This window comes from Candidatus Anoxymicrobium japonicum (genome assembly GCA_002843005.1).
In the GTDB taxonomy this organism is placed as follows: domain Bacteria; phylum Actinomycetota; class Geothermincolia; order Fen-727; family Anoxymicrobiaceae; genus Anoxymicrobium; species Anoxymicrobium japonicum.
Window position 1 is genome coordinate 1 of record PHEX01000001.1, and the last position, 49230, is coordinate 49230.

The window sequence follows — 49230 nt, forward strand, 5'->3', positions numbered from 1 at the left end:
CCGGTCGGCCTACGGCCTCCCTCCATCCCTGGGGCAACGCCCATACCTCCTGGAACCTCTAACACCATTGATGTAGAGTAAAATTCAATGGTAGACCCCGTCGGAATCAACTACGCGGGGTAGACGGAGAGGTAGACGGTGCCTGACCCCGGATGCGGATGGAGCAAGCAGGATGAAAGAAAAGCCGATAGGCATATTCGATAGCGGGGTAGGCGGGCTTACCGTGGCCAGGTCGGTGATTGACCGGTTGCCGGGAGAGCGCATAGTTTACCTGGGCGATGATGCGCGAGGGCCGTACGGTCCTCGCGATATCGGCGAGGTCCGCGAGTTCGCGCATCAGATCATCGAGTACTTGATCGGCTTCGGGGTCAAGCTTGTCGTCATCGCGTGCAACAGCGCTACCGCCGCCGCGCTCGCGGAGGCCCAGCGCGATTACGATATTCCGATTGTAGGCGTTATAGCGCCGGGTGTTCGCGCCGCGCTGCGACACTCAAAACGGCTGCATATCGGTGTAATCGGCACCAGGGTTACCATAGACAGCGGATCATACGAGAGGGCTATCGTCAAGATCGACCCGCGCGCCCGTGTTTTCGGCCAGGCGTGCCCTGAGTTTGTCGAGTTTGTCGAGCGCGGGGAGGTGACCGGCGATCACGTGATGGAGATTGCGTTGGGCTACATCGAACCGATGCTCGAGTCGGGCATAGACACGCTCATCATGGGGTGCACACACTATCCATTGCTTGCGCCACTCCTGCGCGAGGTCGTGGGTTCGGGTGTGGATCTCATTAACAGCGCGGACGCGACCGCCGCCGACATAGAAGAGATACTGGATCGTTTGGGCTGGCTTGCGGATAGGCGCTCCGGTTCAATAATATTTTTAACGACAGGCAATGTGGAGAAATGCCAGGAACTCGGGAGAATGTTTCTGGGGCCTGAGGTTCGCAAGGTGGTTGCCGTCAGTCTGGACGAGCATCCCGAGCTTGATTTCGCCGCTCTGGCAGAGGAGGATACAGATCAATGAGTCTGAAGGTGACGGTCTGTGGCAGCTCGGGCGGCTACGCGGGCGCCGGCAAGGCGTGCTCCGGATTTTTGCTTCAGAGTGAAAGTGGTACTTTACTGCTCGATATCGGCGCCGGTGTTCTGTCCAACGTTCTCAAGCACATTGAAGCCGATCAACTTGACGGGCTCGCGCTGACGCATATGCACTACGACCACTACAGCGACATATACGGGCTGTGCACAGCGCGATGCTTTAGAGAAACGGCCCTGCCGGCTCTGCCCGTGCTGGCCACGGCCGACGCGAAAGACATCATCGCCTCGCCGCTCGCGGAGCGAAGCCGTCCCGGGTTTTTCAAGTGTGTGAAAATGATTGCGCCCATTCCGGGCGAAGAAATCGACATAGCGGGTTTCAACGTGATGGCAAAGCCGTCCGAGCACGTTGTTGACGGCTTTATCTACAGGATCAATGTCGATGACAGGACGATCTGCTACTCGGGCGATACCGGCAGGTGCGACGCTGTGCTCGAGATGGCTTGCGACGTTGATCTCTTTATCTGCGAATCGACTTTCACGAGCGAATGGTTTCTCTCGCGGGAGGGGCACCTGGACGCGTTTGAGTCCGGACAGATCGCGGCTGATGCCGGGGTCAAAAGCCTGTTGCTGACCCACCTGTGGCCGACTCTTGATCCGGAGATCGCTCTTGTAGAAGCAAGCACCAGATATAATGGCCCGGTGGATATCGCGGTGGAGGGCTTGATGCTCTTTGTCGGCCCATATCCGTGCGCTACGTAATCGACACGCTTTAAAAGGAGACCGCTTTGATAAGGACGGACGGCAGAACTCCGGATCAGATGAGACCGGTGAAGATCACTCGCGATTACATACCACACGCGGAAGGCTCGGTTCTGATTGAACTCGGGCGCACGCGGGTTATCTGTACCGTGACGTACGAGGGGAAGGCGCCGCGATTCCTCGCCGGTACGCAGAGAGGTTGGGTAACGGCTGAGTACTCGATGCTACCTCGCTCGACAGGTATCCGCAGCAAGCGCGAGGCTACCTCCGGGCGTCAGGGAGGTAGGACTATGGAAATCCAGCGCCTCATCGGGAGGTCGTTGCGTGCCGTGACTGACGCGAGCGTGTTCCCGGATAGCACGTTTTGGGTTGACTGTGACGTTATCGAGGCGGACGGCGGGACCCGCACGGCCGCGATAACCGGCGCGTATGTGGCATTGCGCGACGCCTTTGACACCATGGTCGATGAAGGAGTGATCGCGAAATCCGGCGTTATCGGCAATATCGCCGCGATCAGCATTGGAGTGGTCGCGGGCGCGCCCTGTCTTGATCTCTGTTTTGAGGAAGACGTCCATGCGGATGTAGACTTGAACCTGGTAGCGACTGAGCGGGGCGAGATAATCGAAATACAGGGCACCTCAGAGCGCAGGCCCCTCGCGCGCGCGGATCTTGACACAATTCTCGATCTTGGACTGTCGGGCGTTCGTGAGCTTATCGCTTATCAAGATATCGTGCTGTCAGAAAAGCGGCCCGGCGTCTGATCCATGGACGTCGTCGTCGCCTCGAAAAACCACGGAAAGATTCGTGAGATCCGGGGAATTCTGGATCTTCCCGGATTGAATTTACTTACCTTTGAAGATCTCGGTGACTGGCCCGAGCGCGAGGAGACGGGCTTGACTTTCCAGGAGAACGCGACCATGAAAGCCGCCTGGTTGCTTGACCGTTTCGGGCGCGCGACTCTGGCCGACGACTCGGGGCTCGAGGTGGACTGGTTGGGAGGCCGGCCGGGCGTGCGCTCCTCGAGATACGCGGGGCCCGAGTGCGATCACGACAGAAACATCGCGAAATTGCTCGAGGAGATGGAAGACGCGCCACCCGCGAGCCGAACGGCGCGTTTCGTTTGTGTCATCGCGCTCGCGCTGCCAGGCGGTGAAGTGAAGCTTGCTCGTGGTGATTGCGAAGGTGTAATTCTGGGCGAGCGCATAGGCGTCGGCGGCTTTGGGTACGATTCGATCTTCCAGCCCGCGGGGTTCGGCCAATCCATGGCCCAGTTGTCGCTCGAGGAAAAGAACAGTATCAGCCACCGCGGCAAAGCGCTTCGCGCGATTCATGCGAAGTTTGCGGTAGACGTAGAGGTGGACGGTAGACCCCAGGAGGATTAATAGGCGGGGGGAAGTTTGCCGCCACCGTAGCGCATGTGGTATCTGCGGGCCAGGTAGACGGTGAAACAGAAGAACAGGAGCCACGCGGCCAGAAGCGTGACAGACATCACGCCCGCGGGGTGCAGCAGCGGGAACACAGAGAGCAGGAACTTTTTCACGACATTGTTGCCCAGGAAGTGCGAGAGGAAGATGTTGTCCGTGCCCTCCATCCCGTATGTCCCTACCATGAACCGGAACGCCCAGACAGTTGTCACGACCTGGTAGAGCGCAAGCAGCCCGGCTATTCCCCATGTGACTTTGGATCGCACGCGATCCAGGAAGAGCGCGATCGACAACAGGAACATGGGCGCCAGCGGGACCAGGTACCTCTGGACGGGTGCCGCGCCGCCGTTCCACGATTGGAACACTCCAAGCATCAGCGTGTGAAGCCCGATGCAAACCGGGAAGAATATCCACCACCTCTCCCATTCGAGATCCGTTTTCTGGCAGATGAGCCCGTGCGTGAAGAGGGCGTAGAGTGGCGCGAAGATCAACAACCCCCACGCCCGGTCGAGGTACAGTCCCGGGATGCCCCAGACTGAGTTCGTCCCCCAGTAGCCGCACTGGAACTTGCTTCCGCCTGACGCGGTTAGCCCCTGGAGTATCCTGGGCCCGAAGGCGACGCTGGTGAGCGCTATCAGCAACGCCGCGCAGACGACGCTCGGAGCGAGCCAGGCGAAAAGCAGTTTGAGATCCTTGCCGGGTCTCACAATTAGGAACAAGATGAAGAAGCTGATGGTGATCGCTATGAACTTGGGGTGGAATAGCGTGATCGCGCTACCCGAGAATCCCATCAAGGCGGCGTGGAACGGCCTCGCGGATTCCTTCAGGCGCCAGGCGCTCCACAGTCCGAGCGCAACCAGAAACACCCCCACTGTCTCGGGGTAGATTTGCCGCGAGTAAAACAGCAACGGATAGCTGAAGAACAAGAACAGCGTAACACCAGCCGCGATCCCACGGCTCACAAATCGATCGGTTAGCAGGAACGAGAATAACGCCGCCGCGCTCATCAACAGTATCATCGTCATGGCCGCGCCGGGGTAGCCGAACAGCCAGAACCCTGGCAACACCATGATTGAGATAAACATGGGGTGGGTTGACACGAACCTCCCGTTCTTGCCATGAGCCACGTGCCACATCGATATGTCCTGCTCGAAGTACGGCCTGTACTGCTGGGCCTTGTAGTTGTTGGTGAGGAAGACGTCGCCGTCGCGGATGATGCTCTCCGTGATAATGAGGTAATGCGGCTCGTCGCCTTGCGTCGAGGTCGCGCCGCGGAAGCGCGGCACGGCAATGAACACAAGCGTGTAGACGATGAATGTCAGAAGGAAGATGACAATTCCCACACGCGTTCGCCCGGGCAGACGCAACCACCTGGCGCCAGGTTCATGTGGGGCGTCGGTCACTTTCCACTTTTCTTTCCACTTTTTAAGCGTCACTGTTTCTTGCATACGAATATAAGGTCGAAGGCGCGGGACGGAGCGAGTCTCCCTGCCCACATCAGGCCTCTGTAGATGAATTTATAGCGGGGATTGCTGAACAGCGACACCAGCATGTCCACACGCAGGCCCCTCGGTCTGTACCAGTTGAGGATCAACTCGAGGTATATCCCGGTCACGTTTCGGACATCGAATCCACTTGCGCGCAGGGTGGCCCTGGCCTCGAGGAGGTTCATCTCCCGGACGTGCTCCGGGTGCACCGGCATGTCGCGCCGATTGGCCCGGGAGAGCAGGCGGTCGCGGTTGGGTGTCGAGATGATGAGCACGCCGCCGGGCTTGAGCACGCGCCTCCATTCGGCGAGCGCCGCGGCGGTGTCGCTAACGTGCTCGATTATCTCGCCCGCGTAAACGGTGTCAAAGGATGCGTCCTCAAAAGGAAGAGTGAGGGCATCTGCCACTATCCAATTCCACTGCGGCGCTAGGCCGCGCATCTTTTCCATGGCGGCGGAGTCGAGATCGCAACACGTGATGTCGAGATCCCATTTGTGGTTGATAAGGAAGAAGATGCTGTATCCCGAGCCGACGTCGAGCACCTTGCTGCCGACTGGGATGTTCTCGCGGAATATCCGAAAGAGCGATCGCAGGCGCGCCTCGTGAAAGCTATTGAAGAATGGGTGCTGGACCACGTACTCCTGCTGGTGGCCCTCAGCCTGGTAGTACCGCTCGAGCGCGCTGGTGTCAGTGACTTTGACGGCAAACTCCATGGCGTTTTCGGCGCACGTGAGACGGAGGATCATCTCGGGGCGCGTCATCATGTTGTCGCGGTGCGAGACGCTTGCCAGCGACGGTTGGCGCCGGCCTCCATCCACGGATAACGACAGGATGTCGTCTTTTGAGGCAAGCCAGTCAATATCAACTGACAGGCGTCCCGGCCCGGCGCCGTTAAACGTCCATGTGCCGACGAGGCTGTCGGGGCCATCGACGCCGGCGTACAGCACGGATACATCGAGAGATTTCTCGAGTCCCGGCCAATCCGGGAGTTCGAAGCTCACGCGCGATGTGGAAGCGTCGAGGTTCGTCATGGCGCACAAACCTCGAGCCTGGCGAGCGCGTTCTTGAGATCCTGCCGCACCGCGACGCCGGAGAACGCCTTGAGCCTCTCGCGCTGGCCACTTACAACGGTGTCGCACAAGAGAGCGTCGGCGCGAAGCGCCTCGAGCAGCTCGCCCACCATGGCGAACTCCTTGCGGTCGAAAGTCAGGCCCGCTCCCGCGAGCGTGTAGGGGATAGCGGTAGAGGAGTAGGCGACTATCGGCAGGTCGAACGCCATGCTCTCGACGAGAGGCACGGAAAACCCCTCGTGCTCGCTCATCGAAAGGAAGACGTCCGCGCCGCGGTAGTGCCCCGCGAGGTCGGCGTCGCTTACTCGTCCGGTGAAGCTTACGTTGTTCCACAAGCCGAAGGAGTCAATGAGCCACTGGAGCTGAGCGTCGTACCTGTTGACCCACGACGCGCCCACAATGAAGAGACGCGAGTTGGAGTTGACACACCGGTTGTAGTAGAAAAAAGCGCGGAGCACGTCCTCGATACGCTTGTTTGGAACGTTGCGCCCGACGAAAAGCACGTTGAACGAGTCTTGATGGTTATCAGCAGGGCCGGCGCTCCGCCCGGCGTTTCGCAGGCCGTCATAGTTCACGAAGATCGGCAGCACTCCTGTCTCCGCCGGCTCGAAACCGGCATCGACCAGCTCGAGCCTGTTGAACTCGGAATCGCCGAGCGCCAGGTCGCACTCCGCGAGCCGGGGAAGGAGGTCGCGGCCCATGCGGCAGAACGCGGCGACGCCTTTGTCGTAAGGCTCGAAGAACTCTGGGGGCGTGATGTTGTGGTAGATAAGGACACGTTTCGCTTTCGACTCGAGGTACCGCGTGTAGTTCCGGCAGTAGACGGAGTAATGGTAGATAAGGACGTCTTCGGAGGAGTCGGCGGTGTGGGAGTATTCGGAGTCGGGACGTGAGACCTGCCGCCCGAACCCGTCGGCGGTGTTGGCGAATATCTCGTTTTCGTAGCCCCACGATGAGAGCGCCCTGGCTATTTCGAGCGCCTGGTTACTTACCGCGTCGCCAAACTCCACGCGGGCGCAAAGCTGTCTGATTTTCAACTATCGCTCACTCCAAGCGCGTCAAAGAGACGTGTCAAAACCGAGTCCCAATTATACTCTCTCTCCACATAAGCCCGCCCCGCCTCGCCCATGCGGCGCGCAAGTTCCGGTTTGTCGAGCATCATGCTGAGCCCAGAGGCGAATTCGTCGTATCCGCGAAATGCCAGACCCCCGCCGCTGGATGAGACGTGTTCTGATGTAACAGCGCAATCCCGGCGAACGAGCGCCGGCGCACCGGTGAGCCACGACTCCAACAGGACTATGGACAGGCTCTCGTTGACCGAGGGCTGGCAGAAAACCGCCGCCGCCGCGTAGCCGTCCCACTTTTGCTGTTCGCTGACGCGTCCAACGTCGAAGATGATGTGCGACGAGTCAGATGGGATAGTCACCTCGCCCGCGCCCATCATGACAAGCGAAGCGCGGCCCGGGTTCTCGACAGCGAAGCGGCGAAAGTAATCCACGAGCAACGGCGTGCACTTGCCCTCCTCGCGACGCCCGGCGTACAGGACGAAGTCGCCCCGTACTGGCGCGCGGTCGCGGAAAGCGCGCGCGTCGCCGGCGAGCGCGTGGAAGCCCATGCCGACCACGGGGCCGGGATCGTCTACGCACAGCAATCTTGCGGCAAGCCTTCGCTCGCCGGCGCTGTTGAACATCAGCCCTTTGACGCTCGCGAGCATCCGGCGAATCAGTTCCAGGTGGGCGAACGGCTCGTCGTGCAGGCATGGGATGACATAAGAGGAATCCGGGCGGATGGCGCAGCCCAGGAACGTCGTTCCGAAAAGATAAGGCAGGAATATGAGGTGGGAGTAACGGCCGCCCTCGCGGCGGATGTGCTCAAAGAGCGCGTCGCTTGTCACGACGCCGGAAAGCCAGGCCCGCTGATCCCGTTCGTTTATGGTGTCGCCACGCATGATGGCCGACGCGATTCTGTGCATGTCAGGTTCCGCGATCCTGGTCTTCGCGTCGAAGCGGGTGACCGCGACGCCGTTTAGCTCGACTGTTCCCGGGGGGTAGTGATCGCGCCATGTGTGGTGGTCCAGCGCGCGTGTCGCGAGAGCGCTTACCTCAAAGCCACGGGAGGCAAGCTCCTCAGCGGTTCGCCGGGCGAGATCCTCCGCGCCGCCAACGACCTCCTCGCCGTACCGTGGGACGATAAACGCGGGGTGGAAACTGTCGCGGCTTGGGAGACGTGCGGGCAAGGCGCTCATAAGATCAGGGCTTGCGCGCAACGACGACGCGCCCGCCGGAGTCGCCGGGCCTTACCACGGAAATGTCGATGAAGCCGGCCATGGACAGCGCTTTTTTGACTACCGGAGCCGCGCACCACGCCGGGGCCGGGCCGCCGGAGGCGAATCCGTGAACCGTGACAGCCATCTTCCCGCGGGGCATGAGCGTAAGGTAGGAACGGCGAGCGAGCGAAATCAGCGCCTCGGGCCTCAGCCAGAAAGAAAGTTCGCTGACCACGAGCGCCTCCTGGCTTCCTTCATCGAGCTGGGCCAGAAAAGAGATTGGGGCCGCGGTCGTCGAGGTCTGCGTTCCGGCCGGCGCAACGTCCCACGCTGTTCCCTCTGAGACGCGCAGAACTTTGAACCCGGCATCAGCAAGCGCTTTTGATAATGCGGAAGGGCACGGCCCAACGATCGTTGCCCGGTGAGTGCCCTTGAAATACTCCGCAATGGCCGAGGAGGACGCATCCGCTTCTCCTTCGGTCAGGAGAGCGCCGGCAAGCTCGCTCAAATCTTCCTCGGCTGCATGAGCCTCGGCCCTTTCGGCAACCGCTTGAGCGCGCACGGCCTCGAGAGCGGCGGCCGCGTGCCTGTTGAACGTAGTCTGTTCGCGCTGGATAGGGCCGACGGCGATGCGCGCCCACAACCGGGCAAGCCGCTTCGCGAATATGATAAACGGTCGAATGAGGCGACCTTTTTCTGTTTGAACGGGGTAGGCGGCGCTGACTTCCCAGGATGAGAGCGCTCGCTTCGCGGCGTAATCCAACTCCGCTATCGGCGGCAGGGCGCCGTACCCTTCCTCATCAGGCAGACGTTCGGCCAGCAACGCCTCGACATCGCGCGAGCAGGCGCCCGACAGTCTGCGCGCCTCGACCCTCTCCGCCAGCTCCGCCTCGAGCGCGGCGGTGTCGATTCCTTTGCCGTGTACTTTGAAGTCAGACATCAGGACAACCTCCGGAAGAATAGTAGTGGAATTATACCAACTTTTAGTTTTGTGGATCAGTCCCTTGATACCAAAAGGCATAGTGGGGTTGGCTCAAGGGGACAAGAATGCGAAAGTCCACCTCAAGGGCGGCGTGAATGCGCTATCTTTGAGAGGTGCGCTGAGCGCGCGAGGTCAGGAGAAAGTGCGAAAGTCAACGGATACGAAACGCGAATAATGATATCCTTTTACCATGAAGATACTTTTGACCGGCAGCAACGGACAGCTTGGCGCCGATTTCCGGCGCGTGGCCGGGCATGAGCACGAGGTCGTCGCCCACGATCTGGATCTCGACATCACGGATCGCCGGGCGGTCAAGGCGCGCGTGTCCGAGGTCGAGCCTGACATTGTCGTGAACGCGGCCGCTTACACCAACGTGGATGCGGCCGAGTCCGATGAGCTCAACGCCTACAATGTGAACGCGCTGGGGCCCTGGAACCTCGCGCTCGCGTGCCAGGCGGCGGGGGTTCCTCTACTGCACGTGTCAACCGACTTTGTCTTCAGCGGCGAGTCCGACACCCCTTACACCGAGTTCGATCTGCCAGATCCCAGTGGCGTTTATGGGAAGAGCAAGTACGCGGGCGAGCTGTACGTCACCGGCCTGCTCGACCGCTATTACATCTGCAGAACGTCGTGGCTATACGGCGTGGGTGGAGGCAACTTTGTGAAGACCATGCTCACCGCAGGCAGAGAGCGCAACGAGGTGAAGGTCGTTGACGACCAGGAGGGCGCTCCCACATATTCACTCGACCTGGCGCGCAAGCTCCTGGAGATAATCGCGACCGGAGCTTACGGCGTCTATCACTTGAGCAACCAGGGCAGCATCACCTGGAGACAGTTTGCTTGCGACATCTTCGAGATCGCTGGAATAGATACGCCCGTCTTGCCGATAACCACCCGCGAGCTTGACAGGCCCGCGCCGCGCCCGCGGTACTCGACAATGAGAGGGCTCGCGCTCGAGATGGCGGGCATGGCCCCGATGCGCCCGTACCGCGAGGCGCTTGAGCAGTTCATCTTAGAGGATATTCCTTCCTTCCATGCTGAGGTGAGCGCGCCTTGAAGTGCCTTCACCTGATCCACAGGTACTGGCCCGCGCGCGGCGGCTCCGAGAAGTTTTTCATCGAGATCAGTGAGCGGCTGGTCGCGGACGGCAACGAGGTCACGGTCTTCACGACCGACGCCCTGGACATTCAGCACTACTGGCTCCCGAACAAGGAGCGCATCGATAATCCCCGCGAGACGCACAACGGGGTCGATATCCGCAGGTTTAACGTCAAGCGCCTCCCAAAGCATTCGCAGGCCCTGCGGGTGCTGGGAAAAATCCCCGGGCTCGCGCCCCGCAGCGTCTTCTCGTTCCCCTCGCCGCTGGCGCCGGGCATGCTCAAGAGTGTTTTTTCTTCCGAGAGGTTCGACATAGTCCACGCCACGGCGCTCCCGTACGATTCGATACTGTACTGCGCGTACCGCATCGCGAAGCGGCAGGAAATACCGCTTGTTTACTCGCCGTTTTTTCACCTTGGCGAGGAAGGCGTGAAAGACGTGCGCCGCTTCTACACGCGAGGGCATCAGATGCGGCTGATAAAGAGCGCCGACAGAGTTCTCGTTCAGACCGGCATCGAGCGCGATTTCCTGGCGGCGTCGGGGTTTCCCCATGAGCGGATGGTGCTTTTGGGCATGGGCATCAACCCGTCGGAGCTGGCGGGCGGCGACGGGACGCGCTTCAGGCGCAAACACGACATCGCCGGGCCGATCGTCTGCTATATCGGGCCCAGGACGTACGACAAAGGGACATTCCACCTTCTCGACGCGATGGAGAAGTTATGGGCCGGCGGCGACCCGTCCACGCTGGTTCTTGCCGGCATGGACATCGAGGATTTCAGGCGCTACCACGCGAAGTTGCCCGCGCGCCTGAAGTCGAAGTGCGTCCTGCTCGACTACGTCCCCGAGCAAGACAAACTCGACCTGCTGGACGCGTGTAACTTGCTGGCGCTTCCATCCAGGTCGGATTCGTTCGGCATCGTCTTTCTCGAGGCGTGGTTCTACGGCAAGCCGGTGGTCGGCGCGCTCGCCGGCGGCATACCCGGGCTGGTTCGCGACGGCATCGACGGCCTGCTCGTTTCGTTCGGTGACGTCAAGGAACTCGCGCTCTCGATACAGAAATTGCTATTGGATCAGGAGTACGCGCGCTCTCTGGGCGAGGCCGGCCGCCAGCGCACGCTCGCGGAGTTCACGTGGGACAAAAAGTACGCCGTGGTCAAGCAGTTGTACGAGGAGCTTACGGGCGCTGGCGTCGAATCGTAGTCCGGCTTCACTTGAGGCGCGAGAGTTGTAGCACAAGCAGGTATGGTTTTCATGCGGAACAACGGCATCGACGTAGAACAGGTGATGGAAGAGGTTAACCGCGCGATCGCTTCTCCGCACACACTGCTCGCCGATTTCTGGAAAGAGAAGCGTCCCACCGCGCCGTGCGTTTCCTTTTTGTATCCGCCGCACTCCCGAACGTTGAGGGTCAACCTCGACATGGTCAGCAGGAACTGGGAGGTTGATCCCGAGTTCGAGGTGGGTTCGCGCAGACGCGTCGCCGGCCGGCTCGTGATAGCTTTCAAGAAGCTGACACGTGGCCTGCTGCGCTGGTACGTAAACCCCATCGTCCACCAGATCCGCAAGTTCAACATGTTGGTCACGCGCACTTTATTTGACCTGGCTAACAACTTGGACGAGGTCTCAGGCAGGGTCATCGAACTGGAGAAGCAAGAAGTCGAGCGCAGGCTCAAAGAGCTCGAGCAAAAAATCTCGCGGCTCGAGGATGGGAGCGCCAGCTCATGACGCTTGAGCGCGTGAGGCCGGTCACTGTGATAGTGCTGACGTGGAACGGGCTCGAGGTCATCAAAAATTGCCTGCGAACCGTGTTCGAGAAAACGACCCACCCGGATTTCGAGGTTCTGGTGGTGGATAACGGCAGCACCGACGGCACAGTGGAGTACGTCCGCGCGCTCGAGGGCGTCAGGCTCATCGAAAACTCGCGAAACCTGGGTTTCGTGGGCGGCAACAACGCGGGCATCGCGGCCACCACGGGCGATGTCGCGCTCCTCAACAACGACACGGAGATAATTCAGGGCGACTGGCTCGAGCGGATGCAGGCGCTCGCCTGTTCACAGGACGAGATAGGCGTTGTCGGGTGCCGGTTGATCAACGCTGAAGGCAATCTCGTTCATGCCGGAACTTACATGCCACGCCCGAGTTTCTGGGGGCAGGAGTATCCAGGCAATGAGCGGGATATCGGGCAGTACACTCGGGATCGCGAGGTGGAAGGTGTCATCGCGGCGTGTGTCTATATTAAGAGGCGCGTTATCGAGGACGTCGGCGCGCTGGACGCGGAGTACTTCTCGTACTTCGAGGATACCGATTTCTGCTTGAAGGCGCAGGGCGCCGGCTTCAAGATCTACTGTTGCGGCGGCGTAACCGTCAAGCACCTCGAGAACGCTTCAACCGCCGTGAACCGCATGGATTTTTCGGGCACGTTCAGGCGCTCGCGCGAGGTGTTTCTGTCGAAGTGGAAAGAATTTTACGAAGAGAGCCGCGCCCACAGCCTTACCTGGCGCTCTTTCATATCGGGGCAGGGGACATATTCGAGGGCAAGCGCAAAACTTCTCTGGGCGCTCGATCGCGCCGGCGTGGATGTGAACCTGGCGTTTCTGGAGGGCGCGGAGAGCGCAGAGCTGAACGACTTCCGGCTCAACGACATGAAGAACAGGGGCGCCGACCGCAAACGCCCGCAAGTGCTTTTTGGGCCGCCCGACATGCTCGAGCGGGCCGATGGCTCGTACAACATTGGCTACGTCTTCACTCCTTACGACCGGTTTGACCATTCATGGGTGAAAGAGATGAACCGGATGGACGAGATCTGGGTCACAAGCGAGTTTCAAAGGAACGCGGCGCTCGCGTCGGGCGTGAAGAGAGAGATATTCGTGATGCCCTTCGGTGTTGATCCCGACTACTTCCACCCTCAGATCAAGTCGTTCGCGCTTCCGGAGCGGTTTGTGTTTCTGGCGCCGGTACAGTGGGGCGAATCATTCGCGTCGGAGACGTTGTTGCGCGCTTTCACCGACGAGTTTGCGCCCGACGAGAAAGTCGTACTGGTGATGAACGTGACGTCACCGGCTTTTGCTGAGAGCTCATGCTTGCCGCGAGGTTTGGCGGCTGTGCCCGCGGCTGCGGGCTGTAGCGCCGAGGTGGAAGAGGCTGTCGAAGCGATGGCTCTGCCGGCGGATCGGGCGCCGGTCGTGTTTGTGATCGACCACGAGATCGAGCCGTATCAGTCAGGTTGCCTGTATCGCTCCACCGACTGCGTGGTGCTCGCGGGCAGGGCGGCGGAGAGTGGCGAGGTCGCGGCCGACGCGCTCGCGTGCGGTGTGCCGATCGTTGCCGTTGACTGGGGCGCCAACTCGTCACTTATCGACGGCGTTCGCGCTATCGGGGTAGAGAGCGGAATGGTTCAGGCGCCAGAGGCTGGCCTTCGGTGGGCGGATCCCTCCTATGACAGTATGCGCGAGGCGCTGCGCAAGGCGGTCACGACGAGCGACGCGGCGAAAAGGAGCGCGCTCGGGCACGGCGGGGAGTTGCGATCCAGGTTGTCGTGGGACGAACTGGCCGCGAAGATGACAAAGAGGCTGGATAGCATTGCCGGCGGATAGTCCCGCCCGCCTCAAGCGCCAGGTTCGCGAAAGGAAGCTCTCCGAGCGGGTGCTTAGACTCGCGCGCCAGCACCGGGCGGCGCTTGTGGTTATCGGGATAATGCTCGTGGCGTTTCTCCTCCGTTTGCACTATCTTTCGAAGCACACCGAGCATACGGCCGACAGCTATTATTTTCTCATCCTCGCGCGTTCGATCAGAGACACCTTCACGTACATGGTCAGGGGCGTCGCTCACACAAAGTACCTGCCGGGTTATCCCATAATGATATGGCTGGGAAGCTACATATTTGGTGATCTCGCGCGTTCGGCGAACATGATAGCGTTGCTGGGCGGTACGTTCACGGCGCTCGCGACCTACGGCATCGGCAGGGAGCTGTTCAACAAGTGGACAGGAGTCGTTGCCGCGGTTGTAGTCGCGTTCCAGCCGACTTTCCTGAAGTGGACCGTCCTCTCCATGACCGAAGGGCTTTTCACTTTCCTGTTTGCCGCCGGCGTCTATCTGCTGCTTACCGGGTGCAAACGGGCGTCGCCGGCGAGGCGCGCGCTTGGCGCCGCGGCGGGCGGTCTGTGCTTCCTTGTGAGGTGGGAGGGGATGCTCTTTCTTCCTATCATGGGGCTTATCGCTCTCATCTACATCAAGGACTCGAAGTTTCGCTGGTGGGAGCCGGCGCTGGCGCTATTTGCCTTTGGCGCGCCGATGAGCGTATATGTCGCGCGAAACCTGATCGAGACGGGCAAAGTCACCTCGTACGTCGGCGAGTTCAAGGATTACAGCACTCAGGTTTCATACCAGGTGCTCAAGCACAGGACGAAGGTCTACGCCTGGAACGGCATGTCGGACGCGTTGTTCTCCGCGCTGTTTTTCATCGGCGCGGCATACTGCCTCGCGCGCCGGAAGTGGAAAGGTTTCCTCGTCGCGGCAGGGTGGTTCGGCATTTTCGTGGGGTTTCACCTTTTCTGGTACTACGCTTACGAGAGGTTCATGGCGCCAGCGGTTCCGGCGGTCGGACTCATCATAGGATTCATGTTTGTGGATATGGCAACCCTGTCGTGGGCGTTTTTCTCAAAGGCCCGCGAACGCGAGAGCGCATCGCCCGCCAGGTCAGCGGTACTGAGCGGCGCGCGGGTCGCCTGCCTTGTCGTTCTGGCGGCGTTGCTCGTGACCGTGGTCTCACACGGACTCGCGCGCGCGGATCTGGTCATCAAGCAAAACTACCTGGCGTTTGCCGACGATCACGGCGGCAGGGGGATGGAGCAGGCGGCCGGATGGCTTGACAGGAACGCGCGCGGGGAAACAGTCGCATGCGACGCGGGCCCGTATTTCCGGTGGCTGTACTATCCCGGCGACGTCCTCTACATGCGACCGGTTCCATGGGATCTTCCCGTGGAGCCCGCCGACGTTACCTGCCAGGACGCGGTGCGCCAGTTGAACGAGCGGGGCGTGAGATATATTGTCATAGGGCAGACAGAAAAGGGCGTGGACGACGAGCTCGGCGTCTTCGGGATTGTCGGCGCGTACAGGTCACAGATCAGGGAAGTAAAGCGCTGGGTCAATCATTATGACTACCCGTCGCCACACGACCTCACCACTGTGATCTTTGAGATTGTCCTGAAGAGCCCCACTGTTGAAAGGAGTGACATTGAAGCCCGCTGATGACAAGCTCAAAGATAGAATATTCTTTATCTTGTTGTTCGCGCTCATTGGCGGATACGTCGCGACGTTCCTTACGCTATCGCTGTTGCGCTATTCCAACTTCAGGGGCTCGGGGCTCGACACCGCGATCTACAACCAGATCGTCTGGCTGTTTTCCAGGTTCAAGGCGCCCGTAAGCACGATAAGGGGCATGCACTTTTTCGGCGACCACATGTCGCCCATCCTCTTTCTTCTGTCGCCACTCAATTGGGGAGGAGGCAAGCCCACTGTGCTCCTCACTTTGCAGACGGTGGCTCTGGGCGCGGGAGCGATACCCCTCTACCTTCTCGCTGTGCGAAAACTCAAGAGCCGATGGGTGGGACTCGGCATCGCCGCGGCATACCTGTTCTACCCCGCGCTCCAGAACCAGAACCTTGCCGATTTCCATCCCGAAGTACTGGGAACCGCCTTCCTTCTGTTCGCCTTCCTGGCGATAGACAAACGGCGGTTCGTGTGGTTCTACGCCCTGTGCATCCTCACGGTGATAACCAAGGAGGACATGGCTTTGCCTGTTCTGGTCCTCGGTGTCATCGTCTACTTACTGTACGACAAGCGCGCGGGAGTCATAGTCATGATCGGCTCGGCCGTGTACTTCCTGGCTTCCGTGCTGTTTCTGATACCCCACTTCGCTCCAGCGGGCTACCAGTACGCAGGCAGGCTCAATGCCTTCGGGACGACGACAGGAGAAGCAATCAAGAATTTCTTCCTGCGCCCGAGGCGAACCATCAGCATCCTCGCTACGCGCGAGAACCTGAGATACTTTTTCGACTTGTTGTTGCCTGTAGCTTTTCTCAGCCTTTTCGCCCCCGTCTTCCTGCTGCCAGCGTTCCCCGCTTTCCTTGTGAACATCATCAGCGACTTCCAGCCACAGCACACAATCACGTACCAGTACGCCGCGGCGATAATCCCGTTCGTCTTCATAGCCCTGGTGTTCGGCTTGAAGAGGATCTCCAAGTGGTCGGAGGGAGCATTCCGCTCGCAGTTCGTAATCGGTGGGATCGTCGTTGTCGTGCTGGCGTGCTCTCTCTCGGGCAACTTTTATTTTGGCCAGAGCCCGCTCGCGGCAGAGTTCCGTACAGCGAACTACGGCGCTGATAAGCACATTACGGCGATCCGCGAGGGCCTGGAGCTGATACCCGCGGACGCCTCTGTCTCTGCGCAGACCTACATGCTGGCCCATCTGTCTAACAGGGAGAAGGTCTATCAGTTCCCCGAGCCGTTCAGGTATCTGGTAGACCAGAAGTACTACGATCAGCTCGGCACGATGTTGAACACGGTGCAGGATGACGCTAAAAAGTTGATCTTCCCCAGGACATACAGGGTGAAGGACAGGGGCAGGAGCATTGCCCCGCAGTACGTCATTGTCGACTCGGGCTCCACCTACAGGATCTCGAAAGAGATGTACGACGCGCTGATACGGCGCCTGCAGTCAGATGGTGGCTACAAGCAGATATACAACAAAGACGGCGTTCTAGTCCTGAAAATTTAACTTTGGGAGCAGTCCCCCATGGCGTGCGGACGCGCCGCCACCATCCATGCCCCCTCGCCCGGGGTCACCGCGCGCGAAGCGCGTGGGGTGGGGAGAGGGTTGGGGCAGAACCCCCCTAGCCCCCCTTGTCAGGGGGGTACCTCGCCCCACACCTTAATCCTCCCGCCGTCTGAGGTGAAGGAGACCAGAAGAATGTTGGGGTGAGGGGTATAGTGGTAGCCTGAACGGGGGTTATTTTCGAAGCAGGTCTTTTTTTAAAGTTTGCCTGACCTGACACCAAAGTTAAGGGGGGTTGTTGAAAGAGAAGTGGGGCAAAAAAGATTGGTTGGTGTTGCTTGGGCTTCTTGCACTGGCGACGCTCGCGTGGTCGCGGGTGCTGTTCATGCGGCAGTGGTCGTTTGGGATCGAGACTGATTTCATCCGGCAGTTTTATCCGGCCCGTGTTTACGCGACCGGATCACTCGCGTCCGGCGTGTTCCCTCTCTGGAATCCGCATGTGCTCTCGGGGCACCCGTTTTTCGCTTCATATCAGACCGCTATGCTTTATCCATTGAACCTCTTGATGGTAGGCTCGTACGCCGCCGCCGGCGCGACGTTCCCGCTCAAGGCCCTGTGCGTGTTCGTGGTTTTCCATTTTTTCCTTGCCGGCGCCTTTACTTATATCCTTTCGCGCGATCTCGTGCTCGGCAGGGCCGGCTCAACAGTTGCCGCTGTCACTTTCATGTTCTCGGGATACCTGGCGGCGCACGCGGGGCACATAAACCAGGTTTCCGCCGCGGCGTGGATGCCGCTGATATTTTTTCTGTTCAACCGCGCGCTGGAACGCCGGCGCTTCTCATGGGCCGTTGGCGCGGGCGTCGCGCTGGCGGCGGCGATCCTGGCCGGACACGTGCAACCGGTCTTTTATCTGTGCGCGCTCCTTGCTGGCCTGACGCTTTTTCGGGCGTGGCAACATTACCGCTGTGAGACTGAAGGAACCGGGATCGCATTCGGGATCGCGTCGCTCGCCATCACGGTTGCGGTCGGCGCGGGCCTGGCGGCGGCGCAGTTGTTCCCGATGTACGAGCTCATCGGGCTATCGACACGGAGTCGGATGCCTTTCGACATCGCTCGAACCTCGAGCCTTCCCAGGTGGCAGACGCTGAACCTTGTGTTCCCAAAATTCTTTGGCGCCAACGTGGCCAACTACACCGGCGGATGGTTTATATGGGAGACGTACGGCTACTGCGGAATAGTGGGGGGGGCGCTTGGGATTGTGGCGCTTTTGCGCCGCCAGCGCGCATTTGTTCTGTTCCTGATGGCGGCGCTTGTTGGATCGCTTATCCTCGCGCTTGGGCCGGCCGGGTACATTTATACGTTGCTTTTCAAGGCGGGGTTCTTTGTCAACCGTTTTCGCAACCCGGCGCGCATCCTTGTGGTGTTCGCGTTTACTTCCGCTCTGCTTGCTGGACTGGGGGCCGACCATATTGTCCGGACATTCGCCGAGGAGGGGCGCGCGCGCTACGCCGCCGCTACGCGCCTTGTCGGTTTTCTCGCGGCGCTGTTGCTCATCCTGACTGGCGCTCTTTCTGTGTTTCTGCTTTTGAGAGGTGGCAAGCCCGTCCAGAACGGCATCGCCTTCAAGAGCATGATAATGCCGGTGGCGCTGCTCCTGTTGTTTCTGGGATTGCTCACGCTGGCGCGACGCGTGAAGCTGAACGCCAGGACGCTGGCGATAGGCATACTTCTTCTGGTGGCGGTGGATCTGATAGCGCAAAACGTCCCGTGGGTGATGGTGAAAGTCAAACCTGGCGATTTTTACGGCGACGCCGCGGCGTCGCGTTACGTGGCCTCACAACATGGCGCCTTTCGCGTCGAGACGGACGCGCATACCATGTATAAGTCGCTGGACAACGGCCCGTTGTACGGCCTGGATAAAGCCACGGGAGATGATTCGCTTGTCCTTGCCGACTACAACAACTACCGTGAGATCATTTTGCCGCAGGTTTCTCCCGGAGTGCAGATAGGGCTGTTCTATGATGGCGCTTTGAACTCCCCGATGCTGGATCCGCTGAATGACGCGTATTTTCTAACGCGCCAGCCGATCAACCCCGTGTTGCTGCGACAGGGCAAGCTCAAGCTTGACCGCCGCATGGGGGGGGTATACGTGTATCGAAACACCACCATCCTGCCGCGCGCCTGGATGAGCGACGCCCGCGCGTACAGCGACAACCAGAGGATTTACGACGAGCTTGTCCGTACGCGCGGGAAAGACATTCGTAGCACGGCCCTGGTCGTGATGCCTGATGTGGCCGCTTCCCGCGGACAGGGCGCGCCCGTGCCGGCGGTCAAAAGGCCCGTGGTTCTACGCGAGCGGTCGGCGCACAGGTTGCTGCTCGAGTGCGATCCGATTAGCCGTGGTCTCCTCGTCCTCTCAGAGATGTACTACCCCGGCTGGCAGGCGTACATCGACGGCAGGAAGGCCGAGACGTTCAAGACGGACCTCATGCTTCGTGGAGTGATGCTTCCCGGAGGCCAGAAGGAGGTCGAGTTCCGCTTCGAGCCGCGAAGCCTTCGAATGGGAATCGCGGTCTCTCTCACTTTCGCCGCGCTTTTGTTGCTATACTTTGGAATCCTTGTTTTCGCATCGCTACGCCAACCGGCGCGAGAGGAAGAAGTTTGAAGCTTTCGGTGATCATGCCGACGCATAACGAAGAGGCGACAATCGAAGAAGTGATTCGCCGTGTCCGCGCGGTCGATCTCGGGGACGTGGCGCTCGAGGTCATTGTGGTGGACGACGCGTCCACGGATTCCACGCCTTCGAGGCTGGCCGCCTTCGAGGGGAAAGAGAACGTGACGGTTTTATCCCACCAGATAAACCGCGGCAAAGGCGCCGCTATCCGCACAGGGCTCGAGTCGGTCACCGGAGACATGGTGATCATCCAGGACGCCGATCTCGAGTACGATCCCGGCGACTACCCGCGTCTTATCGAGCCTGTAATGACCGGGCGCGCCGACGTCGTTTACGGCAGCCGCTTCAAGGGCAGTTGTGAGAACATGGCTTTCGCGAACCTTGTGGCAAACAAGATACTGGCGTGGACGGCCACGTTGCTGTTCGGGAAGCGTATTACAGATGAGGCAACCTGCTATAAGGTTTTTAAGACGGACGTGTTGCGCTCGTTCGATCTTCAGTGCGAGCGCTTCGAGTTCTGTCCCGAGGTGACCGCCAGGGCGCTTCGGGGAGGGTACCGCCTGCTCGAAGTTCCGATTTCCTACCGCGCCCGGACGGTCGAGGCCGGCAAGAAGATTCGCGCGTCCGATGGCATCCAGGCGGTGTGGACGCTGGTGCGCTTCAGGTTCAAGCGCAAGCGCATACGGAAGAGCGCCTGATGATGTTCTGTTAGAATTAGTGGTCAACCCGAACGATATTCAGACCAGGATTCATTTATCAGATGATGATAGAAAGACTCAAAGATCTATGGTGCCACCGGGAGCTCCTCTTCAACATGACCAGGAAGGAGCTCAAGGTCAAATACAAGCGCTCAGTGCTGGGGTTCGTGTGGTCGTTCATGACTCCGCTCATCATGCTGGCCGTCTTCAGCCTCGTCTTTTCAATTCTGGCCAAAACCCCCATGAACTGGTTTGTGATCTACCTGATGTCAGGCCTCTTCCCGTGGCTGTTTTTCGTGAACTCGCTCATGCAGAGCGTTGGCTCAGTCGTCGGCAACCCGGGTCTCGTGAAGAAGGTTTACTTTCCCCGCGAGGTTCTGCCAATCGCCTCGGTAGGCGCGAACATATTCCACTTCATCCTGCAGATGCTGATCCTGCTGCTGTTTCTCGTCATTATCGGCTGGCACTTTTCAATATACATCTTGTACCTGCCGCTGGTGATGTTGCTCGAGATCGTCTTAACGATGGGCCTGGCCCTCTGCATCTCCTCGGCGAACGTTTACTTGAGGGACGTCCAGCACTTCACGGAAGTCGCCACAATGGCGTGGTTCTGGCTGTGCCCTATCGTTTACACGATTGGCGCAGTGATGGGCCAGTTGGGAAGTTTTTTCAAGCTGTACCTGTGCAACCCAATGACCAACATCGTGCAACTTTACCAGTTTATAATCTATAATCCGCGCTTCTACGCCCCAAAATCTTATATAGAAGCGCGTCCACCCAGAGGGCAGCCGGCCGTGATCTACCTGTCTTTCTGGGGCATATTCGCCACGATTGTCCTGTCGGTACTGTTGCTCGTCTTCGGCTACTACTATTTCATCATGAAGGAGCGCGGGTTTGCCGAGCAGATATAACACGGTGATGTGATATGGGATCGAATTACGCGGTAGAAATAAACGGCGTCTCCAAGATGTTTAAGCTCCATCACGAGAATGTGCGGAGTTTAAAGGAAAAAGCGCTCTTTTTCAACAAGCGAGGTTACGAGAAGTTCTGGGCGCTCAGGGACATCGACATCAAGGTCGAAGGGGGCGAGACCCTGGGCATCATAGGGGCAAACGGATCAGGCAAATCGACGTTGCTCAAGCTGATGACGAAGATACTCTACCCGACGAGCGGCAACGTCGTCACCAGCGGCAGCATCGCCGCGCTCCTCGAGCTGGGCGCGGGCTTCCAGCCCGACCTCACGGGGCGCGAGAACGTATATTTGAACGCCTCTATTCTCGGTTTCTCAAAGAAAGAGGTTGACAGGAGGTTTGACGATATCGTCGCGTTCGCGGAGATGGAACGGTTCATCGACAACCACGTGAGAAACTACTCGAGTGGCATGTATATCAGGCTCGGGTTCGCCGTCGCGATAAATGTCGACCCGGACATTCTGATTATTGACGAGGTGCTGGCGGTTGGCGACGAAGCCTTTCAGCGCAAGTGCCTCGAGCGTATCGGAGAGATACAGGACGCCGGCAAGACGATCGTCTTTGTCACGCACAACGTTGAAATCACCAGGGAGATTTGTTCGAAGGTCATCATGCTGGACGAAGGCGTCATCGTTAAGGAAGGCAACCCTCGCGAGGTCGTCAACTATTACCATCAGCAGATGGAGAGCGACGACGCGGAGCGCTCCGAGCGCGGCAACCGCAAGATAGAAGTGCTTGGCGTCTCTCTTCTCGACGAGAAGGATCAGCCGGCCAACGATTTTTATACCGGGCAGGACATGAAGATACGGGTGGCGTATCGCGCCAACGAGCCTGTCGAAGACCCGGTGTTCGGCTTCTCGATAGACGATTACCGTGGTTTCACGGCATACGGCACCAACACGAGGCTAAAAAATCTCAAGTGCGGCACGATCACGGGGGAAGGTTTCGTCCAGTTCGACCTGAAGTCGATGCCGATGCTGGAAGGCCGCTATCTCGTGAGCATAGCTATTCATAACAGGGACGAGAGCACGATCTATCACTGGCTCGATAAGCATTATCCGTTCAGCATGCACTCGGACATCAGTGATGTGGGGCTGCTCTACATACCGTCGAGCGTCACTATCGTCCCAAACCCCGCTCATCGCCCGTCGCGGGGCCCGTCAGTGGAGGCTACTCATGAGCCCGGTTGAGATTGACATCGAGGATCTCCTCACTGACGTGGCGAACGCGCTCAACGAGCGAGAGACAGGCAGGCGCCAGTCGTACCGCTCCGAGGTTCGCGAAGTAGAAGACGTCATCTATCTGATGCCTGGCGCGTGGCAGAGCATCACCAACAGCCTCACGGCGCTGGATCAGAGCCTCGCCCCGATCTCCTCGGCGTTCACTGCCACGGATACGTCGCCGCATGAGCGTGGCGGGATCGCGCACGGTGTAAAAGGGATAGTGAAACGCGCGATTCAGAAGTCCGTGTACTGGTATGTGAACCCGGTAGTCGCGCAGCTTCACAGCATGCACTCGTCCACGGTGCGCGCGATGCACGAAGTTGCCGATCAGGTGAAGAGCATGAACGACCGCCTGGAGATTCTCGAGAAGGACAACCTGACGACGCGTGTGCGGGCCCTGGAGGGAGAGAGGTTCGACGAGAGGATAGGGCGGCTCGAGCGCGCGTGGAGGCAGAAGGACGCGGATATCCGTGAAGAATTTGAGCCAGCGGCGGGCCCGGCGCCCACACTCATAGAGAGTGATCGCGGCGCGGGAAAAGGCCGCGCGCCAGAGTGTGTGGATCCGCTGTTCCACTTTGACTACTACTGGTTCGAGAGCATCCACAGGGGCGACAGGGCGCTGATCAAGCGTCGCCAGCAGCCTTACATTGGTTACTTCGAGGGATGCTCAAATGTGTTGGATATCGGGTGCGGGCGCGGGGAGTTCCTCGAGCTCATGACCGAGAAGGGCATCGGCGGCTACGGCATTGATATCGAGGGCGACTCGGTGCAATCATGCGCAGATCTGGGGCTCGACGCCAGGAAAGCCGAAGCACGTGAGCATCTTGCCGCGCTGGGAGAGAACAGCCTGGATGGCGTATTCATCTCGCAGGTCGCCGAGCACATGACGCCGGGCGAGCTCATCGAGATGGTCGGACTTGCCTGCTCGAGGATAGAGCCTGGTGGATTCATTGTGGTCGAGACGCCGAATCCGCAGTGCCTGCTCATATTCGCGAGTTTCTTCTACGCGGATCTCTCGCACGTGCAGCCGATACACCCCGAGACAATGAGATTCCTCCTGCTATCAGCGGGCTTCAAGGACGTGGAGATCAAGTTTGTCAATCCCGTGCCTCGCAATCAGAGACTTGGTAAAGTTGTGATACAGGACATAGCGCCGGGCGAGATATGGGTAGATGAGCTGAACGCGAACATGGACAAGCTCAACTCCGTGCTGTTCGGCGATATGGATTACGCGGCGATAGCAAAGAAATAGTCACAGAAGGAAGATATGGACGAGCAACCGACTATCGTCATACATGATTGGGACGACACCGACGGGGCGTCAAAACTGGCCCGCTCTCTCTCGTCCGGCCCGCTGGCGGTCACCGCAAGGAAGATTGCCGTTGTTGCTCATGCGGAGCACAGAGCGGCGCGCGAGCTGCTTGCGTCGATGGGTTTTGAAGTTATACAGGCTTCGGTTGGGGCCACGTCGGGTGAGCGAAAGAACATGGGGATCAAATCGGCGCGCGGCGACGTTGCGCTTCTGTCATCGAAAGCCCAGCTCATAGATAACGAGTGGCTTTCAAAGCTCTCCGAGGAGGCGGGATCCTCCCTCGCGGGAGTGGTGGGGTGCAAGGTGGTGGACGATAGAGGGATGATCCTCAACGCGGGCTTTCACGTGCTGTCTCCCGAATGCGAGCTTTTCCCGCTTGGCGGTGGCAAGAAAGATATAAACCAGTACTACTACGCGCGGGAGGTGGAAGGTGTCGATTCCACCTGCATGTACATCCGGCGCGAGGCGCTCGATCGCGTTGGCGGCTTCGACGCGGATCTCGACGGGCACTATGACGATCTTGATTTCTGCCTGAACGTCAAGTCCGAAGGGTTTCCCGTTATGTGCGCCGGTCGCGTGAAGGTAGCCGTGCACGGCGGCGCGGACACGGCGCGCCAGGTCACTGATGCCGCGCACGAGGCGTACCGTGAACGACGGGCGGCGTATTACGCCGACAGGTACGATACCCGTGTCATGTGGCACTCGTGGATCAACGCGCCCACGGGGTACGCGGTTTCTTCGCAGTACCTGGTGCTCGCTCTCGAGCAATTGAACGTGGATGTGCGCTACGGTTTTGTGTACGGCGTCGAGGAGGCGCCGAACGATGACAGGCGCATCATGGAGGTGCGCCGCAAGACGAAAGACCTGGATGTAACTCAGGTTGTGTACGGGCAGGGCGACGTTTTCTTCAAGAACAGTGGCGCTTACAGGGTCGGCTACTCAATGCTGGAGGTCACCGGCATCCCCGCGGACTGGGTCGAACAGGCGAACGCGCTGGACGAGGTGTGGGTTCCGTCTCAATTCAACAAAGAAACGTTTGCCGCGAGCGGTGTCACAAAGCCTTTGTATGTGATGCCACTGGGCGTAGACACAAACTACTTTCATCCATTCATCGATTCGCGCGAGATCGAGGGCCGCTTCGTGTTCCTGTCCGTGTTCGAATGGGGCGAGCGAAAAGCCCCTGAGGCTCTGCTGCAAGCGTACAACCAGGAGTTTTCGTCCAGCGATGACGTGCTCTTGCTCCTGAAGGTCAACAACACCGACCCTGCCGTCAATATCGAACGTCATATCGAGGCTATGCGCTTGAGGGCCGAACGGGCGCCCATGGCGATTGTGCTCAACCAGAACATTTCCAGCTACCAGATGGGCTCGCTCTACTGCTCCAGTGATTGCTTTGTCCTGCCCACGAGGGGGGAAGGTTGGGGCATGCCCACGCTGGAGGCGATGGCGTGCGGGTTGCCGACTATCAGTACCAGTTGGAGCGCGCAGACTGAGTTTTTCAACGATGATGTCGGTTATCCCATCAACATTAAAGGGCTCATTCCAGCGGTCGCCAAGTGCCCTTACTACGACGGCTTCGAGTGGGCGGATCCCGACGTTGACCACCTGGCTTCGTTGATGCGGCGCGTGTACGATAACCGCAAGGAGGCGCGGGCAAAAGGGTTGCGCGCTTCTATCCAGGCGCGCGAGAAGTGGACATGGCTTGACGCCGCCAGGCGCATAAAGGCGCGGCTCTGTGAAATCTCCGGCTGAGAGGAAAATGCTATAATTTCTCTTGGGGTCAGGCAACGTCTACCGCTTTAGCGGTAGACGGAAAGGTAGACGGTGCCTGACCCCTGGCGTCTACCGCTTTAGCGGTAGACGGTGGGAAAGGTGGTGGATAGTTGTCGAAGAAACGGATGGGCGAGGAAGCAAAAACTGAGGCCGCGGTTGAGGAAACGCTTCAGGGCCTTTCTTTGCGCTTGCGCGAAAAATCTCCCAACGGGCATCGCATCCAGACTTTCGATGACGCGGCGCTTATGGAGAACCTTCATCTGACGAACGCCGTCTATGACAGCAACCTGCCGGGGGATGCCACGAGCGAGCGCAAGATCGTGGCGCCGCTGGTCGCCTTCTTCAAGCGCGTTATCAGGAAGTTGACCGCGTGGTACATCGATCCGGCGATGGATCAGCAGCGCATTTTCAATGCGTCTACAACTCACACGATAAACGAGATGAAGCAGTATCTCGACCACATCCAGATAAACGAGGACATTCTTTCTACCATAATGCACCGCGATATCGCGCTCTTCCGCGCGAACGTCCTTTTTCTCAACAGGTATCTGGAGCGGCGCATGGCGGAGTTCGAGAAGGAGCTCGCGCTGCTACGCGCTCACGAAGCATTGCTTGCGGCGCCCGACGGGGAGGTTGGCGGGAATGGCGCCGCCGCCGCGAGCGACCCGTTTGCGACTATTGACATCCTGACTCTGGAACAGCGGGTGCACGGCTCACCCAGGAAAGCGAAGGATCGTCTGCGCGCGTACGTCCCTTGCTTCAAGGGTTGCGAGAACGTCCTCGCCATCGGATGCGGCAGGGGCGAGCTCCTACAGCTCTTCGCGCAGGAAGGCATAAGTGTCAGGGGAACGGAGACTAACCCGACCCTCGTTGGCTACTGCAAAGACAACGAGTTGGACGTCCTGATGGCGAATCCGGTCGATTATCTGGAGACGCTCGCGGACGGCTCGCTCGATGGCATCATCCTCTCGAGATTCGCCGGGCACGAGCCGCCGGCGCGCCTGGTGAGGATGCTCGTATTGTGCAGAAACAAGCTGGCGAGTGGCGCCCCGCTTGTCATAGAGACACCTAATCCGTTCTCGATTTATGTGGTTACTTCATACGCGATGGAGAGTTCCGAGCAGGCTCACCCGCTCCACCCTGAAACACTCAAGCAACTCTGCATCTCATACGGGTTCACCGAGCCGCAGGTCATGTTCCTCAACCCGCTACCGCCGGAGGAGCATCTCGAGGAGCTCGAGCTGGCGATGAGCGGGGTGTTGCTCGATACACGCCAGAAGGAGTTTTTTCAAAAGATCAACGAGAACTTCGGCAGGCTCAACCGCATCCTCTTCAGCCACCGCGACTACGCGATTGTGACAAATCGTGGCGGCGGGGATGGTACATGATGGACGGGTTCAAGTACGAAGATAAAATCGACTTAAGCGATGAAAACCAGACGTACACGAAATCCATCGCGATGGTCGGAAGCAACAAGAAAGTCGTAGATTTTGGTTGCGCGACAGGCTTTGTCGCGCGTGTGCTGTCAGAGAGCGGTTGCGCCGTTACGGGCATCGAGATAGATCCTCAGGCGGCTGAAGAGGCTGCCAGGTACTGTGACGAAGTAATAGTCGGGAACCTCGATGAGATGGATATAGAGCAGGTTCTCGGCCCCGGGAAATATGATGTCGGGTTTTTCGGGGACATCATCGAGCATCTCAAGAACCCGCGCGCGGCGCTCGAGCGCATGCGCGATTTGCTTGCGCCGGGAGGCTACGTCGTACTGTCCGTGCCGAACATCGCGCACGCAAGCATTCGGCTTGCCATACTGAAGGGCCGGTTCGATTATGAGGACACAGGCATTCTCGACGCGACTCACCTCAAGTTCTATACGCGAGAGAGCATTGGCGACCTGCTGGAGAGTTGCGGCTACCTGGTGGAGACCATAGACTCAGTTGATCAGAAAGTGGAAAAAGACGCGCTCCACGAAGCTCTTGACCCGCTGGGACTGGCCAACCTCGAGGAGGTGGTCAAGGCTTTTTCGGAGTGGGAGGCCGTTGCGTTCCAGTACGTGGTGAAGGCGTCGCCGGCGACCGAGGAGGCTCATATGCAAAGGTTGTCTGATGAGAAAGTGAAGGCGGAGCACAGGCTGAGGGTGCTCGAGCGTGAGGTCGTCGAGTACCGCAAAATGGCGGACAACATGAAGAAAATGGAGGCACAGATCGAGAAGATGGAAGCAGAAATGAAAAGAACCAGTGAGTACGCGAAGGCGGAAGTCGAGAAGTCCGGCAAGTACGCGAAGGGCCTCGAGAAAGCTATCCAGGATAAGGACGCCTACATCGCGCAACTCGAGGAAGCGATGGCAGAGAGCAAGCGGCGGGCAGGCTGAAACGCAACACAGCGTTGGTGTTGCGTTGGGGTCAGGCCCCTGTGTTGCGTTTAAGGAAGTTGCGGTCTGATCGGGGTTATTTTCGGATCCCTGGCGAGAGGAACACACCTTGACTGAAAAACCCTCGAGGGGACAGAAAGTTGGACGCGTGTGGTCCGAGGACGCCGCCAGGCGCGCCCGGGGCCGCGCCGAGCCGCGGGTTGACTGGAGTACATCACCAGCCATCCAGAAGATAATCAACAGACGCGTCAGCGGCTCGCCTGACATCGACTGGCTGGAGTGGCTGCTGCAAAAGTATGTCCCTTCGACACTTTCACTTGGGTTTTCCATCGGATGTGGATCGGGTGTGCTCGAGAGGGATGCGATCTCGCGGGGTATCTGCCAGCGCATGGTCGGTTGTGACATTGCTGAAGGCGCCATCGAGAAGGCAAAAGAGAACGCGGGCGACCTGGCGATAACCTACGAGTTGTTCGACCTCGAGTCGGGCGCTCTGCCCAGCGAAAGCTACGACGTAGCGTTCGCGTCCGCGACGCTGCACCACGTCAACAGGCTGGGGCATTGCGCCGAGGAGCTCCACGGGGCGCTCAAGCAAAGCGGCCTGCTGGTGGTCTCGGAGTTCGTGGGCCCAGCGAGGTTCCAGTGGACGCCCGAGCAGCTTCGTATTGTGACCGACATCTACAGTCTGCTTCCCTGGCGTTACAGGTTCAACTATCAGTCGGGCGGGACGGTCGCCCATGTGATGCGTCCTCATCTCTGCTCAATGGTAAAGGACGACCCATCGGAGGCGGTTCGCTCCGCCGACATAGAGAGCGCGCTCGAGCCGTACTTCGAGCTGTTGGAGAGCCGTCCCATAGGAGGGACGATACTGAACCCGCTCCTCGGCGGCATAATGGAGAACTTTGACGAGGAGAGCGAGGTTGATCTGGCTTTCCTCAATGCGGTGGCCGCGCTCGAGGACGCGCTGATGGAAAAATGCGCGCTCGAGTCCGACTTCAAGATCATGGTGTACAGACGAAGGGAATGCTCATCACCCTCTGAAGCTTACCTGGAGGCTGAACAAGCTCGAGGCGATCGAATATCGGAGCAAGAGCGGCGGATAGAGCGTCTCCTCGAAGAGACCGGCTTGCTGTCCGTCGAAAACGAGAAGATTGAGGCCGAGCTGGCGCGGGTTCGTGGGTTCGCGGGAGAGGCCGGTCAGGCTGTCGCTCGGGCTGTCGCGGAGAACGCGCGCCTGAAATCCGGCGTTGTCTTTCGCGTGATACGGGCGCTCAGAGGCTCGGAGGCGGCGCCTCCCCCTACCGGCCCCCCCGATGCAGAAGGAGGCGTCGAAGAGCTTCAAGTCGACAACAGGAGGGATGTGCCGGCGCCGTTCGGTGAAGGCAGTTTCCTGGCGAGCGATCTCGCGCGCGCGGCCTTACGCTATGTCGCCGAAGCGCCGGGAGGGAACGATGAAGATATGACCAGGTCGCTGGCCGCTCTTGAGGTCTATGCTGACGCGGTTCTCGCGAGTAAGGGCATCGTGCCGGCGGCGCGCTCTATTCGAGACATTGCCGTTCTTCAGGATATGGAGATAGACAGGCTCACCAGGGGAATCACGGCATTGCGCGAGTACAGCCAGTCTCTCTCGAGAGAAATCGGCTCAGTTTACGCGCAGATGGATGGCGCCAGGCTGGATCGTGAGAGGTTGGCCGCTGAGAGGGAGGTTCTCCGAAAGCGGGGGCCTCTCATGTACTGGCGGCTCTTCAAGCTGAAGGCGAACTCCTCACACCTCTCTTGAGCCGCGTCTCTAAAGGCGCGGATCCATCTGGCATGGCCTTGAGAGGTGGAAGCGCGGACAGGCACGGCGCGAGGCCTGTTTTTTTGTATAGTTCCTTTGTATATCATGTGCTGAAATTCAAGTGTGTGGAGGCATCTTTGAGCAAGATTCTTGTGCTCGGGCACGCTCCCTTGCCGTGGGAGGATCTCGCCAAGTCATACGGGCCGGGAACGAGGACGTGGCAGTTCGCCCTTCCACTGCTTCAAGACGGCCACGACGTCACCGTCCTCGCGTCCCGCATACCGTTCGTTTACCCCGAGAACATCGAGCCGGTCGAGAAATGCGAGGAGCAGGGATGCACGGTGTACAGGGTCACACAGCCGGAGTTCGAGGTCGGCGGCATCACCGACCGGTTGATGACCGACCTGGATCCGGACTGCGTCGTCGCGGCGACCGCTTACCCGTCTTACGTCGGGGCTACGTACGCGGGTGAGCGCCCGCTCTGGGCCGACGTCTTCGGGAGCTACCTTGCCGAGGCGCAGGCCAAGGCGGCCGTGTACTCCGACGACTCCTTCATCGACCATTTTCAGAGGGTTAACAACCACATCATCTCCATGGCGGATCGCTTCAGCACGGTCTCCGAGCGCCAGGCTTGTGAGTTGGTTGGACAGCTCGGGGTGAACGGCAGGCTCAACTCCGGGACCCTCGGTTATGACTTCGCGCGCTCAATACCGTGCGGAGTCGTAGACAGGGAGTTTCCGTCTCCGGCTTACCCGGACGAGAGGCTGGGCCCATTGGATTTCATCGTCCTCTGGAGCGGCGGCTTCAACACCTGGACAGACGTCCGCACCCTCTTTGAAGGGCTCGAGTTCGCCATGTCGGAGCGAGAGAACATACACTTTGTGTCCACCGGCGCCGAGATCGAGGGTCACAATGACAGGACTTACCGGGATTTCGAGCGGATGGTCGCTTCATCCAGGTTCAGAGAGCGTTTTCACCTGCTGGGCTGGGTGAAAAGGAGCGAGGCCCTGTCGTTCTACGGCACAGCTTCGGTCGGGATCAACATTGACGCCATGCACTACGAGGTGATGTTCGGCAGCAGGAACCGTATTCTGGAGTGGGCGCTCGCCGGGCTGCCCGCCGTCTCCACCGACCTCTGCGAGCTCACGTCGGAACTGTTCTCAGAGGGCCTGCTGTTCGCTGTCCCGGTCGCCGATCCGCCCGCCCTCGCCGGCAGGCTCCTCGAGCTGGAGCGTTCCAGGGACAAGCTCATCGGGGTCTCCCGCCGGCTCAAGAGCCACGTCCTCGAGCGCTACTCGTTTGAAAGGACAACGGTTCCGTTGAGGGAATGGGTCCGGCGCCCGACGCGCGCTCCGGACTTTGCCGACAGGGTCGGCTTGCGGAACGAAGCGCTGGTTGCCGCGCGCCGGGTTTTCACCCCACCGATAACGCCGGATTCTCCGATTAGAGAGAAGCTTGTGTTTTATCTCAAGAACGAGGGAGTCGCGAGCACTTTGAGGAGGTCGGCCGGACTGCTCGGGAGGCGGGGCGCCGGGCGATGAGTGTCCGCTTTTGTTGCTCGAGCGCGTATAAACAGCGTGAAGAAGTAAGTTGCCGCATGCTACGCGCACGCTGCGGATTTCATCCCGGACAGGAGATGATGTTTGAAGATAGCGTATTTCAGCCCGCTGAACCCAATAAAATCGGGCGTTTCTGATTACTCGGAAGAGCTCCTCGAGTACCTTGGCGGCTACGGAAAGATTGACCTGTTCATCGATGATTACCGCCCCTCCAACTCCTGGATATACGAGCAATTCAATGTTTTCAACTACCGGAGGATATTCGAGAACCACGGCAAGAACGATCACGATGTCAACATTTACCACATCGGAAACAACGACAATCACTCGTACATCTACCAGGTGTGCCTGGAGTATCCTGGCATAGTCGTGCTCCACGAACCCATGCTTCACCATTTCATCTTTTCACAAACGATAGGGAATAACCGCGTGCGTGACTACCTGAGAGAGCTTGACTACTGCTATAACTCACGGCGAGCCGAGATCATCAAGAGCACGCTCGAGGAGCGCGACGAGAACTCGTGGTACGACTACCCGCTGCTGGACAGGATAGTCGATTCCAGTCTGGGCGTTATAGTGCACAGCGAGTTCGCGCGCGCCAAAGTGCTGGAGGTAAATCAGTGCGCGCGGGTCAGGAGGATATCGCATCACTGGTCGCCGCCACCGCCCGACCACATGCGCACTCCGGAGAGGTTGCGCGAGACACTGGGCTTTCGACCGGAAGATTTTCTTGTCGGCTCGATGGGTTACATCAACTCGAGCAAGAGGATAGACGCGCTCCTTCGCGTCATAGCGAAGGCTAAAAAGATGGGATACCCCGTGAAGCTTCTTCTCGTCGGGAAGATGCTGTCAGGTTCGGAGGTGCTCAGGTGGATCGAGGATCTTGATCTGGAAGATGATGTCCTTGTCTCCGGGTTTGTGGACACTATGACGTTTGCCGAGTACCTGAACGTGCCGGATCTGTTTGTGGCGCTACGCTATCCGAGCGCCGGCGAGACCAGCGGCAGCGTAATAAAAATGATGGGCGCCGGCAAGCCCGTGGTAGTGTCGGACCGGTACGCGTTCGGCGAGTTCCCCGACGACTGCTGCGTCAAAGTCGCAGCTGGCGAGAATGAAGAGGACGAGCTGCTCGAGAAGCTCGTTTATTACATGGACAACCCCGACGAAAGGCTCGCGCTCGGGGAGCGGAGCCAGAGGTATATCCTGAAACATCACGACATCCAGGACGCCGCGCGCGGATATGTCCACTTCGCCACGGAGCTGCTGTCGGGCGGTTAGGGCGCATGCTCGCCCACCATCTTTGCATATGCGGTAACATTACCGAATAGTTCAAAGGAGTTGTCGGTTCCAAAAGCAAATAAATACTTACACAAAAATATCTATCGTAAGTGGAGCTGAAACGAGACCGGAGGGGGCTGGTGATTCACATTAAATTACGAAGGACGACTATCTTGAGAGGAAGCGCGATCGCGGCGGGCGCGGCGATATTTCTTATTGCCATGACGTTGCCGTGGGGCTCGGGGCGCGGAACAACACGGCCCACGTCCGGTGGAATACAGAAAGCGCTTGCCGGCGACGTCGCTCCCAGAGATCGCCAGTTGCTCGGCCTTTTCAGCGAAAGCGTCGGGAACAACCTCAAGGTCAAGATCCCATCCTCGCAGTGGGGGAGTGTGCGAAACGTGCGCTTGTTCGTGAAGTGGAAGTTTGTCGAGGGCGCTGGCAAAGGCCGCTATACGTGGATCGGTCTCGACAGTGAGGTCAACAACGCTTTGAGCCTCGGCGTCAACAGCATCCTGTTGACCATCACCGGTCCGGTGCCCGTCTGGGCGACGAACCCCGCGAATCCCAACCCTTCTTATCAGGGACCCCCAAAGAAAATAAAGGATTGGGGCGACTTCTGCGGCGCCGTGGCGGCGCGTTACAAGAACTACGTGGATTACTACCAGGTGTGGCAGGAGCCGGGTTGGGATACCGACTCGCCGCCCGGACAGGCGGGCATGGTTTATTACTCGGGTGACTGTGACTACAGTTACCTGGGCATGCTCAGGGCCGCGTACCCCGCGATCAAGAACGCGGATCCGGACTCGGAAGTGATCTCTGGAGCGATGCTCAACGGGATCACTCACAGCCCCGGTGACCTCAGTCACTACGAGACGTTGCTCTCCGGCGCCAACCAGGATGTATCGATGAAGGTGACTGCGGACAGGAACATCGTCGCCGAGCGTCCGATGTACTTTAATTATCACGGCGCCTGGAAAGGCGGCACGGTGGAGCTCGGCGTCAAACAGCCCAATAAGGAATGGTATCTCGCCGAAGGCGCGACGCACCCCGGCTTCGAGGAGTGGATCTGCATCCAGAACCCGGGCAGCGCATCGGCCAGCGTCGGCATCACTTACATGTTCCCTGGAGGAAAGACACAACAGCAGAACCTGACGGTCAGCCCCAACTCTCGCTCGACTGTTGATGTCAATTTCGCTGTCGGGCTCTATAAGGACGTGTCGGCGCGTGTTACGTCGAACCAGCCGATAATCGTCGAGCGTCCGATGTATTTCATGTATCACGAGGCATGGGACGGCGGATCCGTCGAATCCGGCGTTTCCACCCTTTCGAAGACATGGTACCTGGCCGAGGGCGCGACACAGCCGGGATTCGAGGAGTGGATATCTCTCATGAACCCCGGATTGGCACAAACTAACGTCAAGATCACCTACATGTTCCCTGGAGGCGCGACGCAGGTTCAGCACTTATCTATGCCACCCACATCACGAGAGACGGTGCTGGTGAACAAAATCGTCGGGCCGAACAAGGATGTTTCGGCAATGGTCGAGGCGGATCAGGCGATAATCGCCGAACGTCCGATGTATTTTATGTATCACGGCGCGTGGGCCGGCGGACACTCGCAGGTCGGCGCGACTTCAGCAAACACCTCCTGGTTTCTCTCAGAGGGTACAACCAGGAGCAACCAGTACGACGGAGCTTTCGAGGAGTGGATATCCATACAGAATCCCGGCAACGCGCCGGCCCACGTGAACTTCAAATATATGTTTACGGGCGGCGCGACTCAGGACGCTCAGAAGACCGTAGCGGCGCACTCGCGCGAAACAGTGCTGGTCAATGGCGTGGTCGGCCCCGACAGGGACGTGTCGGTTCAACTCGATTCGGACCAGCCCATAGTGGTTGAGCGGCCCATGTACTATAACTACCACAACAGCATCGCGGGCGGTGACGTGGAACTGGGCTGCACCGGCGCCGGCAAGACGTGGTATTTCGCTGAGGGCACTACCCGGTCCGGCTTCGAGGAGTGGACGACGCTTCAAAATCCGAATGCGGAGAGCGCCACCGCGACGATCACGTACATGTTCTCGGATGGCACCACGCAGCAGCAGTCAGTCGGCCTTCCGGCTAACAGCAGGACGACAGTGGGTGTGAACCGCGCTCTGAGCATGGCGAACGTGTGCGACATGCTCGCCATCCACCCGTACGACTATCCGGAGCATTGGGCCTGGTACTACCAGTACGTCAGAGGCATCCAGCAGAGAATGGGCTTTGACGGCAAGGAGTTGACTGTAACCGAGATCGGGTGGCCGCACGCGGGCAACGTCGCGTTTTCCAATGAGGGGCAGAGGCAGGCGATTGGAGACAAGGGGGTAGGTTCGCTCTGGGGGGTGGGTTGCAGAAAGATATGGATATTTGAGGACGTTGACCCCGCCGTCTCGTGGGACAGCGCGTACAACGGCATGTACGATTACAACGGAAACGCGATGCCCGCCTGGAACGAGTACAAGAGATGGCAGGGCATACTGCTTGATTACGGGAACAAGCCAAACCACCTGTGGTAGCCGTTTGACAAGAGTCGTTTCCGAGCGCTTCACTCCGGTGGCGCCTCCAAAGACGCGTTTCAGCGCAACACTGGAAAATAGCATCCTGGAAAAACCAATAAGTTTCGCGAGGCGACACTCCACCGGCATTGCGCTCACACTGATTTTCGCTCTTTACTTTGCGACAAGACTCATCGACCTCAAGAGCCTTCCAATATTCTGTGACGAAGGGGTTTATATCAGGTGGTCACAGAAGGTGCTTTACGATCACAACTTCTTTGTTACCCTTCTGGATGGAAAGCCCCCGCTGCATCAATGGTTTGTCGCGCCTTTTCTGGCGGTATTGAAGAGTCGTCCATTGATCGCGGGGCGCCTTGCCTCAGGTAGCGCTGGAGCGCTTACGACCGTTGGCATGTTTCTGCTTGGCAGGGATTTGAAGGACTCGAAGTTTGGAGCATGGGCCGCCCTGCTTTACGTTCTCTGCCCGTTTGCCATCTGGTATGACAGGCTGGCGCTAACAGAGAGTCTCATGGTAGCGATTATCGTGTTTTCAATTTATTTCGCGATCCACGCGGCGGTTTCCGGCAATCTACTGTACCTCATCGGCACAGGGATTACAGCGGGCCTTGCGCTGCTCACAAAGGGGACCGCGTTGGTCCTTTTTCCTGTCGTGCCTTTTGCGTATGTGCTCAAGCTTCCACATCAAAAAGATCGGGAGAAAGCGTGGCCGCAGCGAGGCTGGGTGTTTTCTGTTGCCTTTTCTCTTCTTCTGGGCTACGGAATTTACAGCCTGTTGCGCTTGAAGATCAGCTTCGGCCTCCTGCTTGATACCAGTTCCACCCGGACACTATCCCTCTCATATCTCCTGACCCACCCACTCGCCGTTTTCCCAAGAAATGTGGGGGCAGGATTCCGCGAGCTTTTTATAATGCTCACCCCTGTCTTTTTCGTCATGTGCTTTGCGGGGCTCATCCTTGGCCTGGCAAAGAAATGGAGGCCTTCCGCTTTCCTTTGCATATGGTTTATCGTTTCATTCGTTATGGTCTCCGCAACTTCCAAACAGCCCTGGTCCAGGTTCTTCCTTGTGGCGCTGCCGCCGATGCTTTTTGGCGCGGCACTGATCGCCACCGAGTTTGCAGCGCTGTTTCGCCGCGAGAGGAAACGCGCGAATGTGACACCCATGGTCGCCATCGCTCTTGTTGTCCTGATACTTGCAGCCGTCATTCCTCTTGGAGTGGAGATGGAGAGAGTAATCACAGATCCGGCAAAGGCCTGGTTGCCCTCCGAGGCGCGAACAGAGTTTATTGACGGTTGGACCGCGGGCCGGGGGATAGAAAAAACCGCGTATTACCTGGACAAGAAAAGCCAGAGCCGGAAGATCACCGTGTACACAAACCACGGGCTGTTCCCCGGTTTTGCGCTGGACATCTATTTCTATGACAATCCAAACATCGAGTATTGGGTCGCCGCGCCCCTGAGTCAGCTTTTGGAAAAGATGAGGCAATCCGCGAAGGCGCGTCCTACCTACTGTGTGTTGAATGACATTTCCGAGCTACCCGCCCAATGGCCTTTGATAGAGATCAAAAGGTTTCACAAAGGTAAAGGCAAATACATGTTTCTTGCGCGGTATGACAGTGGGAATCCGCGTTAGCGCCTGAGTCAACTCTCAATTGTCGGGGAAAGCCGCGACACTTTGTTAGTTGCTATACTGTTTTTGGAAATATGGTTTGGTCGCAATTATTCAGATTGTCCGCGTCTGAGAGACATGGCTCAAGCTCCCTCGCTCACCAAGGTAGAGGGTTGGGGTGGAGGGGTACAGGTAATACCGCCCCCACCTTAATCTTCCCCCCTTCAAGGGGGAGGAAAAACAGACGCGGTTCAAGGAACAGGCCCCAGCGCAATGCGCGAGATCGCAACTCCAAGTTGCCTGACGTCATTGGATTTTTTGCCGAACACCTGGTTGGGCGCCCAGGTGGGAACCTCGATTCGGAACTTTATCTCCTTGGTTCCCGGGTCGGGGAGCGAAGCCTTGTCGAACGTGATGGCGTACGGCACAAAAGCGCCGCTGTTCACAGCGAGTGTTCCAATAAGCTTGTCCTGCGCGTAGACGGCCACCGGAACCTTCTCCTCCGTGGAAAGTGGCCTGCTCCCTGTTGAGATGTCAAGGCTCAAGGTTAGATTGTTTTTTGTTTCCACGTTCGGCATCTTGAAGCTCGCTGTGCCCTTGCTCCAGCGGCACGTGCCTTGCTCAGAGGGATAGAAGCCGTCGATGACGCACAAAGTGTCGGCGCCGCCTATTTTGACAGAGCACTGCTCTGCGGTCGGTTTGGCGGTGGCCTGATAAACCGCAAGAGTGAAGCCGAACGGCACGGTCTTCTTGGGCGCCAGGTCGTACTCTTGCTGTAAGACTTTGAAAGACACCGGGACGGCCCCGACAGGGCGCAGGAAAAGATTACTGACCGCGGCTGGCACGCCGTCTCCGAAGCCGACGAGATAGACCTTATGCCCTCCGGCCGCGAGCTTCTCATAGATATTGTCGAACGTGGGCGCGTCGCCGGCGGCCCCGACCAGCGGCACGGCGTGGATCCCGTATATGTATCTCATGATGTCGGTGTAATAAACCATGCTGTATCTGCCGTAGAAGACGGCCGCCGTGTTCGGCCCTCCGATGAGCGCGTTCAGATCGTTCATGGACTTGAGCGCCCCGTCGTACTGAACTATGGGGTATAGCTTCGCGGTGTAGAGAGACGTGAAGACGAGGGTGACCGCCAGCGCCCCGACCGCCAGCGCCCCGACCGCTCTCCGTACGAGCCTGCGCTTGAATACATCCGGCACCTTGACCACCGCGTACGCGATCATGATCGCCATGAACGGAATCACGACCGGCATCAGCCTTCTCAAGGCAAAAAAGTGAAGGGGATTGCAGGCGATGTTCCAAAAGAACAGAGCTGTAAAGAAGCATGAGATAACGAACAGCGGAACTGTCTTCACTCTCAGTCGATAGAGCACGAAGAGCGCGAGCCCCAGTATGAAGAGAATGATGCCGATGTGCGTGAAGTACCAGGACATTCTCACAAAAGTCTGCGGCAGGCGCGAGCCGAAATTGGTGGCCGCGGGGAGCGCAAGTTGCCCCTTGGCCATAACGGGTCTGATGATGTAGCCGTATAAGCTTACCAGCGTGACAAGCGCGGCCACGATGGGCCTCCATGCTCGTTTGAGAAACTGGAGCGGGTGAGCGACACTGGCACGGGCTCTCTTTGAGAGGAGAAGGATCACGCATACGGCTGCCATAAACGCGAGCGCCGCTATAGACCCCCTTATGACAGGGGAATTCATGTAGCTTCGTACCGAATGGGCGCCCAATTCAGTCATGTATGATCCGGAGAAGCGTTTCTGGCTGTAGAGCGAGTGGGCAAGAAGGATGCCCATGGGTATCGCGAACCACAGGAAGTACAGAACAGAGCGCTTTTTTCTTATTGAATCGATGATGAAAACAACGAGGATCGCGAAGAGCGGCGCCATTATCGGATAGAGTTCAAAGCGAGCGGTAAAAGCGAGGCCGAAGGCCAGCGCCGCCAGCAAGCCGGCGTAGCCGCTTCCCTTGGGGTAATAAAGGACGAGGAAGAACAACCCAAGGAAAACAAGCAACTGGGTGAACATCTCCGGGATCGGGTATCTCGCGAACCAGACTGACAGCGGAATTAGAGACAGCGCCAAACCCGACAGCACGGCGGTTCTGGCGTCGAGGAGGCGCCGAACGAGGAGCATGATAATAAGCAAAGAGAGCAAAGCGAAACAGGGGTTCATCAATGTCAGCATCCACCGCAATCCAAGCAGCCTGTAGGCTATGGCTATGAGAACAGAGAAAAGGGGAAAGTATCTCGTATAGATCGTTCCGGATTTTTGATCCTTTATGCCAAACCCCGCCAGATATTCCCGCTCGCCTCTCACCGCCGGGGGACCGTACAGCATGCCGGCTTCGTCCGGCGTCAACTTCGACAGAGTTTCGTTCTTGAGGAACACACGCCCGTGGTCGGCGATGTTCACGCCCTCCACCAGGTAGGGACTCACGTCGCGCTCGGTCAGAACCGCTTCCCACCTGCCGATGAATAGAGCGGACGCCAGAATCATTACGGCAAGCACGCCGATTTGAAACCACCCGTGCTGGAAAACCATCGCAGCGTGAGGGCGAATGCCCTTTTTTTTCGCCAGCCAGAGGGCGGCGAAGACGACTGTGACCAAAACCATCAAAGCCGCCAGCCTGGTGAGCGTGTAAACGGACAACTCGACCAACAGAAAGCCGATCAACAACGTGAGCATAAGGCTTGCGCCTGTCGAAAGCGCGACGATCTCGAAGACGAGGAGATCAACCTCGAAGCGGTCTCTGACGTACATGATCAAGGCCGCTCCCGGAAAGAAGAACAAGACAGGGCTGACCATCAATATCTTCAGGATGTTTACCGGCTGCAAAAGGGGCCTCCTTGTCAGTTGACGTTTTTCATGGGCTCGCTCTAACCGCAACATTATACTACTCCAGCCTCTCTTGGCAATACTCAATGTATTGAGTAATAATACTCAATGTAATGAGTAATTAATGACGAAAGACGGACAGGGGAACAACAGAATGGCGCAACTCTATGTCCGAACTATAAACAAACAGTTGGAAAGGCGTATCAGGGAACCCCGGCAATTCATGCAGGTGCTGTGCGGCCCGCGTCAGGTTGGCAAGACAACCGCGATAAAGCAGATTTTAGAAAAGATGAGTTGGCCGTCGCGGTACGCTTCAGCCGACCGGCCGGCGTTGCATGACTCTGCCTGGCTGGAGGAGCAGTGGGAGGTCGGGCGCTCACTTGCGAAACGGCGCAACGCCGTGCTTGTCATTGATGAAATTCAGAAGGCGCCCGGCTGGTCGGAAGTCGTCAAGCGATTGTGGGACGAGGACACTTTCGACGGGTCGTTGCTTCGAGTGGTTCTTCTCGGATCGTCCCCGTTGCTGGCGCAGAAAGGGCTCACCGAGAGCCTCGCGGGGAGATTTGAGATGGTCAGGGCGGGACACTGGTCTTTTGCGGAGTGCGAGGAGCACTTCGGCTGGGATCTGGACACTTACATCTTCTTTGGGGGATATCCCGGCGCGGCGCCTCTCCTCAAACAGCCGGAGAGGTGGGCGCGGTACATTCAGGAATCGCTCATCGAAACAACTATATCCAGGGATATACTGTTGATGACGCGGGTGGACAAGCCCGCTCTTCTCAGAAGGCTATTTGCGCTGGGTTGTGAATACTCCGGGCAGATCCTCTCTTATCAGAAGATGCTGGGACAGTTGCGTGACGCTGGAAACACGACGACACTGGCTCACTATTTGGAGCTTTTGAGTGGCGTGGGTTTTCTGACGGGGCTTGGCAAGTTTTCCGGCCAGGCTGTCAGAAAAAGAGGCTCGAGCCCAAAGTTGCATGTGTACAATACGGCGTTGATCACGGCGCAGTCCGGATTATCCCTCAAGGAAACCAGGGAGGATCACGTACAATGGGGGCGTCTCGTTGAATCGGCGGTAGGCGGGCGCCTGCTGGAAATCTCAATGAAGAGAAACCTGGGGCTCTTCTACTGGCGCGAGGGAGACAGGGAAGTTGACTTCGTAGTGCAGGCGGGGAATAAGATAGTCGCAATCGAGGTCAAGAGCGCCCGGACCAGGCACGCGCTTCCTGGCATGGCCGCCTTCGCGAGCAAGTTTGCGCCCCGGCATAAACTACTGGTTGGCAAGGGCGGCATCCCGGTCGAGGAGTTTCTAAAGAGCGATTTGTCACAGTGGCTTTGAATGTTTACCCATAGTCATATTGATGTCACAAAGCAACGAGCTGTCGCGCATGATTGGCGCTTAACGGCACGGAGGTGTTTTTGGAAGATCGAGGTTTGCCACTCGCGGATGAGGCTCAACCCCGCGTCTCGATAATCATTGTGCTTTTCAACAGCGCCGATTACATAGAGGCGTGCATCGAGTCTTTGCGCTCCGTTGAGTACCCGAACATTGAGCTCATCATGGTCGATAACGGTTCACAAGACGGTTCCGCGCGGCTTGCCAGGGAGGCGGCGCGCCGTGCCGGAATCGAATGTTTCTTGAGCGTTCTCGGAAGGAACCGTGGGTTTGCCAGAGCCAACAACATGGGCTTCGCGCTATCCACGGGCGGTATCCTGCTGCTCTTGAACCCCGACACCGAAGTTTATCCCGATACCGTGACCGAGATCGTCCGAGCCTTTGACGATCGGTCTGTCGGCGTGTGCGGGTGCAAGATATACGATCCCGATCGCCAGACCATCCAGCACGCGGGAGGGTACGTCCGTGACAACGGGCTGTCGATGCACTATGGAGTTGGAGAGAAAGATGAGGGCGCATACGAGGAGCTCCGGGACGTCATGTACGTGACGGGCGCCGCGCTTGCCGTGAGGCGCGACATCTTCGAGAGAGCCGGTATGCTCGACCCCGGTTACTACCCGGCGTACTTCGAGGAGACAGACCTCTGCCTGAGTGTCCGCCGGATGGGGCACAGGGTTGTTTATGTTCCCGGCGCGCGTGTGATGCATCACGAATCGACGACTACCGGCAAGTTTACCGAGAGATATTACTACCTCTATCACAAGAACCGGATCAGGTTTCTGCTCAAGAACTTCTCGTGGCGGTTCCTGCTGGATCGGGCCCTGCCCATGGAACAACGCTGGACAGGGATGATAGCGCCGGAGGAGCAGGCGATACCGCTCAACAAGGCATATCTTGCGAACATAGCCGCACTTCCGCGAACGCTCGTGGCGAGGCGCGCCGCCGATCGCCGCCTGCGCGCTCCGCGGATCGAGGACACCGTATCGCATTTCAACTGACGGATATTGACGGAAACCTGGCGCGGATGCAGCGGCGTTCGCTTGCGAGTATTTATGGAATGGAGCACTTAGATTGAGGAGAGTAATCGTCGCATGAATAGAGTGTTATGAAGTTGATTGTCGTCATGGGCCGTGAGCCCGCGTACACCAGAAACAAGGTCATACTCGACGGCCTCAGGGCTGAGGGCGTCGAGCTTGTCGAATGCGTCGATTCGGCGGGCAACTATCCCGCGCGTTTTCTCAAGGTGATGGGGAAGTTCCTTGCCGGGTCTCGCGGGGACAGCGACGCAGTGTTCGTCGGTTTCTTCGGGCAGCCACTGATGCCTTTTGTGAGCAGGCTTACCCGCAAGCCAGTCGCGCTCGACGCTTTCCTTTCGGGCTACGACACGATGTGCTTCGACAGAAAAAAGTTCCCACCCGACTCCGCGCGCGGCAGGCTATTTTATCGTCTCGACAAATCCGCCTGCGAGAGAGCAGACGTGGTTCTCCTCGACACGAACGCGTATGTCGATTACTTCGTGGAGACGTTTGGGCTTGCCCGTGAGAAGTTCAGGCGTGTTTTTGTCGGGGCTGAGACGAACGTTTTCTATCCGAGAGACGACGGAAAAAATGACGGCGCATTCAACGTTTTCTACTACTGCACGTTCCTCCCTGTTCACGGGGTCGAACACGTGCTTGATGCCGCTCGCATCCTGGAAGGCGAGCGGGACATAAGGTTCAAGGTCGTTGGAGCGCAGAAGGACAAAGCCGGCACCCTGTCTGGCAACATAGAACTCGTGGAATGGATCGATTACAGCAAGCTTCCGGAATCGATTGCGGCGGCCGACATCTGCCTCGGCGGCCACTTCTCAAACGTCGCGAAGGCCAGCCGGGTGATAGCGGGAAAGACGTTCCAGTTTCTCGCAATGAGGAAGGCGACCATCGTGGGCGACAACCAGGCGAACAGGGAGCTTCTGACGCACAAGAAAGACACACTGATGGTAAAAATGGCGGACTCCGAATCGCTTGCGAGCGCAATTCGCGAACTCAAGCAAGATGAGGGGCTGCTGAATCGGATAGCAGGCGAGGGTTACCGCACCTTTGAAGAAAACTGCACACCGGAGATCATCGGGGCGCAGGTGGCTCGAATCATCAGGGAAATCATCGGCTAGCTGTTGATGGCGTCGGAGAGCCTTGTTACATAACGGCGGAGCATGTTTCGCGCGTCTGTGTCGTTACATATTTCGTTTTTGAACCGGCGCCTTTTCCTGACGCATGCAGGGATTCTCATCAAGCCCTGCACAGTTCCTCTGATAACCGCGAGAAGCAGCGATGCGGTAGAGAGGTTTTCTCTGTATGACTCCAGCCGTCGGCCGCCCCCGCGGGAGGTGAGTCCGGCAACGACCAAACTGGCGAATCTGTACAAAGTGAACAGCGGCGAAACCGCGATGTCGCGCGTCGGATAGTTTTTTGCGAGAACACACATGCGGTTTCTCTCCACCAGGGAGATTTTTCGGGCCGGGTTTCCGCCGCTGGCGCCGTGCCGGTGCCTGCACATCGCCTCGGGGCACAGAAGCGAGCGATACCCCGCGAGTCGCCCCCGCCAGGCGATGTCGACGTCCTCCATGTAGGCGAAGAAATCCTCGTCGAAAAGACCTGTTCTTTCAAGTGCGGATCGCCTGTAAAGAGATGCGCCAGCGCAGGTTCCGAAAATATCCGTTTCACCGTCGTATTGCCCGATGTCGGCATGGTTGATGCCCCTGTTGAACGCGGAGCCATCGCGCCAGATCACTATGCCCGCATTGTTGAATATCTTTTTGCCCGAACCCTCATCGAAGAAGTACATTTTCGGCTGGCACGACCAGACATCGCCTGACGATGAGTTCATGGTGTCGACGAGCGACTCCAGGCAATTCTTGTCCAGTACGACGTCGTTGTTTAGCGTGAAAACGTACTCGGCGCTTTTTCTTTCGAGGATGTGTTCAATGACACGGTTGTTGCCTGCGGCAAACCCCAGGTTGACAGGGGACCTTATAACCTTGATCTGAGGGAACCCGCGTTCGATGAGTTCAACGGAACCGTCGGTTGAACCGTTATCGAGGAGCAGAACCGAGAATTGTTTGAACGTCTGCCGCTCGAGTGCCGCTAGGCACTCGGCGAGATACGCCTCCCCGTTGTAGTTGACAATCACGACCGCGACGCGGTCTGCTTTCTCCATCACTACCCTGCTTTCTTCTGTGTCAACATGAATGAGACACCTGCTCCCCAATAGTTTACTGTACAACTGAGCAAGTTGAGGGCGGGAAGAAGGCCTCCCGTTGAACCGCGTCTCTAAAGGCGCGATTTCGTTTGGCCACAAGGCGGTCCGAGATGACGCCCACATCCGATCTCTCCCTTTCAGCGGAATAGCCGGCTTGCTGGCGCTGTCCCATTGGGATAATGTGTCATATACAACAGTCAGAGTCAGGGAGGCTCACGTGAAGATCAACAAAGTCAGCGTCATAGTGCCCACATACAACGAAGAAGAGGCCATCGCCGGCGACCTCGAGGTCATCCTCGAGACCATGGAGGCTTCGCGGTGGGAGTATGAAGTCATTGTAGTCAACGACGGCTCGACCGACAGAACCGCCGAGGTTGTCAGGGGTTTCGAGAACGTGAAGCTTCTCGAGCACAGGGAGAACCGTGGCGGCGGGTTCGCGCGCAATACCGGTATAAAGGCCGCCACGGGAGATGTGGTCATGGTCACAGATGGTGACGGCACCTACCCGAACCAGGACATGCCGAAGCTCCTCGAGATTATGGAAAACGAAAACCTCGACATGGTGGTGGGAGCGCGCACCAAAGAGTCGGGGACGATGCGCTTCCTGCGGATGCGCGCGAAGTGGTTCATTCGCAAGCTTGCCGAAAAGCTTTCCGGCTTCAGCATCCCTGACCTCAACTCGGGCCTGCGTGCGATGAAAAAGGACGTGTTCATGCCGTTCATGGACATCCTGCCGTGGGGGCACTCCTGGGTTTCGACGATCACGCTCGCGATGTTGTCCTCCGGTTACAACGTTGACTTTGTGGACATCGACTATTTCCCGAGGAAGGGCGCCAGCACTTTTCATCCGATCAAGGATACTTACAGCTACATCACCCTGGTGATCCGCACGGTGACGTGGTTCAATCCTCTCAAGGTGTTCTTCCCACTGGCGCTCCTCACCATAGCGACCGGTATTGTCAAACTGATAGCAGACTCCATAATCCACAACTATTTCCGCGTGACTGGCGTCACCATCATCGTGCTACTGGTGGGCATACAACTGGTGGCGCTCGGCCTGCTCGCCGATCTTGTTGTGCAACGCGTTAGACGACCGTGACGAAAGCACGTTAATGTCAGCGTCATCTCTCGAGAAACGAATAGCGGATCGCACCGCTGTGGTTGGCGTTGTCGGGTTGGGATACGTCGGGATCCCGCTCGCGAGCCGCGTCATGGAGTCCGGTTATCCGTTGAGGGGCATCGACAAGTACGCAGGCGGCGAACGCCTGGAGGAGCTCGGCGAGCTTGGCATAGAAGCATCTAATGATTTTGACGTGCTGCGCGACTGTGACATCGTTTTGATTTGCGTGCCAACCCCGCTCGCGGAAGGGCAACTGCCCGACACTTCCTTTATATCTGATGCGACGGTTGACATTTGCGCGAATCTCGCGCGCGACGCCGGTCCTCGGCTGGTTGTTTTAGAAAGCACGTCTTACCCGGGCACGACAAGAGAGATAATGCTCCCGATTTTCGAGGACAATGGCTTCCAATTAGGTGAGGATCTCTTGCTGGCGTTTGCGCCCGAGCGCGTCGATCCGGGCACGTGCCCGTTGCCTTACAGGGAAATCCCTCGCGTTGTAGGCAGCCTCGACGAAGCATCAGGTCGTGTGGCGCATGCTTTCTACAGCACGATTGTCGATGAGGTCGCGCTTGTCTCCACGCCTGAGGTCGCCGAGACGGCAAAGCTGCTCGAGAATATCTTCCGCGCCGTGAACATCGCGCTCGTCAATGAGATGGCCCTGCTTTGCCGGCGCATGGACATTGACATCTGGGAGGTTGTCGAGGCCGCGTCGACCAAGCCGTTCGGGTTCATGTCCTTCAAGCCGGGCCCCGGCCTTGGCGGCCACTGTATCCCGGTCGATCCGTTCTACCTCGCTTGGAAGGCGAAGAAATATGATTTCTACCCGGAGTTCATCGAGCTCGCCGGAAAGGTCAACAGGGCTATGCCGTTCCACGTGGTGGAGTGGGTGTCGGAGGTTTTGAACGATGCCGGCAAGAGCATTAAATCTTCACGTGTGCTGGTGGTGGGTGTCGCGTACAAGGAGAAAGTCGCTGACACACGCGAGTCCCCCGCGCTCAAGATTATGGAGCTCCTGGCGGAACGTGGTGGCGACGTGATTTACCACGACCCGTTCGTGGGCGTCGTCGAGGTGGGCGGGAAAGAGTACGCTTCGACGCCACTGAACCACGATGCGCTTGCTAGCTGCGACTGTGTCCTCATTGTCACCGCGCACCCAAACATCGACCTCGACCTCATCGCGTCATCGGGGGTACCGGTTGTTGACACGCGGAACGCCCTGGGGCGAGGAGGCAAGTGAGGAGCGCTACGGCGCCGAGATCCTGTTGAGCTCATCCGCGATATTCGAAACCATGTTTAAGCTGCTGTACCTGGAGATTTTCTCGACGTCGCCATTGTACGCAAGCGTGCCCGTACGCTCGAACTCATCAAGCCAGTTCCCGAGGATGCCCGTGACGTCATCTGTGTTCCTGGCGATCACGCCGACGCGAGTGCTCTTCATGAACTCGTTTGACTTTTTGCCGGGAGTGGGCATCAGGGCGAGCACCGGGCGGCGCGCGCCAAGGTACTCAAGCAGCTTACCAGATTGATATCTCTCGCCTCCCGGTTCCCACTGGATGTAAAAGAGAGCGCTCGCGCCTTTTTGCCGGGCGATCGATTCTTTGTGAGGGACGAGCCCGAGCACGTTGACGTTGGATTCGACTCCTTGCTTGCGCGCGAGCTCGAGGAGAAGTTTCCCGTCGATGCCCGCGTAGTCGAACTGCATCATCGAGATGTCTCTGCCAGCGTCACGCAGCCGGCGCAGCGCCTCGAGCAGCGGCCGGGGATCGCGGCTGGGGTAATTGAATCTTCCGGCAAAGAGGATGTTGAGCTTCAACCTGTCGCTCTCGATCGCCGCGACGCTGTTGAAATCATCTTCGTCGAACCCGTTGGGCTGCAGAACGGCATGTCCCTGTGGCGCCGTGACGCCAAGTTGGTCGATGATGCCGTCTGCCACCGCGATAATGCCATCGGCGCGCCCGAGCGTCAGCCGTTCGAGCTTCTTGTCCAAAGTGGCTGGAACGCGCCCGCGCGATTCATTTATTTTGTTTGTCCATGGGTCTCGCATGTCGGCGAGCCATGGCGTGCCGAAGCGCTTCTTGACCGCGGCTGCGATGAGGTGTGTCGTTTCGGGAGGAGAAGAACTGTAGACGGCCGAGGGCTTGAATCGCTCGCAGAGCTTGAACGCTTGCTTGCGCCCGAATGGGTACCAATCGATCATTCTGTCAGGGATGCCAATCCACTGGCTCATGATATCGCTCGCTCGCGCCTTGAGACTGTCCGAGAACACGGCGTTTTCCAGTACTGTCAATTGAGACGAGTGCTGCTCGATCGACATGCCCATCGTTTTCTTGAGCCGGAACGCGAGGTCGGGATTGGCGGTTCGGAATACGGTGACACCCGCCAGATCACCGTCAGCTTCATCGCACGCTATGACCGCGAGCGTGTTTTTCGAGACCGTGAGGACGATCGGCGCCCATCCCAACGATGGCAAGTACTTCGCGATTTTTAGCGTCCTCAGGCTTCCGATGCCTCCGATCGGCGGATAGTAGTAGATGATCATGAGGAGTTTCTTGCCGGAGATCATAGTCTCTCTCCAAGTATGTCCAGTATCCTCTCGCTGGCGTGCCCGTCCCATTGATGCGGGATCCGCCCTTGCCTGCCGCCCCCGTCGATAACGTCCACTGCAGTTTGCAGCAGCAACGCGCAATCCTCGGTGACTATAAGGTTCGTTCCGAACTCGACGGTCACAAGGAGCTCCGTTTCGTGACGAAGCGTCAGGCATGGCACGCCCAGAAAGGTAGTTTCTCCCTGGATGCCGCCAGAATCAGTGATGACCAGGCGCGCGCTGGACATAAGGGCGAGAGAATCGATGTAGCCGACAGGGTCGATCGACTTTATTTTGTCGCATGCGATGACGTCCTCGCACCTTGCGCTCTTTATGTTCTTCAAGGTGCGGGGATGGATGGCAAACACAACTTTCAGGCTTTCCGAGACGCCGCGAAGCATCACCAGGATATCGCGCAACCTGCCGGGCTCGTCGACATTGCTCGGTCGGTGCAAGGTCACGAAGCAGTACTCCCCGGAAGCCAGCCCGAGTCGGCTCACGACGTCGCTCGCCTTCACTTTGTCCATTACCAAGACGAGCGAGTCTATCATCGTGTTGCCGACCAGGAAGATAGAGTCAACGCCACGCCCTTCTCTGGCCAGGTTCCTGTTGCCGCTTTCCTCGGTGGTGAACAGGAAGTCGGCCAGGGCGTCGGTGGCTATCCGGTTCAGTTCCTCGGGCATGCCTCTGTTGAAGCTGCGAAGGCCGGCCTCGACGTGGGCGAGCGGGATGAACATCTTCGAGGCGGCGATGGCCGCGCCGAGTGTGCTGTTGACGTCCCCTACGACTATCACGGCGTCCGGCGTTTCCATGGCGAGATCGGCCTCGAGGAGCTTGATTACCTCGGCGCACTGGTAGCCCTGAGTGCCGGAGCCGACCTCCAGGTTGATGTCGGGCTGAGGAATGCCGAGCGCCATGATGAAATCGTCGCTCATGGAGTAGTCGTAATGCTGGCCCGTGTGCACAAAGCGAACCGGCACGCCCCTGCGTTCGCATTCCCTGATGACAGGGGCGACCTTCATGAAGTTAGGACGCGCTCCGGCGACGATAGTAAGTCTCAAGTGACATCAAACCTTGCCAGTAGTGTGGCTCAAACTTAGTGCTCCATTCCATAAATCCATAAATGCGCTCACATTCGAACACCGCTGCATCCACAGTAACACATGTCATTTCGTGATTCATTCTGTCGGGCCGCCACGAACATTCCATCTGGTATAGTTAAAAAATGGACATTGAGCGCTGCGGCAGTAAATGAAAGAGGGTCCTCACACAAATCGGTGGGTGACTGAACCCCAACAAACCTTGCCATAACGGCATTCTCCCCCTATATTCCGGTTGTTGTATCAGCGACCAGAAC

37 protein-coding genes are annotated in these 49230 nt (G+C 58.4%); 28 read left to right on the forward strand and 9 right to left on the reverse strand.

The window, feature by feature from the left end; genetic code table 11:
- Nucleotides 1-172 precede the first annotated feature (172 nt).
- The 4 genes from CVT63_00005 to rdgB are packed head-to-tail and all read left to right on the forward strand — an operon-like array spanning nucleotide 173 to nucleotide 3173.
- A complete protein-coding gene (locus CVT63_00005) occupies nucleotides 173-1021 on the forward strand; it encodes a glutamate racemase (GenBank protein PKQ28936.1) in 849 nt (282 codons plus the stop codon).
- Nucleotides 1018-1791, forward strand: a complete 774-nt coding sequence (locus CVT63_00010) for a hypothetical protein (protein PKQ28937.1) — start codon at nucleotides 1018-1020, stop codon at nucleotides 1789-1791. Before CVT63_00005 ends, CVT63_00010 begins: the two co-directional genes overlap by 4 nt.
- Before the next feature lie 29 nt (nucleotides 1792-1820).
- Complete coding sequence (locus tag CVT63_00015) at nucleotides 1821-2552, forward strand: ribonuclease PH (GenBank protein ID PKQ28970.1); 732 nt, start codon at nucleotides 1821-1823, stop codon at nucleotides 2550-2552.
- A 3-nt stretch (nucleotides 2553-2555) separates the two neighbouring features.
- Nucleotides 2556-3173, forward strand: coding sequence for a non-canonical purine NTP pyrophosphatase, RdgB/HAM1 family (gene rdgB, locus CVT63_00020; protein ID PKQ28938.1), 618 nt, complete (start codon nucleotides 2556-2558; stop codon nucleotides 3171-3173).
- Here rdgB and CVT63_00025 read toward each other — a convergent pair.
- The 5 genes from CVT63_00025 to CVT63_00045 are packed head-to-tail and all read right to left on the reverse strand — an operon-like array spanning nucleotide 3170 to nucleotide 8978.
- Nucleotides 3170-4651 carry a hypothetical protein gene (locus CVT63_00025; GenBank protein ID PKQ28939.1) on the reverse strand — a complete coding sequence of 494 codons (1482 nt, stop codon included), beginning with the start codon at nucleotides 4649-4651 and terminating at the stop codon, nucleotides 3170-3172. The genes rdgB and CVT63_00025 overlap by 4 nt on opposite strands.
- Nucleotides 4648-5733 carry a hypothetical protein gene (locus CVT63_00030; GenBank protein ID PKQ28940.1) on the reverse strand — a complete coding sequence of 362 codons (1086 nt, stop codon included), beginning with the start codon at nucleotides 5731-5733 and terminating at the stop codon, nucleotides 4648-4650. The genes CVT63_00025 and CVT63_00030 overlap by 4 nt, the downstream gene beginning before the upstream one ends.
- On the reverse strand, nucleotides 5730-6809 hold the full coding sequence (locus CVT63_00035; GenBank protein ID PKQ28941.1) for a hypothetical protein: 1080 nt from the start codon (nucleotides 6807-6809) through the stop codon (nucleotides 5730-5732). Before CVT63_00035 ends, CVT63_00030 begins: the two co-directional genes overlap by 4 nt.
- Nucleotides 6806-8038, reverse strand: coding sequence for a hypothetical protein (locus CVT63_00040; GenBank protein PKQ28942.1), 1233 nt, complete (start codon nucleotides 8036-8038; stop codon nucleotides 6806-6808). The genes CVT63_00035 and CVT63_00040 overlap by 4 nt, the downstream gene beginning before the upstream one ends.
- Nucleotides 8022-8978 carry a hypothetical protein gene (locus CVT63_00045; protein ID PKQ28943.1) on the reverse strand — a complete coding sequence of 319 codons (957 nt, stop codon included), beginning with the start codon at nucleotides 8976-8978 and terminating at the stop codon, nucleotides 8022-8024. The genes CVT63_00040 and CVT63_00045 overlap by 17 nt, the downstream gene beginning before the upstream one ends.
- 25 nt (nucleotides 8979-9003) lie before the next feature.
- Between CVT63_00045 and CVT63_00050 the strand changes: the two genes are divergently transcribed.
- From CVT63_00050 to CVT63_00140, 19 genes are all read left to right on the forward strand, one after another.
- Nucleotides 9004-9195 (forward strand): hypothetical protein, encoded by a 192-nt coding sequence (locus tag CVT63_00050; GenBank protein PKQ28944.1) that lies wholly within the window; start codon nucleotides 9004-9006, stop codon nucleotides 9193-9195.
- Nucleotides 9196-9210: 15 nt separating this feature from the next.
- The gene (gene rfbD / locus CVT63_00055; protein ID PKQ28945.1) at nucleotides 9211-10077 is read left to right on the forward strand and encodes a dTDP-4-dehydrorhamnose reductase; all 867 of its coding nucleotides are present in this window, start codon (nucleotides 9211-9213) and stop codon (nucleotides 10075-10077) included.
- On the forward strand, nucleotides 10074-11318 hold the full coding sequence (locus tag CVT63_00060; protein ID PKQ28946.1) for a glycosyltransferase family 1 protein: 1245 nt from the start codon (nucleotides 10074-10076) through the stop codon (nucleotides 11316-11318). The genes rfbD and CVT63_00060 overlap by 4 nt, the downstream gene beginning before the upstream one ends.
- A 42-nt stretch (nucleotides 11319-11360) precedes the next feature.
- A complete protein-coding gene (locus CVT63_00065; GenBank protein ID PKQ28947.1) occupies nucleotides 11361-11843 on the forward strand; it encodes a hypothetical protein in 483 nt (160 codons plus the stop codon).
- Nucleotides 11840-13711, forward strand: a complete 1872-nt coding sequence (locus CVT63_00070; GenBank protein PKQ28948.1) for a hypothetical protein — start codon at nucleotides 11840-11842, stop codon at nucleotides 13709-13711. The genes CVT63_00065 and CVT63_00070 overlap by 4 nt, the downstream gene beginning before the upstream one ends.
- Complete coding sequence (locus CVT63_00075) at nucleotides 13698-15365, forward strand: hypothetical protein (GenBank protein PKQ28949.1); 1668 nt, start codon at nucleotides 13698-13700, stop codon at nucleotides 15363-15365. The genes CVT63_00070 and CVT63_00075 overlap by 14 nt, the downstream gene beginning before the upstream one ends.
- Entirely contained in the window at nucleotides 15334-16893 is a 1560-nt protein-coding gene (locus CVT63_00080) for a hypothetical protein (protein ID PKQ28950.1), read from the forward strand. The genes CVT63_00075 and CVT63_00080 overlap by 32 nt, the downstream gene beginning before the upstream one ends.
- A 295-nt stretch (nucleotides 16894-17188) precedes the next feature.
- Nucleotides 17189-19555 carry a hypothetical protein gene (locus tag CVT63_00085; GenBank protein ID PKQ28951.1) on the forward strand — a complete coding sequence of 789 codons (2367 nt, stop codon included), beginning with the start codon at nucleotides 17189-17191 and terminating at the stop codon, nucleotides 19553-19555.
- Nucleotides 19552-20262, forward strand: coding sequence for a glycosyl transferase (locus CVT63_00090; GenBank protein PKQ28952.1), 711 nt, complete (start codon nucleotides 19552-19554; stop codon nucleotides 20260-20262). The genes CVT63_00085 and CVT63_00090 overlap by 4 nt, the downstream gene beginning before the upstream one ends.
- 62 nt (nucleotides 20263-20324) lie before the next feature.
- Entirely contained in the window at nucleotides 20325-21173 is an 849-nt protein-coding gene (locus tag CVT63_00095; protein PKQ28953.1) for an ABC transporter, read from the forward strand.
- A gap of 14 nt (nucleotides 21174-21187) precedes the next feature.
- A complete protein-coding gene (locus tag CVT63_00100) occupies nucleotides 21188-22423 on the forward strand; it encodes an ABC transporter ATP-binding protein (protein PKQ28954.1) in 1236 nt (411 codons plus the stop codon).
- Nucleotides 22320-23708: a hypothetical protein gene (locus tag CVT63_00105; protein PKQ28955.1), complete on the forward strand. Its 1389-nt coding sequence runs from the start codon at nucleotides 22320-22322 to the stop codon at nucleotides 23706-23708. Before CVT63_00100 ends, CVT63_00105 begins: the two co-directional genes overlap by 104 nt.
- A 15-nt stretch (nucleotides 23709-23723) precedes the next feature.
- The gene (locus CVT63_00110; protein ID PKQ28956.1) at nucleotides 23724-25520 is read left to right on the forward strand and encodes a glycosyl transferase; all 1797 of its coding nucleotides are present in this window, start codon (nucleotides 23724-23726) and stop codon (nucleotides 25518-25520) included.
- Between the two features lie 131 nt (nucleotides 25521-25651).
- Nucleotides 25652-26929, forward strand: coding sequence for a hypothetical protein (locus CVT63_00115; GenBank protein PKQ28957.1), 1278 nt, complete (start codon nucleotides 25652-25654; stop codon nucleotides 26927-26929).
- Complete coding sequence (locus CVT63_00120) at nucleotides 26926-27909, forward strand: hypothetical protein (protein ID PKQ28958.1); 984 nt, start codon at nucleotides 26926-26928, stop codon at nucleotides 27907-27909. The genes CVT63_00115 and CVT63_00120 overlap by 4 nt, the downstream gene beginning before the upstream one ends.
- Nucleotides 27910-28018: 109 nt before the next feature.
- Complete coding sequence (locus tag CVT63_00125; protein PKQ28959.1) at nucleotides 28019-29686, forward strand: hypothetical protein; 1668 nt, start codon at nucleotides 28019-28021, stop codon at nucleotides 29684-29686.
- Complete coding sequence (locus CVT63_00130; protein PKQ28960.1) at nucleotides 29683-31227, forward strand: hypothetical protein; 1545 nt, start codon at nucleotides 29683-29685, stop codon at nucleotides 31225-31227. The genes CVT63_00125 and CVT63_00130 overlap by 4 nt, the downstream gene beginning before the upstream one ends.
- Nucleotides 31228-31329: 102 nt before the next feature.
- Nucleotides 31330-32523, forward strand: a complete 1194-nt coding sequence (locus tag CVT63_00135) for a hypothetical protein (protein ID PKQ28961.1) — start codon at nucleotides 31330-31332, stop codon at nucleotides 32521-32523.
- A gap of 2412 nt (nucleotides 32524-34935) precedes the next feature.
- Nucleotides 34936-36714 carry a hypothetical protein gene (locus CVT63_00140; GenBank protein PKQ28962.1) on the forward strand — a complete coding sequence of 593 codons (1779 nt, stop codon included), beginning with the start codon at nucleotides 34936-34938 and terminating at the stop codon, nucleotides 36712-36714.
- Nucleotides 36715-36941: 227 nt separating this feature from the next.
- Here CVT63_00140 and CVT63_00145 read toward each other — a convergent pair whose 3' ends face one another.
- On the reverse strand, nucleotides 36942-39533 hold the full coding sequence (locus CVT63_00145) for a hypothetical protein (GenBank protein PKQ28963.1): 2592 nt from the start codon (nucleotides 39531-39533) through the stop codon (nucleotides 36942-36944).
- A gap of 154 nt (nucleotides 39534-39687) precedes the next feature.
- On the opposite strand from CVT63_00145, the gene CVT63_00150 reads away from it, so the two are divergent.
- The 3 genes from CVT63_00150 (at nucleotide 39688) to CVT63_00160 (ending at nucleotide 43081) form a co-directional block, all read left to right on the forward strand.
- Nucleotides 39688-40875 (forward strand): AAA family ATPase, encoded by a 1188-nt coding sequence (locus CVT63_00150; protein PKQ28971.1) that lies wholly within the window; start codon nucleotides 39688-39690, stop codon nucleotides 40873-40875.
- A gap of 53 nt (nucleotides 40876-40928) precedes the next feature.
- Nucleotides 40929-41930: a glycosyltransferase family 2 protein gene (locus CVT63_00155; GenBank protein PKQ28964.1), complete on the forward strand. Its 1002-nt coding sequence runs from the start codon at nucleotides 40929-40931 to the stop codon at nucleotides 41928-41930.
- A gap of 107 nt (nucleotides 41931-42037) precedes the next feature.
- Nucleotides 42038-43081: a glycosyl transferase family 1 gene (locus CVT63_00160; protein PKQ28965.1), complete on the forward strand. Its 1044-nt coding sequence runs from the start codon at nucleotides 42038-42040 to the stop codon at nucleotides 43079-43081.
- Here the strand turns inward: CVT63_00160 and CVT63_00165 are convergent.
- A complete protein-coding gene (locus CVT63_00165; protein PKQ28972.1) occupies nucleotides 43078-44292 on the reverse strand; it encodes a hypothetical protein in 1215 nt (404 codons plus the stop codon). The two genes, CVT63_00160 and CVT63_00165, sit on opposite strands and share 4 nt — an antisense overlap.
- On the opposite strand from CVT63_00165, the gene CVT63_00170 reads away from it, so the two are divergent.
- Together CVT63_00170 and CVT63_00175 are read left to right on the forward strand one after the other, a co-directional pair.
- Complete coding sequence (locus tag CVT63_00170; protein PKQ28966.1) at nucleotides 44228-45268, forward strand: glycosyl transferase family 2; 1041 nt, start codon at nucleotides 44228-44230, stop codon at nucleotides 45266-45268. The genes CVT63_00165 and CVT63_00170 overlap by 65 nt on opposite strands.
- A 13-nt stretch (nucleotides 45269-45281) precedes the next feature.
- Nucleotides 45282-46526, forward strand: coding sequence for a hypothetical protein (locus CVT63_00175; GenBank protein ID PKQ28967.1), 1245 nt, complete (start codon nucleotides 45282-45284; stop codon nucleotides 46524-46526).
- Between the two features lie 6 nt (nucleotides 46527-46532).
- Here CVT63_00175 and CVT63_00180 read toward each other — a convergent pair whose 3' ends face one another.
- Both CVT63_00180 and CVT63_00185 read right to left on the reverse strand, forming a co-directional pair.
- Nucleotides 46533-47852, reverse strand: a complete 1320-nt coding sequence (locus tag CVT63_00180) for a hypothetical protein (protein PKQ28968.1) — start codon at nucleotides 47850-47852, stop codon at nucleotides 46533-46535.
- On the reverse strand, nucleotides 47849-48895 hold the full coding sequence (locus CVT63_00185) for a UDP-N-acetylglucosamine 2-epimerase (non-hydrolyzing) (GenBank protein PKQ28969.1): 1047 nt from the start codon (nucleotides 48893-48895) through the stop codon (nucleotides 47849-47851). The genes CVT63_00180 and CVT63_00185 overlap by 4 nt, the downstream gene beginning before the upstream one ends.
- Nucleotides 48896-49230: the final 335 nt, after the last annotated feature.

Coding starts and splice junctions, on each gene's coding strand:
- CVT63_00160 (PKQ28965.1), top strand. CDS start 42,038: ATGAAGTTGATTGTCGTCATGGGCCGTGAGCCCGCGTACACCAGAAAC.
- rdgB (PKQ28938.1), top strand. CDS start 2,556: ATGGACGTCGTCGTCGCCTCGAAAAACCACGGAAAGATTCGTGAGATC.
- rfbD (PKQ28945.1), top strand. CDS start 9,211: ATGAAGATACTTTTGACCGGCAGCAACGGACAGCTTGGCGCCGATTTC.
- CVT63_00070 (PKQ28948.1), top strand. CDS start 11,840: ATGACGCTTGAGCGCGTGAGGCCGGTCACTGTGATAGTGCTGACGTGG.
- CVT63_00165 (PKQ28972.1), bottom strand. CDS start 44,292: ATGTGGGCGTCATCTCGGACCGCCTTGTGGCCAAACGAAATCGCGCCT.
- CVT63_00110 (PKQ28956.1), top strand. CDS start 23,724: ATGGACGAGCAACCGACTATCGTCATACATGATTGGGACGACACCGAC.
- CVT63_00095 (PKQ28953.1), top strand. CDS start 20,325: ATGATGATAGAAAGACTCAAAGATCTATGGTGCCACCGGGAGCTCCTC.
- CVT63_00120 (PKQ28958.1), top strand. CDS start 26,926: ATGATGGACGGGTTCAAGTACGAAGATAAAATCGACTTAAGCGATGAA.
- CVT63_00010 (PKQ28937.1), top strand. CDS start 1,018: ATGAGTCTGAAGGTGACGGTCTGTGGCAGCTCGGGCGGCTACGCGGGC.
- CVT63_00185 (PKQ28969.1), bottom strand. CDS start 48,895: ATGAAGGTCGCCCCTGTCATCAGGGAATGCGAACGCAGGGGCGTGCCG.
- CVT63_00005 (PKQ28936.1), top strand. CDS start 173: ATGAAAGAAAAGCCGATAGGCATATTCGATAGCGGGGTAGGCGGGCTT.
- CVT63_00045 (PKQ28943.1), bottom strand. CDS start 8,978: ATGTCTGACTTCAAAGTACACGGCAAAGGAATCGACACCGCCGCGCTC.
- CVT63_00065 (PKQ28947.1), top strand. CDS start 11,361: ATGGTTTTCATGCGGAACAACGGCATCGACGTAGAACAGGTGATGGAA.
- CVT63_00100 (PKQ28954.1), top strand. CDS start 21,188: ATGGGATCGAATTACGCGGTAGAAATAAACGGCGTCTCCAAGATGTTT.
- CVT63_00180 (PKQ28968.1), bottom strand. CDS start 47,852: ATGATCTCCGGCAAGAAACTCCTCATGATCATCTACTACTATCCGCCG.
- CVT63_00175 (PKQ28967.1), top strand. CDS start 45,282: ATGTCAGCGTCATCTCTCGAGAAACGAATAGCGGATCGCACCGCTGTG.
- CVT63_00150 (PKQ28971.1), top strand. CDS start 39,688: ATGGCGCAACTCTATGTCCGAACTATAAACAAACAGTTGGAAAGGCGT.
- CVT63_00105 (PKQ28955.1), top strand. CDS start 22,320: ATGTGGGGCTGCTCTACATACCGTCGAGCGTCACTATCGTCCCAAACC.
- CVT63_00030 (PKQ28940.1), bottom strand. CDS start 5,733: ATGACGAACCTCGACGCTTCCACATCGCGCGTGAGCTTCGAACTCCCG.